This is a genomic window from Paenibacillus sp. S25 (genome assembly GCF_019454085.1).
Taxonomy (GTDB): Bacteria; Bacillota; Bacilli; order Paenibacillales; family Paenibacillaceae; genus Paenibacillus; species Paenibacillus polymyxa_B.
This window is the reverse complement of the sequence record NZ_CP073683.1, coordinates 5,120,686-5,170,000: the sequence shown is the minus strand read 5'-3', so window position 1 is coordinate 5,170,000 and position 49,315 is coordinate 5,120,686. Positions and strand designations below refer to the sequence as shown.

At 53.5% G+C, this 49,315-nt stretch carries 12 protein-coding genes, 11 tRNA genes, 2 rRNA genes and 2 pseudogenes (2 of these 27 running past the window's edge); all 27 read left to right on the top strand.

Going from position 1 to position 49,315, the window contains the following annotated elements; genetic code table 11:
- Positions 1 to 1,461: ribosomal RNA gene (locus tag KAI37_RS22630) — 23S ribosomal RNA — on the top strand; it begins 1,470 nt to the left of the window's first position.
- 151 nt (positions 1,462 to 1,612) lie between these two features.
- Positions 1,613 to 1,729, top strand: a 5S ribosomal RNA gene (gene rrf / locus KAI37_RS22625).
- Positions 1,730 to 1,748: 19 nt separating this feature from the next.
- A tRNA-Asn gene (locus KAI37_RS22620) sits at positions 1,749 to 1,824 on the top strand.
- Between the two features lie 3 nt (positions 1,825 to 1,827).
- A tRNA-Thr gene (locus KAI37_RS22615) sits at positions 1,828 to 1,900 on the top strand.
- A gap of 11 nt (positions 1,901 to 1,911) precedes the next feature.
- A tRNA-Glu gene (locus tag KAI37_RS22610) sits at positions 1,912 to 1,983 on the top strand.
- Between the two features lie 11 nt (positions 1,984 to 1,994).
- Positions 1,995 to 2,070: transfer RNA gene (locus tag KAI37_RS22605), tRNA-Val, on the top strand.
- A gap of 55 nt (positions 2,071 to 2,125) precedes the next feature.
- Positions 2,126 to 2,200: transfer RNA gene (locus tag KAI37_RS22600), tRNA-Gln, on the top strand.
- Between the two features lie 4 nt (positions 2,201 to 2,204).
- A tRNA-Lys gene (locus KAI37_RS22595) sits at positions 2,205 to 2,280 on the top strand.
- An 11-nt stretch (positions 2,281 to 2,291) separates the two neighbouring features.
- A tRNA-Leu gene (locus KAI37_RS22590) sits at positions 2,292 to 2,372 on the top strand.
- A gap of 10 nt (positions 2,373 to 2,382) precedes the next feature.
- A tRNA-Gly gene (locus tag KAI37_RS22585) sits at positions 2,383 to 2,457 on the top strand.
- A 5-nt stretch (positions 2,458 to 2,462) separates the two neighbouring features.
- Positions 2,463 to 2,539: transfer RNA gene (locus KAI37_RS22580), tRNA-Arg, on the top strand.
- 18 nt (positions 2,540 to 2,557) lie between these two features.
- Positions 2,558 to 2,631: transfer RNA gene (locus KAI37_RS22575), tRNA-Pro, on the top strand.
- 9 nt (positions 2,632 to 2,640) lie between these two features.
- Positions 2,641 to 2,711, top strand: a tRNA-Gly gene (locus tag KAI37_RS22570).
- A 738-nt stretch (positions 2,712 to 3,449) separates the two neighbouring features.
- Complete coding sequence (gene ppc / locus KAI37_RS22565; RefSeq protein WP_025720022.1) at positions 3,450 to 6,242, top strand: phosphoenolpyruvate carboxylase; 2,793 nt, start codon at positions 3,450 to 3,452, stop codon at positions 6,240 to 6,242.
- Between the two features lie 191 nt (positions 6,243 to 6,433).
- A complete protein-coding gene (gene sigW / locus KAI37_RS22560; RefSeq protein ID WP_016818747.1) occupies positions 6,434 to 7,000 on the top strand; it encodes an RNA polymerase sigma factor SigW in 567 nt (188 codons plus the stop codon).
- Between the two features lie 150 nt (positions 7,001 to 7,150).
- A complete protein-coding gene (locus tag KAI37_RS22555; RefSeq protein WP_013312128.1) occupies positions 7,151 to 7,774 on the top strand; it encodes an anti-sigma factor in 624 nt (207 codons plus the stop codon).
- 221 nt (positions 7,775 to 7,995) lie between these two features.
- The gene (gene cdaA, locus KAI37_RS22550) at positions 7,996 to 8,829 is read left to right on the top strand and encodes a diadenylate cyclase CdaA (protein WP_013312127.1); all 834 of its coding nucleotides are present in this window, start codon (positions 7,996 to 7,998) and stop codon (positions 8,827 to 8,829) included.
- Positions 8,826 to 10,295, top strand: a complete 1,470-nt coding sequence (locus KAI37_RS22545) for a CdaR family protein (RefSeq protein WP_071643167.1) — start codon at positions 8,826 to 8,828, stop codon at positions 10,293 to 10,295. Before cdaA ends, KAI37_RS22545 begins: the two co-directional genes overlap by 4 nt.
- A gap of 60 nt (positions 10,296 to 10,355) precedes the next feature.
- Positions 10,356 to 11,696 carry a phosphoglucosamine mutase gene (gene glmM, locus KAI37_RS22540; protein WP_071643166.1) on the top strand — a complete coding sequence of 447 codons (1,341 nt, stop codon included), beginning with the start codon at positions 10,356 to 10,358 and terminating at the stop codon, positions 11,694 to 11,696.
- A 632-nt stretch (positions 11,697 to 12,328) separates the two neighbouring features.
- Positions 12,329 to 14,161 carry a glutamine--fructose-6-phosphate transaminase (isomerizing) gene (glmS, locus tag KAI37_RS22535; protein WP_071643165.1) on the top strand — a complete coding sequence of 611 codons (1,833 nt, stop codon included), beginning with the start codon at positions 12,329 to 12,331 and terminating at the stop codon, positions 14,159 to 14,161.
- Between the two features lie 171 nt (positions 14,162 to 14,332).
- Positions 14,333 to 14,572, top strand: a pseudogene (locus KAI37_RS26830) (helix-turn-helix domain-containing protein); the annotation flags it as partial.
- A gap of 665 nt (positions 14,573 to 15,237) precedes the next feature.
- Positions 15,238 to 15,567, top strand: a pseudogene (locus KAI37_RS22525) (diaminobutyrate--2-oxoglutarate transaminase); the annotation flags it as partial.
- A 514-nt stretch (positions 15,568 to 16,081) separates the two neighbouring features.
- The gene (locus KAI37_RS22520) at positions 16,082 to 31,069 is read left to right on the top strand and encodes an amino acid adenylation domain-containing protein (protein WP_481856622.1); all 14,988 of its coding nucleotides are present in this window, start codon (positions 16,082 to 16,084) and stop codon (positions 31,067 to 31,069) included.
- Between the two features lie 154 nt (positions 31,070 to 31,223).
- Positions 31,224 to 34,532, top strand: coding sequence for a non-ribosomal peptide synthetase (locus KAI37_RS22515; protein ID WP_220030261.1), 3,309 nt, complete (start codon positions 31,224 to 31,226; stop codon positions 34,530 to 34,532).
- Complete coding sequence (locus KAI37_RS22510) at positions 34,522 to 36,348, top strand: ABC transporter ATP-binding protein (RefSeq protein WP_220030260.1); 1,827 nt, start codon at positions 34,522 to 34,524, stop codon at positions 36,346 to 36,348. Before KAI37_RS22515 ends, KAI37_RS22510 begins: the two co-directional genes overlap by 11 nt.
- A complete protein-coding gene (locus KAI37_RS22505) occupies positions 36,345 to 38,078 on the top strand; it encodes an ABC transporter ATP-binding protein (protein ID WP_028542659.1) in 1,734 nt (577 codons plus the stop codon). The genes KAI37_RS22510 and KAI37_RS22505 overlap by 4 nt, the downstream gene beginning before the upstream one ends.
- Positions 38,079 to 38,308: 230 nt before the next feature.
- Positions 38,309 to 49,315, top strand: partial view of a non-ribosomal peptide synthetase gene (locus KAI37_RS26825; RefSeq protein WP_481856563.1) — the 5' portion only. It continues 204 nt past the right edge of the window; only the first 11,007 of its 11,211 coding nucleotides appear in the window; it begins with the start codon at positions 38,309 to 38,311; its stop codon lies beyond the right edge, outside the window.

Below are 49,315 nucleotides of genomic sequence, written 5' to 3'. Positions count from 1 at the left end.
GATGGGGTGACGCAGTAGGGTAGTGACGCGGACTGATGGATGTCCGTCTAAGCAGTGAGGCTGGTGTGTAGGCAAATCCGCACATCGTTAAGGCTGGGCTGTGATGGGGAGCGAAAATTGTAGTAGCGAAGGTCATGATCTCAGACTGCCAAGAAAAGCCTCTAGCCAGGAGAAGGTGCCCGTACCGCAAACCGACACAGGTAGGCGAGAAGAGAATTCTAAGGCGCGCGGAAGAACTCTCGTTAAGGAACTCGGCAAAATGACCCCGTAACTTCGGGAGAAGGGGTGCCTCGGTAGGGTGAATAGCCCGAGGGGGCCGCAGTGAAAAGGCCCAAGCGACTGTTTAGCAAAAACACAGGTCTGTGCGAAGCCGCAAGGCGAAGTATACGGGCTGACGCCTGCCCGGTGCTGGAAGGTTAAGGGGAGTGGTAAGCCCTTCGGGGCGAAGCTATGAACCGAAGCCCCAGTAAACGGCGGCCGTAACTATAACGGTCCTAAGGTAGCGAAATTCCTTGTCAGGTAAATTCTGACCCGCACGAATGGCGTAACGACTTGGGCGCTGTCTCAACGAGAGATCCGGTGAAATTTTAATACCTGTGAAGATGCAGGTTACCCGCGACAAGACGGAAAGACCCCATGGAGCTTTACTGCAGCTTGATATTGAATTTGGGTACGATCTGTACAGGATAGGTGGGAGCCGTTGAACTTTGAGCGCCAGCTTGAAGGGAGGCATCCTTGGGATACCACCCTGATCGTATCTAGGTTCTAACTTGGTACCGTAATCCGGTGCGAGGACAGTGTCAGGTGGGCAGTTTGACTGGGGCGGTCGCCTCCTAAAGAGTAACGGAGGCGCCCCAAGGTTCCCTCAGAATGGTTGGAAATCATTCGAAGAGTGCAAAGGCAGAAGGGAGCTTGACTGCGAGACCTACAAGTCGAGCAGGGACGAAAGTCGGGCTTAGTGATCCGGTGGTACCGCATGGAAGGGCCATCGCTCAACGGATAAAAGCTACCCTGGGGATAACAGGCTTATCTCCCCCAAGAGTCCACATCGACGGGGAGGTTTGGCACCTCGATGTCGGCTCATCGCATCCTGGGGCTGAAGTAGGTCCCAAGGGTTGGGCTGTTCGCCCATTAAAGCGGTACGCGAGCTGGGTTCAGAACGTCGTGAGACAGTTCGGTCCCTATCTGTCGTGGGCGTAGGAAATTTGAGAGGAGCTGTCCTTAGTACGAGAGGACCGGGATGGACGTACCGCTGGTGTACCAGTTGTTCCGCCAGGAGCACCGCTGGGTAGCTATGTACGGAAGGGATAAGCGCTGAAAGCATCTAAGCGTGAAGCCCCCCTCAAGATGAGATTTCCCAATTAGTAAGACCCCTTGAAGACGACGAGGTAGATAGGTTGGGGGTGGAAGTGCAGTAATGCATGGAGCTGACCAATACTAATCGGTCGAGGGCTTATCCTAAAATAAAACGCAAATGAGTTTCGGATCCAGTTTTCAGGGTGTAACCTTGAAGGTATGTACAAGTGACATACGACAAGCGCATGGCTATTCATTCACACGATAAGTGATGAACCGAATAACCGTACGGTAGAATTTGCACAGCAAATTCATGTTTGGTGGCGATAGCGGAGGGGTTCCACACGTACCCATCCCGAACACGACCGTTAAGCCCTCCAGCGCCGATGGTACTTGGACCGCAGGGTCCTGGGAGAGTAGGACGTCGCCAAGCAGAGCTTTATGATTAATATTCCCTGATAGCTCAGTTGGTAGAGCACTCGACTGTTAATCGAGTTGTCACAGGTTCGAGTCCTGTTCGGGGAGCCATTTGCTCTCATAGCTCAGCAGGTAGAGTGCATCCATGGTAAGGATGAGGTCACCGGTTCGAACCCGGTTGAGAGCTTGTTATAGGATGGCCCGTTGGTCAAGGGGTTAAGACACCTCCCTTTCACGGAGGTAACAGGGGTTCGAATCCCCTACGGGTCATAGGATATTATGGAGGCTTAGCTCAGCTGGGAGAGCATCTGCCTTACAAGCAGAGGGTCGGGGGTTCGAGCCCCTCAGCCTCCACCATTTTTCATCCTCTTACCTGGATGAAATCTTGGGGAATTGTGAATCATATGCATATTGGGGATTAGCCAAGCGGTAAGGCAACGGACTTTGACTCCGTCATGCATAGGTTCAAATCCTATATCCCCAGCCATTAAGAGCCATTAGCTCAGTTGGTAGAGCACCTGACTTTTAATCAGGGTGTCGAAGGTTCGAGTCCTTCATGGCTCACCATTGTATTACATGCGCGTGTGGCGGAATTGGCAGACGCACTAGACTTAGGATCTAGCGTCTTTGACGTGGGGGTTCAAGTCCCTCCACGCGCATCTTGTTTTTGCGGACGTGGCTCAGCGGTAGAGCATCGCCTTGCCAAGGCGAGGGTCGCGGGTTCGATTCCCGTCGTCCGCTCCATATTTGCGCCCTTAGCTCAGCTGGATAGAGCGTTTGACTACGAATCAAAAGGCCGGGAGTTCGAATCTCTCAGGGCGCGCCATATTTTAAAAAATTATATCGGGATGTAGCTCAGCTTGGTAGAGCACCTGGTTTGGGACCAGGGGGTCGCATGTTCAAATCGTGTCATCCCGATACTATTTTGCGGGTGTAGTTCAATGGTAGAACTTCAGCCTTCCAAGCTGATAGCGTGGGTTCGATTCCCATCACCCGCTTACCGATTACTTAGAAGCCGAAAGGCTTCTTTTTATTTTGTCCACATTACATGTACTTCTATGTATATAAGCTAGTGCAATTATCTCTCCTGTCATGCACAGTTGGGGATGACTTGTGCATATTGTACATAGGCTCTTGTTACTTTTGACACCTAGATCCCGAATTTCCCCTCTAACGTACCCCTTTCTTCTGCAGTAAGGCTAATTTCGTGATCAAATCCTTTGAATATAGGAATCCTATAGCTATTATGGTATGAATTCATGGTGATAACTCGACAGTTGCTCTTGGGTTGTACACATTTCCCTTTATTTATGTGGGTAAAAATCGAAGTGTTAAAGAGGAAACACCTTAGAAACACTGAGAAAATGGCTAATTTGTGTATATCTTTGTGGATAGAAGGCTAATAGAGTTGACTTTGTCAACAAATAATAAACATATGCACACCATGTTGCATGAATTTGTACCTTTAAAAACACACTCTTTATAAGAGGCTGTGCATAATGTTTCACGCATCACTAGTGTATACATTCATTTCTATTTATTAAGTTCATATTTATTCATAACAATCCAATATTTTCTCGAAAGAAGTAATTCAAAAAGATGATTTTTTACTGTAAATTTTACAGCTTTTCATGCGTTTTTATTGTATGATGTTAAGAAAGTGTCAAATTTCGTGTGTATACGTACCTTTGCTACAACTGTATATGGTGTGGAACAGATCAGATGGGGGGAAAAGCATGACTGAGCTTACGTTAACCGCTAACAAAAACCAATCCAACAATCTGCTACGGCGGGACGTTCGTTTTCTAGGGAATATTCTTGGTGAGGTTTTGGTTCATCAGGGTGGCAACGAACTTTTGGATATCGTGGAGAAAATACGTGAGACAAGTAAATCGTTACGTGCCGGGTATCAGCCGGAGTTGTATGAGAATTTCAAACAAATGGTCAGCGGACTGGATACGGATATTCGTCACCAGGTTATTCGCGCGTTTGCGATTTATTTTCAGTTGGTGAATATCGCTGAGCAAAACCATCGTATTCGTCGTAAGCGGGATTATGAGCATTCCGCTGGTGAAGATGTTCAGCCCGGTTCCATTGAAAGTTCCGTTCAGGAGCTTAAACAAGGTGGCTTCTCCGCTGAGGACGTTAGCAACTTGCTGAAAGAGCTCTCTTTGGAGCTGGTCATGACCGCACATCCTACAGAAGCGACACGACGAGTAATTCTGGATATCCACAAGCGCATTTCCGAGGACGTCATGCTGCTGGATAATCCGATGCTTACCTTGCGTGAGCGTGAACAGGTACGGGAGAATCTGCTTAACGAAGTAATTACGCTGTGGCAGACAGATGAGCTGCGTGATCGCAAGCCAACTGTATTAGATGAAGTAAGAAACGGAATGTATTATTTTCACGAGACCTTGTTTCATGTACTGCCAGATGTATACCAAGAATTGGAACGATGCTTGGACAAATATTATCCCGAACAAAAATGGCATATACCCACTTATCTGAGATTTGGTTCCTGGATCGGTGGAGACCGAGACGGCAATCCGTCTGTGACAGCTCATGTGACTTGGGAAACGTTACGTATGCAGCGCAAGCTGGCTTTGAGAGAATATCAGCACACGTTAAAGGAACTCATGGGTTACTTGAGTTTCAGCACCAGCATTGTGCGAGTTTCCGATGATCTGCTTGCTTCTATTGAAGAAGACCGTACTCACATTACACTTAAAAAGATGGAAGTATGGCATAACGAAAAAGAGCCTTATCGCATTAAACTAGCATTTATGATTGCTAAAGTGAACAACATCCTGGATGAAAGCAAACAGGGCACCAATGAGCGTTATAATTCTGCGGAAGAGCTCATTGCAGACCTAAATGTTATTGACAACAGCCTGCGTCATCATTTTGCCGATTATGTAGCAAACACATATATTCAAAAGATGATTCGCCAGGTAGAGTTGTTTGGATTCCACACAGCTACGCTGGATGTGCGTCAGCATAGTCAAGAACATGAAAATGCGATGACTGAAATTCTTTCTAAAATGAATATTGTGTCGGATTACAGTAAGCTGTCAGAAGAAGAAAAAATAAATCTGCTGGAAAAGCTGCTGAATGAACCTCGTCCGATTACTTCACCGTATTTAAAATATAGCGATAGCACACAGGAATGTCTTGACGTATATCGTACGATTTATTTGGCTCAGGAGGAATTCGGCAAGCAGTCCATTACAAGCTACTTGATCAGTATGACTCAGGGAGCCAGTGACTTACTGGAGGTTATGGTCTTATCCAAAGAGGTGGGCCTGTTCCGCATCGAGAAGGATGGCACTGTTATCTGTACGCTGCAATCTGTTCCTTTGTTCGAAACGATAGATGATCTGCACGCTGCACCTGATATTATGAGAAGATTGATGAACCTGTCTGTATATCGACAATCTGTGGCTGCGATGGACCAGCTTCAGGAGATTATGCTGGGATACTCGGACAGTAATAAAGATGGCGGTGTGGTTACAGCGAACTGGGAACTTCGGGTTGCTATGAACAGCATTACGGAAGTAGTTAATGAGTTTGGCGTAAAAGTGAAGTTTTTCCACGGTCGTGGAGGTGCGCTGGGTCGTGGTGGGATGCCACTTAATCGCAGTATTTTGGCTCAGCCTCCTCATACGATTGGAGGCGGAATCAAGATTACGGAGCAAGGCGAAGTACTATCATCGCGATACTCGCTCAGAGGCATCGCATACCGGAGCTTGGAGCAGGCAACATCGGCGCTGATTACGGCTGTGGCATATCATCGTTCCGGGAAGAAGGAAGTGTTTGAGGAGAGCTGGGAGGAGATTATCGCCCGCATTTCCCAAGTATCACTGGATAAGTATCAGGATTTGATTTTCCGAGATCCAGATTTCTTCAACTTCTTCAAAGAATCTACACCGTTGCCTGAGGTGGGCGAGCTGAATATTGGATCTCGTCCGTCCAAGCGTAAGAACAGCGAACGTTTTGAGGACTTGCGTGCCATTCCATGGGTTTTTGCATGGACACAAAGCCGTTACTTATTACCTGCATGGTATGCGGCTGGAACAGGTTTGCAAAGCTTCTATCAAAACAATGAGGATAACCTTAAAGTGCTGCAAACGATGTTTAGGGACTCTGCTTTCTTCCGGTCACTTATTGATACACTGCAAATGGCAATCGCTAAAGCGGATTTACTGATTGCAGAAGAGTACGCTGGGATGTCGGATAACGAAGAGGCCCGGCAGCGCATTTTCGGGCAGATTTCAGCGGAGTTCAAGCTGACATCTGAGTTGATTTTGAAAATAACCGGACAATCCGAGATTTTGGACGACGTGCCGGTTATTCAGGAATCTATCCGGTTACGTAATCCTTATGTCGATCCGTTAAGTTACTTGCAGGTTCAATTGCTAAGTGAGCTACGGGAGCTGCGGGATCAGAACGGTGATGACACTGAAATGCTGCGTGAGGTATTGTTGACGATTAACGGAATTGCCGCAGGCTTAAGAAATACGGGCTGATATAGTGTGGTTGTACGAATACAGGCAATCGGGTACTCATGGGGTGCCCGATTGTGCTGTTTGTATATTAATGGCAGGTGTGCTTGCAGTTAGTAACAATACTACAGTTGATTTCCGGATAAAATTAAACTACGATGAATAATCATAAACATGTAGTAAGTAACCCATCAGCAAGTCTGGGGGAGTATAGAGTGGATAATATGGAAAGCCGCTTGGTGAGGCTGGTACAGAAAGGCGATCAGCGAGCTTTTGCGGAGTTAGTCGAGTTATATAAAGATCGGATTTTTCATCTTTCCTACCGGATGCTAGGTAATCGCCATGAGGCGGAGGATCTGGTGCAGGAAACTTTTTTGCGTGTGTATCGTAATTTGGAAAAATACGATCATGGACAGAAGTTCTCAACCTGGATTTATCGAATTGCTACAAATCTGTGCATTGATCGTCTGCGAAGGAGAAAACCTACATACTCACTTGATGCTGAAATGAATGATCAGGAAGGTGTCGATGGGTACGCCATGCTCGCCAGTGAAGAGCTTACCCCCGAGGGGAGTACGCTTCTGTCCGAAACGCAGGCTTTAATTCATGACGCCATTGACAGCCTTCCGGATAAATATAGGACGATTATGGTTTTACGGTACTTGCAGGAGCTTTCCTTACAGGAAATCAGCGATGTGCTCAATCTCCCAGTCACCACGATTAAGACAAGAGTACACAGGGGCCGGGATTTTCTGCGCAAAAAACTGGAGCACAAGCTATAGATCATGCGCATAGATTCTAGGAAAAGAGTCTGCGTAGATGTTTTTATGAAACATAATGCTCGTTGTAACGTATGTAAGATGAGCAAAGTTTCTAAGCCGGAGCATGTTATGTTAAGAAACACGGAAGAATATTAGAAAGGATTGGCTCATATGGATTGCAAACAAGCCGTCTCTTTTATGCATGACTATCTAGATGGCGACCTGTCTGAGCAGGACAAACATGAGTTGGAACAGCACTTGTTAGACTGCCCGGAATGCCGCATGCGTTTTAAAGAGCTGGAGCGGACGGATGCGATGCTTTACGGTACACGCTATCATCAAGTGCCGTGTGTATCAGATGAGCTGACATTTCGCATTATGAATGCTTTGCCACCGCATAAAAGACAGACTGCGGTGCCTATGCTGACGTGGGTGAAAAGGCATCCCGCTGTAACAGCCGCTGCCTTCTTCCTTATTGTTATATGCTCAAGCATGGCCAGCTTTTCTAGCACGGACCATCAATTGGTAGTCAAAGGAAGCCAACTGGATCAAGTCGTTATTCAGGGTGATACTGTGATTGTGCCTGAAGGGAAATCCATTGCCGGAGATCTAACAGTGCAAAATGGTGAAGCCCGTGTATACGGCGATGTGGAAGGAAATGTAACTGTAATTGATGGTTCTTATTATCAAGCGTCCACCGCTCATATTGCAGGACAGGTTAAAAGTATTGATCAAACCTTGGATTGGATATGGTACAAGGTTACTGATTTATTCGGGGGACCTTCTTCTCCATAAAAGAAGCTTGAAATGGCAAGGACGATATCGAGCGCCTCTTTCCGCTGGAAAAGGCGTTTTTTTGTATATGAAGCTGGCGAATTGTACTGTATTTTACTGATTTTAGCGGTTCTTTTGTCACACAGCTTGCAACGTGAGCCTGATCGTTATAACCTAGATAGAGAGAGCATACTGTGTACATATTACACCCACTCACTACAGAAAATTGCGGGGGCATGCGCATGTTGGATTATTTTGCGGACCTGACTTGGAAAGAGTCCATTAAAGATATTATCGACATTTTGATCGTAACCTATATTATGTATCAGCTTATTTTACTTGTTCGCGGAACGCGTGCAGTTCAATTGTTGAAAGGGATTCTGTTTCTGGTTGTCATTTGGGCGGTTAGTACCTGGTTTGATTTGTATACGCTCAAGTGGTTGATGAACCAAATGTTCACCTTTGGTGTGGTGGCTATCTTTATTATTTTTCAGCCTGAGTTGCGTCGTGCACTAGAACAGTTGGGGCGTGGCAAACTATTTGGGCGTTCGTCTGCGGATGATGAAGAGATTAACAAGTTAATCGGAGAAATGATTAAGGCGCTGAATTATTTATCACGTAGGAAAATAGGAGCTTTGGTCGTATTTGAGCGTGAGACAGGGCTAAACGAATATACAGAGTCTGGTATCAAGACACAGGCTGTAGTCAGTTCTGAACTGCTAATTAACATCTTCATTCCTAATACACCTCTGCATGATGGTGCAGTGATTATTCAAAATAAACAGATTGCTTCTGCGGCCTGTTATTTACCATTATCGGAAAATCCGTTCATCAGCAAGGAGCTGGGAACCCGTCACCGTGCTGCGATTGGGGTGAGTGAGGTAACGGATGCCGTAACTGTCGTAGTATCAGAGGAAACAGGGCAAATTTCTTTGGCCATTAATGGACAGGTCGTGCGCGACATTAAGGAAGAATCCCTAATCTCCAAGCTGTATGAGGAGTTGCGGCCAACACCGTCTTTGAAGGAAAAACGCGGCTCATTCTGGAATCGGAGGGGAGGCCGTGGAAATTCATGATGGACAAATGGATTAACAATAATACGATTTCCAAGATATTGGCGCTTGCGGTTGCTATCCTGCTGTGGGGAATGGTCCATCTAGATACAGGGACACCCTCATCTACGCTGACCGTTTCTTATAATAATAAAGTGATAGATAATGTGGGCATTCAGGCCAGTGGTCTGGATGATTCAAAATATGTATTGTCAACCATGGATACTGACCATGTTAAGATGGAGGTCAGAGGACAGCGCTCTGTGCTGACTTCCTTTTTCGCGGATAATTATCAGGCAAAGCTAAACTTAAACGGCTTAGGGGCAGGTACTAAAACATTGTCACTCGAACCGGACTTGCCGGATGGAGTGGAGTTGGTATCTATGACTCCTAACCGTGTTACAGTGACGATTGAGGAAAAACAAACGAAATCATTTAATGTATCTATAGTTCCTAAAGGAAATCCAGATGCGGGACTACAGCTTGGTAAGCCTGTGATTGCTCCTCAAACCGTGAAGGTTACCTTGCCCAAAAGCCAGTTGAGTACCGTCACTGCCGTTCAGGGGGCTGTTAATACAGATGGCATCTCAGAAAAGTTTGAACAGAAGCGTGTAAAACTGAAGGCTTATAACAAAAAGGGACAGGAACTTACAGGAGCGGTCATTGAGCCATCCACTGTGTCCGTTGAAATACCGGTAACTCAGCAGGCGAAATCTGTGCCTGTTAAGATTGTCTATTCCGGAGAGTTGCCAGACGGATTGGCGCTTTCTAAAGTCAATGCAAACATGAAAGAAGCGGCGGTATATGCATCGCAGGATGTATTGAGCAGTCTTAGCTCTTACGTCACGGCTACATTGGATTTAAGTCAATTTACGGAAGCGGGGACCCGTGCAGTTCAAGCTAATTTGGCAGCCCCCTCAGGTTCTGATAAAATCGAGCCAGGGTCAATACAAATTCAGGTGACCGTCGTTCCTTCCAATGAAGTCACAGATACGGAACGGACGCTGTCAGGCATCCCAATCGTTTTACAAGGTGCAGGAGATGGAGCGACGGCGACTGTTACAGCGCCCGCAGGCAAGACGATGGATGTTACTGTGAAGGGCCCGCAGGATATGGTAAACAATTTAACCAATGATGATATTAGTTTGGTGGCAAATGTAAGTGGCCTCGCCGCTGGTCAACACGAGGTTACTCTGAAAGTAGGCTTGCCTAAATATATTACGCAAGCCGGGAATGCTGGCCAACTAAAGGCAACGGTCAACATTGAGAGCCCTTCTACGCCTGCTGTAACGAATCCGAATAGTGAGAATGAATCAAACCCCTCTGGTAGTGGCGATAAGGGGCAGGAGAGGCCACAGGAGGGGCAAGGCAATCAAGGTGGAAACTCTGACGCTAATACCGGGGACAACGCAACTGCGGAGGATAAAACAAATCCTCATAACGGCGCAGATTCTTCTGCGAATGGAACCTCGGAGAACAGTCAGCCATAACATGTTTTATCTGTAGTAAATAATCATGATTTATTAGACAAAAAAAGGGAGTCATTTTACATGGGGAAATATTTTGGTACAGATGGTGTACGAGGCGTTGCTAATCAGGAACTTACAGCCGAACTGGCATATAGCATTGGCCGCTGCGGCGGATATGTTTTAGCAGGTAATGTAGAGAAACCGACAGTTGTTATTGGTATGGATACACGGATATCTGGACTGATGCTTGAATCGGCTCTTGTAGCCGGTTTGCTGTCCATTGGGGCTAATGTGGTTCGTCTAGGTATTGTTTCGACACCTGGGGTGGCATATCTCACACGTCAATTGAAAGCTGACGCTGGTGTGATGATCTCAGCATCCCACAATCCAGTTGAAGACAACGGCATTAAGTTTTTTGGCGGCGACGGTTTTAAATTGACAGACGAAACGGAATTGAAAATTGAAGAGCTGATGGATGCAAAAGAAGACCAACTTCCTCGTCCGATTGGCGGCGGATTGGGAACGGTTGTTGTAGACGAGCATTCCCGCTACGATTATCTGGAGTTCTTGAAAACAACAATTAACCATTCTTTTGAAGGGTTAAAAATTGTACTGGATTGTGCAAACGGAGCAGCTTATGAGCTGGCGCCGAAGCTTTTTGCAGAACTGGGAGCTGAGGTACACACCATCGGTGCCGAGCCAAACGGTTTGAATATCAATGATCATTGCGGATCGACTCATCCTGAAAAGCTGAAAGAGGAAGTGCGCCGCTTGAAAGCGGATATTGGTCTGGCCTTTGACGGCGATGCCGACCGTCTGATCGCGATTGATGAGAACGGGGAAGAGGTAGACGGCGACTATATTCTCTGCATTTGCGGAGATGCAATGAACCGCGCGGGAAAACTTAAGGATAGCACCATTGTTTCGACAGTGATGAGTAATATCGGTTTTTATAAAGCTACTGAAAAGCTGGCACTCAAGACTGCAAAAACTGCGGTCGGGGACCGTTATGTGATGGAAGAAATGCGTCGGGGTGGATTTAATCTGGGCGGTGAGCAGTCTGGTCATGTTATTTTCCTGGATCACAATACGACAGGCGATGGCATGCTGACCGGGATTCAGCTGGTAGATACCTTGAAAGCTTCTGGCAAGAAAATGAGTGAGCTAAAATCGCTCATGAAACAGTATCCGCAAGTGCTCGTAAATGTGCGTGTGCAGGACAAACGCAATTACGAGGGGAATCCTGCTATTGCAGAAGCAATTGAGCAGGTGGAACAACAATTGGGCGATAATGGGCGTGTATTGGTCCGTGCTTCAGGCACAGAATCACTTATTCGTGTGATGGCCGAAGGCCCGGATAAGGACGAACTTGAGCAATTTGTCGGTCAGATCGTAGATGTCGTGAAGAAAGAATTAGTTTAAAATTTTGTAAACGTCGGTTGCCTGTGAAAAAGAAGCAGGCAACGGCGTTTGCGGTTATTTACTAACGATTTATGGCCTTCATAGTGTAATTATGAATAAAGTGTCATTGCCAAATGATACTTAGCTGAATATAATATAGGGATGCTGTGACTCAGATAGAGAAAGCGAGGGTTGTAAGGTAACGTAATACAAGCGCCAGAGCTTGATTTTGTGCGGGGGAACTTGGTGGAGAAGCAACGGATTCAGTTGAGATAAAGTTGCTCGCAAATCGGTTCACGACAAAACAAGCTGACGAGGTGAAGGTGTTCGAAACATTCGGCGGGGACCTTCCGGTGAAGCATCAAGCCGTAAACCGGCAGCGGAAAATGAACAGGCAACTGTTTACACAACGCACCGGTAGATGCCTTTATTATTTTATAACCTAAATTATAAGATTCATTTCATGAATGTGCGGCCATCATCATTGGCGTGCGCGGTTTGGGAATTTCGTTACATTCGTGAAGAGATGCCTGTAAATTCTATAGTTATCATTGACAACTTCATAGATGAATGAACTTTATTCCACAATCTACCGCACACGTTAGTCCTGTGATGAGTCGTCTTGTGAAATGATGATCGGGAGGATAACGAATATGTGTGGCATTGTAGGATATATTGGTAATCAGAATACACAAGAGGTATTGATTGACGGATTGAAGAAGCTGGAGTATCGCGGTTATGACTCTGCGGGTATTGCCGTATTTACAGATTCAGGATTGCAAGTAGCCAAGGCTAAAGGTCGTCTGGCAAATCTGGAAGCTAAACTGGATGGTACGCCATTGGTAGGCCATGCAGGTATCGGACATACACGTTGGGCAACGCACGGTAAGCCTTCTGATGAAAACTCCCATCCACATTTGGATGAGAGCCAAAAGTTCTCTGTAGTTCACAACGGAATTATTGAGAACTATCTGGAGTTGAAGGAGCAGCTGATCAGCGAAGGTCATACCTTTATTTCCGAAACGGACACGGAAGTTATTTCCCATCTGGTTGCGCGTGAATATAAAGGGGATATCGTTAAAGCAGTACAAAAAGCTATTACCTTTATGCGCGGTGCTTTTGCACTGGGTGTGCTGACAGAGCATGAGCCTAATAAGCTGGTTGCTGTTCGTCAAGCTAGCCCGCTGGTTATTGGTGTGGGAGAAGGCGAGAACTTTATCGGTTCCGACATTCCGGCTATTCTGAAATATACACGCAATGTATTTATTTTGAACGATGGCGAAATGGCTGTTTTGACCAGTGATGCTGTCGAATTAATGACAATCGAAGGCCAATTTATTTCTCGGGAAATGATTCATGTCGAATGGGATGCTGTAACAGCGGAAAAAGGCGGCTATGAGCATTTCATGCTGAAAGAAATTCACGAGCAGCCTAAGGCTTATCGTGACACAATGTTGGGCCGTATCGATAAAGATACTAAAAAAGTTGTTCTTCCTGAGCTGAAGCTGACAGAAGAACAAATTAAAAATATCCGCAACATTCAAATTGTCGCGTGTGGTACAGCTTACAATGCTGGTTTGATTGGTCGTACAGTTATTGAAAGTCTGGCTCGTATACCGGTAGAAAATGATGTGGCTTCCGAATATCGTTATCGTTCACCTATCGTAACACCAGAGACATTGGTGATCGTGGTGAGCCAATCCGGTGAAACTGCTGACACGTTGGCAGCACTGCGTGAAGCACAAGCAAACGGCGCTCATGTACTGGCGATTACCAACGTAGTCGGTAGCTCCATCGCCCGTGATGCAGATGATGTGTTGGTTACACTGGCAGGACCAGAAATTGCCGTAGCCTCCACTAAAGCATATTCTTCGCAGTTGATTGCTTTCTATCTGTTTGGTTTGTACCTCGCTCAGGTGCGTGGCACACAAACGGATGAGCAAGTAGCTCATGTGCTGGCTGCTATGGAATCCCTGCCAGAGCAAGTGGAAGAGATGCTGGGTAAAGCGGATGCGATCAAAGCCTATGCTGAGCAAATTGCAAGCCACAAGCACCTGTTCTTTATTGGTCGCGGTCAGGACTATGCTGTAGTACAGGAAGGCTCCCTGAAGCTCAAGGAAATCTCCTACATTCATTCCGAGGCTTATGCTGCGGGTGAATTGAAGCATGGTACACTGGCATTGATTGAGGACGGCATTCCGGTTATCGCTTTGGTAACACAGGAATCAGTGTTGGAGAAAACCGTGAGCAACATTAAGGAAGTTAAGGCTCGTGGTGCAGATGTTCTTGCGATTACGTACGAAGAGCACGCAGTTGAGTTGCTGAAGTCCGTGGATCAGGTATTTGCCATTCCAAAGACACTTCCAATCCTGTCTGCTGCAATTTCGGTTGTATCTCTCCAACTGTTGGCATACTATGCTTCTCTTGCACTGGGTCATGACGTTGATAAACCACGTAACCTGGCGAAAAGTGTTACTGTAGAATAAGCTTTAGTAAAGCGCTGATTAAATTAAATTTCTGGTGATAAAAAGTGTGGAACCAGTCATTTTGCAAACATCAAAAAAGATCCCGATGATATATCGGGATCTTTTTTTGCTTAGGAGGGCAATTATGTCTACCATAGGCCAACGCATTCGAACTATTAGAAAAACAATTTAAATCAAATAAAGTTTGCAAATATAATTGGAATTTCTCAAGCAACGTTGAGTGAGCTGGAGCAAGATAAATACAAATCCTCTCTTGATGTACTTATAGCAATTAAAGAAAACTTCAATTCCTATATAGAGTGGTTAATCTTTGGAGATACGCCTGTATCAAAGAACACTATTTTTATTATGAGGGAAAACCTCACGTACGGTTTGATGAGGAGGGGCAGAATTTATCTGCTCTTTACTTAGCAGAGGGGCAGTGAAAACGGCTGGAAAAAACTATGCCGGCTGTCATCCGGGCGGACGCTGCGGCCAGCTTCCAGCCGGACAGTCATCAGGTGTTCCAACCGAGTATCCAACGGATTTTCCAGCGGAATATCCAGCTGATATCCAGTCACGTTTCCAGCCAGGCTTCCAGAAATTCGTTAGGTATTTATGTTAAGTTATCGCAAAGCGAAAGGATTCGGAGCACCGGTAGAGAATATTTACAGGGAAGATCTCCCAAATCGCTAGCACCCCGCCTGAATGTCGACACGCTTCGAATTCCTCGATTGATGGCAAACTATTCCCAGCGTTTCTTTTCCATTCGCTCTTTCTAGGCAAGATGTTAACAGCTTATGTTAGACAGACCAAATTTAACTAAAATTTTACTATACATTCTTCGGAATTTTGATATAATTTTACCTAGATCGACTTTCCAATTATGATATAAAATAGAATTGGATGGTTTTTATACCTATCCAAGCTGTGCGCGAGAGACCAGTCCACTGGTTACCCGGCTTGCAGGAACCGACAATTGTGGAAAATGACGGCGCAGAATATGTTGCTCCATGACGTCAGAAGGTTCAGAAAGGATGAAGCCAACCTTATCCCAATTCCGATGGAGGATGAAGTGCGTGAGCATTTTTGAATAGCTGGAATCCAACGTAAGACCTTACTTCAGAAGCTTTCCGGTGGTATTCGACCGGGCCAAGAGGGACCTGATATATTCTGAGGACGGAAAAGCCTATATTGATTCTTTGGGCAGGTGTCGAGGCGCTGAATTCGGTCATAACAACGATTATATTAAGGACCGGGTTCTCGATTACTTGACCTCCGACCGGATTATGCACGGTTTGGATATGTATACAATGGCCAATCGCGAATTCATCCAGAGCCTCTCGGAGCGGATCCTGGAGCCGAAGAAGCTGAATGACAAGCTTCAAATCTGCGGTCCGACGGAGACGAACGCGATGGAAGCGGCACCATTCGTCACATCTAATCGTCAGGAAAAGCTCACTACCGCGCAGCCGAATTTTTACTTATCCACACCAGGGCTGCGGGAAATACACAAATCGTACATAGAGTGTATCAATACCCCTTAAATATAAGCTTCGACCAAGGCAGCTCCGGTGCCGAATCCGGAGGTACGGCCGACTTCCTGCTGGCCGACCGGTAACCCTACAGCAAGCCTACATCGATGGGATGAACATCCCTTGTCTACCCCCAAATTCAATTCCGAACCCAATGTTAAACCAAAGCCCGTCTTCGGGCGGCTCGTCCGCAGCAAGCATATTGAAGCAGAGGAGCCGGAAGCAGACGCATCTCTTGCGTAAAACGATGCTCTTTGTTGTCTTTCACGCATGGTAGCCGAGCGGGACAACTGCTAGGCAGAGAATTGCCGCATGCGATCAACCGGGCAAGTGAAGCGGTGACCTGGCGAAAGCCATTGATATTGTTGTCACATGTTTGAAAAGGCGGGGAGCGTTGCTGCCGCATATGCTCCGCCGGATTGCTTTTACCGATGAAGAGAAGGGAACGATCCAGATGGCTTTTGAAAAAGAAACGTTGTTTTGGAACGAAAAATTCGGTAGCGACGATTATACCTTGACGCGGCTGCCTTACAGCAAAGCTCCAAGCTCCCTGCCGCCCATGCTGGCAACCGTCGGCGGTTCGCTTTCGGAGAAAGCGGCGCAGCGTGTCCTTCAAATGAGCAAGGGAGCTCCGCTGGCCGCTTTTATGATTTTGCTCGCCGGTGTTCAGTCACTCTTGCATAAATATACAGGCGCCTCTGACATTCTGGTCGGCATGCCGGTTGTACGGAAACCGACGGAGACGCGCCGATCCGTTAATCATTCGGTCATTTTGAAAAACTCGCTTTCGGCGGGTGCGACTTTTAAAACGCTTCTGAGCGAGCTGAGAACTTCCTTGCCGGAAGCGATTCAGCATCAACATATTCCGTTCTTGAAAATGACGGAAAAGCTGGACCTGCAACATGCGGACGGGATACCCGTCATCCATACGCTAGTATCCCTTAAGGAGCTGCATCTGGACGAAATCGGGCAAAACGTGGTCACGGATTGTTCCTTTGAATTCAGCTTAACCGGTGGGACGATTCAGCTAGCGCTGTCATATAACGAGCACTTATATGACTCTCAGTTCATGACTCGGGTCGTCGGCCATCTGAATCGCCTGCTGGTCGTGGGGCTTCACGAGTTGGAGCTGGATATCGCGCGGGCGGACATGCTGTCGGAGGACGAGAAATTTCAATTGCTGCAAAGCTTTAACGATACTGAGAAGGATTATTCCCGTGATCGGACGATTCATCAGCTTGTGGAGGAGCAGGTGAAGCGGGTGCCCGAAGCGACGGCGGTTGTCTTTGAGGGGCGTTGGCTTTCGTACGGGGAGCTGAACGAACGGGCGAACCGGCTGGCACGGACGCTGCGATCGGTCGGCGTGCTGCCCAATCAGCTGGTAGGCTTGATGGCCAGGAGATCGCTGGAGACGGTCGTTGGCATTCTGGCGGTTCTGAAAGCTGGCGGTGCCTACGTGCCGATCGACCCGGAATACCCGGAAGAACGCATCCGCTACATTCTGGAGAACTCGAACGCGCAGCTGCTGCTGACTCAAAGAGAACTGCTGCAGCAGGTGCCGTTCGAAGGGATCGTGTTGGCGCTGGATGACGAGCAGGCCTACAGCGACGATGGCTCGAACCTGGAGCCGGTCAGCGGTCCGAATGATCTGGCTTATGTCATCTATACGTCAGGTACGACGGGCAACCCCAAAGGGGTCATGCTGGAGCATCGCGGTTTGGTCAGCTTGAAGCTGATGTTCGCGGACAGACTGGGCATCACGGAGCATGACCGGATTGTTCAATTCGCCAGCCTGTCGTTCGACGCGTCCTGCTGGGAAGTGTTCGAAGCGCTCTATTTTGGCGCGGCTTTGTACATCCCGACGGCCGAGACGATTCTCGACAACCGCCTGTTCGAGAGTTATATGAACGAGCATGCGATTACGGCGGCGATTTTGCCTCCGACGTACAGCGCTTACTTGAACCCGGACCGCCTTCCCAGCTTAACGAAGCTCGTAACGGGAGGCTCGGCGGTATCGGCCGAATTCGTACAGCAGTGGAAATCGAAGGTCCACTACTTCAATGCTTACGGTCCTACCGAAGCTTCGATTGTTACGACGCTTTGGGATGCGGATGAGGAGCAGCCGGAGCGCAGAGTCATTCCGATCGGACGTCCGCTGGCCAATCACCGGATTTTTATTTTGGATGCCCACCTGCAGCTTGTGCCTCCGGGAGTAGACGGCGAGCTGTGCGTGGCAGGCGTGGGACTTGCGAGAGGTTACCTGAACCTTCCGGAGCTGACGGCAGAGAAGTTCGTGGAACATCCGTTTGCGCCGGGAGAACGCCTTTACCGGACGGGAGATCTCGGCCGCTGGCTGCCGGACGGAAATATTGAGTACTTGGGCCGGATCGACCATCAGGTGAAAATCCGTGGCTTCCGGATCGAGATCGGCGAGATTGAAGAGCAGCTTCTGAAGATCGACTCCGTGCAGGAGACGATCGTAATCGCGCGGGAAGGCAAAAGCGGGCAAGAGCTGTGCGCTTACCTGGTCGCGGGCCGCCCGCTTACGGTCGGCGAGCTGAGAAGTGGGCTGGCGCAAAAATTGCCGAATTACATGATTCCGGCGCATTTTGTTCAGCTTCCGCAGATGCCGCTTACGCCGAATGACAAAATCGACCGCAAGGCTTTGCCCGCCCCGGAAGGAAATGCGCTGATCGGCGGCGCGTACGTAGCTCCCCGCAATGAAGCCGAGCGGACGCTTGCCGATGTGTGGCAGGCGGTATTGAACGCCGATCGCGTTGGGGTAACAGATCATTTCTTTGAGCTGGGCGGAGACTCGATCAAGTCCATTCAAGTATCTTCGCGGCTTCATCAAGCCGGGTACAAGCTGGAAATTCGGGATTTGTTCAAATATCCGACTATCTCACAGCTCAGCCTGCATGTGAAACCGATCGGACGTACCATCGATCAAGGCGAAATAACGGGTGAAACGGCGCTGACGCCGATTCAGCATTGGTTTTTCGAGAGCTCCTTTGCAGACCCGCATCATTTCAACCAGTCGGTGATGCTGTACCGGAAGGAGCGCTTCGACGAAGAGACGGTACGTCAGGTGCTGCAAAAGCTGGCCGAGCATCATGACGTCTTGCGGATGGTGTTCCGCAAGACGGAACAAGGATTCAGCGCGCGGAACCGCGCAATTCAGGAAGGCGGGCTGTTCACGCTGGACGTGTTCGACTTCAAGGATGCGGAAAATACCGAGCAGGCTGTGGAAGCGAAGGCAACGGACATTCAAGCGGGCATTGATCTGGAGAACGGGCCCCTCGTGAGGGCGGGACTGTTCCAGTGCGCGGACGGCGATCATTTGCTGCTCGCGGTTCATCATGCCGTGGTGGACGGCGTGTCTTGGCGCATTTTGATGGAGGATTTCGCTCTGGGTTACGAGCAGGCCGGCAAAAGCGAGGAAATTCGTTTCCCGGCGAAAACGGATGCGTACCACACTTGGTCCGAGCAACTGGCCGCTTACGTGCAAAGCCCGGAGATGGCGAAGGAACGGGCCTATTGGCAGGCCGTGGAACAAATTGCGGTTCCGGCCGTGCCGAAGGATCTGGAGGAGGACGTTACGACGCAGCAGGACAGCGAATCGCTGTTCATTCGTTTGACTCCCGAAGAAACGGAGCTGCTGCTGAAGCGGGTTCACCGGGCTTACAACACCGAAATGAACGATATTTTGGTAACGGCGCTTGGCATAGCCGTTCGCAAGTGGACGGGACACGAACGGGTGCGGATCAATCTCGAAGGACACGGACGCGAATCGATCGGAACGGATATCGACATCACGCGCACAGTCGGCTGGTTTACGACCAAGTTTCCGGTCGTCCTGGAGCCGAAAACCGACCGGGATTTGGCCTATCAGATTAAACAGGTCAAGGAAAGCTTGCGCCGCATTCCTAACAAAGGGCTTGGGTACGGCGTATGCCGCTATCTCTCCAAATCGGAGGATGGCTTTGTTTGGGGCGCAGAGCCGGAAATTAATTTTAACTACCTCGGCCAGTTCGACGATGATGCCAATCAGGACGAGATCGGCATATCTTCTTATTCCAGCGGCAGCCCAACCAGCAACCAGCAGGCCCGCAGCTTTGTGCTGGATATCAACGGCATGGTACTGGACGGCGCTTTATCGCTTGATCTCAGCTACAGCCGGAAGCAGTATCGCAAGGTAACGATGGAAGCCTTCGCTCAGCGGCTTGAGCAAAGTCTCCGAGAGCTCATTACCCACTGCGCAGGCAAAGAAAACACCGAATTGACGCCTAGCGACGTGCAATTTAAAGGCTTGACCATCGCGGAATTGGAGCAAATTGCTCAGCGCTCGGGCCATCTCGGGGAAATCGAAAACATTTACTCGCTTACGCCGATGCAGAAGGGCATGTGGTTCCACAGCGCGCTTGACCGGCAGACGGCAGCTTACTTCGAGCAGACGCGGTTTACGATGCGGGGAGCGCTCGACGTCCAGATTTTCGAGAGGAGCTGGATGGAGCTTGCGAAACGTCATCTGGTGCTGCGGGCGAATTTTGTGAAAGGACCGGCGGGCGAGCCGCTGCAAATCATATACCGCGACAAGCCGGTCGGCTTTGAATATGAAGAACTGCTTCATTTGCAGGCGGTCGAGAAACAAACGTATTTGGATCAAAAGGCTGAGGCTGACAAGCTTCGCGGCTTCGATCTGGAACATGACGCGCTCGTTCGGGTTACGATCCTGCGCACCGAAGAGCAAAGCTATCATGTGCTGTGGAGTTTCCAGCATATTTTGATGGACGGCTGGTGCCTGTCGCAGCTGACGCAGGAGCTGTTTGAGACGTACTCGGCCTTGGCATCCGGCAAGCAGCCAGCGGGAGATAAGGGATCGGATTATGGCGCCTATATCGAATGGTTGGAGAAACAGGACGATCAGGCGGCATCCGGCTATTGGACGGCATTCCTGGCAGATTATGAAGGGCAAACCGTACTCCCGGGACAAAAGGAAATGGCGCCGAACGGCAGATTTACGGCTGATCACGTCACCGCCGAGCTGGGCAAGGACTTGAGCGAGCGGATGGACCGGGTGGCGAAACAGCGCCTGGTTACGGTCAATACGCTGCTGCAAGCCGCTTGGGGCGTGATGCTGCAAAAATATAACGGAACAAACGATGCCGTATTCGGCAGTATCGTGGCCGGAAGACCGACAGAAATCCCGGGTATCGAGTCCATGATCGGGCTGTTCATCAATACGGTACCGGTCCGCGTCACGAGCGAAGCGGACACTGTGTTCGCCGACCTGATGGCGAAGCTTCAAGAGTGTGCGCTGGAGTCCGGGCGTTATGATTACTATCCGCTGTATGAAATTCAAGCCCGCAGCTTGCAAAAGCAGAACCTGATCAACCATATCATCGCTTTCGAGAACTATCCGGTGGACGAGCAGATGGAGCAGGCGGGCGACCAGCAGCACGGCGACCTGACGATCGCTGACGTTCAGATGGAGGAGCAGACGAACTATAACTTCACCGTGACCGTGGTGCCGGGAGTCGAGATCGAAATTCGGTTCGACTTTAACGCCGAAGTGTTCGATAAAGACAGCATTGAGCGGCTCAAGAGGCATCTCGTCCATCTGCTGGAGCAGGTGACGGATAACCCGGAAATTACAGTGGGCGAGCTGGAACTTGTGACGGAGGCCGAAAAGGCCGACCTTCTCGGACGTTTTAACGACACCACCACGGAATTTCCGCGCGGGAAGACGCTCACTCAATTGTTCGAAGAGCAGGCGGAGCTTTACCCGGACAACGTGGCCGCCGTCATGAACGAGCGGCAGCTGACCTACCGCGAGCTGAACGAGCGATCCAACCGCCTTGCGCGGAAGCTACGGGAGACGGGAGTAGAAGCGGAACAGCTGGTAGCGATTCTGGCCGAACGCTCGCTCGATATGGTCGTCGGCATTCTGGCGATTCTTAAAGCGGGCGGAGCATACGTGCCTGTCGATCCTGACTACCCGGAGGAGCGCATCCGCTTCATGATCGAGGATTCGGGCGCGCCGTTATTGTTGATTCAAAAGCATCTGCACGAGAAGACCGACTTCGCAGGAACGCGCCTCGAATTGGACGATTTCGTTTGGGGAGACAGAGGGGCGGACGCTGCCGATGCGTTGGACGCTGCGAACCTGGAGCCGATTTCCGGGCCGGGCAACCTGGCTTATGTCATCTACACGTCGGGAACGACTGGCAAACCGAAAGGAACGCTGATCGAGCATAAGAACGTCGTGCGCCTCCTGTTCAACGACAAGAACCTGTTCGACTTCGGGCCGTCCGACACGTGGACGCTGTTCCACTCGTTCTGCTTCGATTTCTCCGTCTGGGAAATGTACGGAGCGCTGCTGAACGGAGGCAAGCTGGTCATCGTACCGCCGCTGACGGCGAAAAATCCGGCCGAGTTCCTGGCGCTGCTGGGCCGCGAACAGGTCACGATTTTGAACCAGACGCCAACGTACTTCTACCAGCTGCTGCGTGAGGCCTTGGCGGACCATCCGTACGATCTGCGGATTCGCAGCATCATCTTCGGGGGCGAAGCGCTGAGTCCGCTGCTGCTCAAGGGGTTCAAGACGAAGTACCCGGAGACGAAGCTGATCAATATGTATGGTATTACCGAGACGACGGTTCACGTTACGTATAAGGAAATCACGTGGGTGGAAATGGAGGCGGCGAAGAGCAATATCGGCAAGCCGATCCCGACGCTGAGGGTGTACGTCTTAGATGAAAACCGTCGCCCTGTGCCGATCGGCGTAGCGGGCGAAATGTACGTGGCCGGGGAAGGCCTTGCGAGAGGATACCTGAACCGCCCGGATCTGACGGCGGAGAAGTTCGTCGATTCCCCGTTTGCGGAGGGGGAAAAGCTGTACCGCTCGGGCGACTTGGCGGCTTGGCTGCCGGACGGGAACATCGAATACCTGGGCCGGATCGACCACCAGGTCAAAATCCGCGGGTACCGGATCGAGCTGGACGAAATCGAGACGCAGCTTCTGAACGTCGAGGGCGTGGAAGAAGCAGTGGTGCTCGCCCGTCAGGACGGCGGGGGGGAGAAGGCGCTTGTCGCCTACTTTGTGGCGGACCGGACACTGACGGTCAGCGAAATGAGAACCTCGCTGGCCCAGGGAATGCCGGGGTACATGATCCCGTCGTACTTCGTGCAACTGGAGCGCATGCCGCTGACGACCAACGGCAAAGTGGACCGCAAAGCGCTGCCGGAGCCGCAAGGCGGCATACAAACGGGCGTTGAATACGTAGCGCCGCGTAACCAGACGGAGTCCCAGCTTGTGAAGATCTGGGAGAAAGTGCTGGACTACTCCGGCATTGGAGTCCTGGACAACTTCTTCGACTTGGGCGGCCATTCCCTGCGGGCGACGACACTGGTGAGCAAGGTGCATCAGGAGCTGAACGTTGAGTTGCCTCTGCGCGACGTATTCCGCTACTCGACGATCGAAGAGATGGCTCTCGCCATCTTCCGGATCGGACAGCAGTCGTTCTCGTCGATTCCGCTGGCAGGCGCAAGAGCATATTATCCGCTTTCCTCAGCTCAGAAGCGGCTGTTTATCCTGAATCAGCTGGAAGGGGCCGATGAGAGCTACAACATGCCGGACGTGCTGCTGCTGGAAGGATCGATTGACCGGACTCTGCTGGAAAAGGCTCTCCGCGGACTGATCGCACGGCACGAAACGCTGCGAACCGGCTTTGAGATCGTACAAGGCGAAGCAGTACAGCGCATTTACGAGAGCGTCGATTTTGCCGTCGAGTACCGTCATGCGAGCGAAGAAGAAGCGCCCGAAGTGGTGCAGGCCTTCATCCGGCCTTTCGACTTGGCGAAGCCTCCGCTGCTGCGGGCGGAGCTCGTAGAGCTGGCAGCCGAACGTTATTTGCTGATGTTCGACATGCACCATATCGTCTCCGACGGGGTTTCGATGGACGTGTTAGTCGAGGAACTCGTTCGTCTGTACGGCGGCGAGTCATTAGAGCCTTTGCGTATTCAATACAAGGACTATGCGGTATGGCAGCAGTCGGACGAGCACAAAGTGCAGTTGAAACGCGAGGAAGCTTACTGGCTGGACCGTTACCGGGGCGAGCTGCCGGTTCTGGAAATGCCGACGGACTATCTGCGTCCGGCCGTGCAGAGCTTTGAGGGACAAACGCTGACGTCCTTCGTGGACGAGGCAACGAACGAAGGCTTGAAGCAGCTGGCTACTCAAAGAGGAACGACGCTGTATATGGTGCTGCTTGCGGCATATACCGTGCTTTTGCATAAATACACAGGTCAGGACGATTTGATCGTCGGAACGTCGATTGCGGGCAGAACGCACGGAGACACGCAGCCTTTGATCGGAATGTTCGTCAATACGCTGGCGCTTCGCAATTATCCGGCTTCGGAGAAGACCTTCCTGTCGTATCTGGAAGAAGTGAAAGAAACGACCTTAGGCGCTTACGAGCATCAGAATTATCCATTCGAAGAGCTCGTCGATAAAGTGCAGGTCAGCCGGGATTTGAGCCGCAATCCGCTGTTTGACACGATGTTCTCCCTGCAAAACTTGGAGGATAAAGAGTTTGAGCTGGAAGGACTGAAATTGTCCCCGTACCCTAGCGAATACGGCACGGCCAAGTTCGACCTGAGTGTGGATGTTACGGAAGAAAACGGCGGCCTGGAGTGCAGCTTTGAATTCGCAACGGCTCTTTATAAAGAAAGCACGATCCGGCGGCTGTCGACTCATTTCGGACATTTGCTTGCGGCGATCGTAAGCCGTCCGGATGCGAAGATTGCCGAGCTGAACTTGTTGACGGCAGAGGAAAAAGAGCAAATTCTCGGCGCGTTTAACCCGGTGCAGCCGGAAGCGGCTCCTGTGGCGGCGTTCCACCGGCTGTTCGAGGAACAGGCGGTGCGCACGCCGAAAGCGGCGGCCGTCGTGTACGAGAACGAGCGGCTGACGTATGCGGAGCTGAACGAGCAGGCGAACCGCTTGGCAGCCACGCTGCGCGCAAACGGCATCGGCCGGGAGTCGATCGTCGGCATTCTCGCTGAGCGTTCGGTGGATTTGCTGGTGGCCGTGCTGGCCGTCTGGAAAGCGGGCGGGGCGTATGTGCCGCTCGACCCGGATTATCCGGCGGACCGCGTGCGGTTCATGCTTGAAGACAGCGGAGCGAAGGTGCTGCTGACGCAAACGGCGCTGCGAGAGCGGGCCGAAGCCTGGCTCGGCGAAGAGGAACTGGCGCTGACCGCGGTGCTGTACCTGGACGACGAAGCGTCGTACAGCGAGGAGCGGGGGAATGCGCCAATTGGCTCCGGCATGGTGTCCGGCAAGCTGACGGATGCTGTGGACGATGGCGATAAGAGCCAACAGAATGTTGGCACTGACAGCTTCCATGAAGCGCGTCCAGAGGACCTGGCGTACGTGATCTACACGTCGGGAACGACGGGCAAGCCGAAGGGCGTGATGATCGAGCACCGTAGTCTGGTGAACACGGCGGCGGGCTACCGGCGGGAATACCGGTTGGATCAGTTCCCGGTGCGGCTGCTGCAGCTCGCAAGCTTCTCGTTCGACGTGTTCGTGGGAGATATCGCGCGGACGCTGTATAACGGAGGCACGATGGTGATTGTGCCGAAGGACGACCGGATCGATCCGTCTCGTCTGCACCACTGGATGGAGCGGGAGCGGGTCACCCTCTTCGAATCGACGCCGGCGCTGATCGTGCCGTTCCTGGAGTACGTGCACGAGCAGCAACTGGATATGAGCGGGATGGAGTTGTTGATCACGAGCTCGGACAGCTGCAGCGTGGCGGATTACCGGACCTTGCAGGAACGCTTCGGCACGTTGTTCCGGATCATCAACGCATACGGCGTGACGGAAGCGGCGATCGATTCCAGCTTCTACGACGAGCCGCTGACGAAGCTGCCGCAGACAGGCCATGTGCCAATCGGCAAAGCGTGGCTGAATGCGAAATTCTACATCGTGGACGCGCATCTGAACCCGGTACCGGTCGGGGTGCTGGGCGAACTGGTTATCGGCGGAGTCGGGGTAGCGCGCGGGTACTTGAACCGTCCAGAGCTGACGGAAGAGAAGTTCGTAGACAGCCCATTCGCCGCGGGCGAGCGGCTGTACCGCACGGGAGACTTGGCGCGGTGGATGGAGGACGGGAACGTGGACTTCATCGGCCGGATCGACAACCAGGCGAAAATCCGGGGGTACCGGATTGAGACGGGCGAGATCGAGTCGCAGCTGCTGCGGGTGGAAGGCGTGCGCGAAGCGGTGGTGCTGGTTCGAAGTGACACGAACGGGCAGAAGGCGCTATGCGCGTATTACACGCCGGATACCGGAGCGGAGCTGGCAGTGAACGATCTGCGCGGCGCGCTGGCGCAGGAGCTGCCGGGCTACATGATCCCGTCGTACTTCGTGGAGCTGGAGAGCCTGCCTCTGACGCCGAACGGAAAGATTGACCGGAAGGCGCTGCCGGCGCCGGAAGGGGAAGCGGGAAGCGGAACGAAGTACGTCGCACCGCGCAATGAGCTGGAAACGAAGCTGGCGGCGATTTGGCAGGAGGTGCTGGGGCTTGCGAAGGAGATTGGCGTTCACGACAACTTCTTCGACATCGGCGGACACTCCCTGCGGGCGACGACGCTGGTCAGCAAGATTCATAAAGAGTTGAACGTGGATCTGCCGCTGCGCGACGTGTTCCGCCATTCCACGATCGAGAGCATGGCGGCCGCCATTTCCCGGCTGGATGAGCAGACATTCGTTGCCATTCCGGTGGCGGATGACCGAGAGGTGTACCCGCAATCTTTTGCTCAAAAACGTCTCTTTATCCTGAATCAACTGGAAGGCGCGGAGCTTAGCTACAACATGCCGGAAGCGATGCTGCTGGAAGGTGCTTTGGATCGAACAAGGTTCGAAGAAGCGTTCCGTAAGCTCGTGGCGCGGCATGAAATGCTGCGCACCGGGTTCGAAATGGTGGATGGCGAAGCATCGCAGCGGTTATACCATGACGTGAATTTTGCTGTGGAGTTCTATCGAGTGGATGAGCAAGAGGCCGAAGAGACGGTTCGCCGTTTCGTCCGTCCGTTTGACTTGGCGAAGCCTCCACTGCTGAGGGTAGGCCTTGTCGAGCTGGCTCCGGAACGCCATATTCTAATGTACGACATGCATCATATTATTTCCGACGGCGTCTCGATGGAAATCTTTGTTGAAGAATTCGTCCGCTTGTACGGCGGCGAGCAATTGGAGCCTCTGCGCATTCAGTACAAAGACTACACCGTTTGGCAGCATTCGCAGGAGCAGAAGGAACGGCTTCAGCATCAGGAGGCGTACTGGCTGGACATGTTCCAAGGCGAGCTTCCGGTGCTGGAGATGCCGACCGACTATCCGCGTCCGGCCGTGCAGAGCTACGAAGGCCAAACGCTGGAGTTTTTCTTCGACGCTTCGAAAACCGACGGCCTGAAGCAGCTGGCATCGGAAACGGGCACGACGCTGTTTATGGTGCTGCTTGCGGCGTATAACGTCCTTCTGCATAAATATTCAGGTCAGGAAGACGTGATCGTCGGTACGCCGATTGCCGGAAGGAATCATGGAGATGTGCAGCCGTTGATCGGGATTTTCTTAAACACGCTGGCTATCCGCAGTTATCCGGCTTCGGAGAAGACATTCCTGTCATACCTGAACGAAGTCAAAGAAACGACCCTCCACGCCTTCGAACATCAAAACTATCCGTTCGAAGAATTGGTGGACAAGGTGCAAGTCACCCGTGATTTAAGCCGCAATCCGCTCTTCGACACGCTGTTTACGATGCAGAATACGGAGAACGAGGAATTTGAGCTGGAAGGGCTTCGCCTGATTCCTTATGCGAGCGCACTGGATACCGCGAAGTTTGATATCAGCTTGGATGTGGGCGAGGAGAACGGCGGCTTGGATTACAGCTTCGAATATGCGACGGCTCTCTACAAAAGGGAGACGGTCGAACGGCTGGCGAAACATTACGAGCAGCTGCTCGTAACGATCGTAAGCCGTCCGGATGCGAAGATCGCCGAGCTGAACTTGCTGACGGCAGAGGAAAAAGAGCAAATTCTCGGCGCGTTTAACCCGGCGCAGCTAGAAGAGGCTCCTGCGGCCGCGTTCCACCGGCTGTTTGAGGAACAGGCGGAGCGCACGCCAGAAGCGGCGGCCGTCGTGTACGAGAACGACCGGCTGACGTATGCGGAGCTGAACGAGCGGGCGAACCGCTTGGCAGCTACGCTGCGCGCAAACGGCATCGGCCGGGAGGCGATCGTCGGCATTCTTGCCGAGCGTTCGGTGGACCTGCTGGTGGCCGTGCTGGCCGTCTGGAAAGCGGGCGGGGCGTATGTGCCGCTCGACCCGGATTATCCGGTGGACCGCGTGCGGTTCATGCTTGAAGACAGCGGAGCGAAGGTACTGCTGACGCAAACGGCGCTGCGAGAGCGTGCCGAAGCCTGGCTCGGCGAAGAGGAGCTGGCGCTGGCGGCGGTGCTGTACCTGGACGACGAAGCGTCGTACAGCGAGGAGCGGACGAATGCGCCGATTGTCTCCGGCATGGTCTCCGGCAAGCTGACGGATGCTGTGGACGATGGCGATAAGAGCCAACAGAATGTTGGCACCGACAGCTTCCATGAAGCCCGTCCAGAGGACCTGGCGTACGTGATCTACACGTCGGGAACGACGGGCAAGCCGAAGGGCGTGATGATCGAGCACCGCAGTCTGGTGAACACGGCGGCGGGCTACCGGCGGGAATACCGATTGGATCAGTTCCCGGTGCGCCTGCTGCAACTGGCAAGTTTCTCGTTTGACGTGTTTGTGGGAGATATTGCGCGGACGCTGTATAACGGAGGTACGATGGTGATTGTGCCGAAGGACGACCGGATCGATCCGTCTCGTCTGCACCACTGGATAGAGCGGGAGCGGGTCACCCTCTTCGAATCGACGCCGGCGCTGATCGTGCCGTTCCTGGAGTACGTGTACGAGCAGGGGCTGAATATGAGCTGGATGGAGCTGTTGATTACGAGTTCGGACAGTTGCAGCGTGGAGGATTACCGCACCTTGCAGGAACGCTTTGGCTCGTTGTTCCGAATCATCAACGCATACGGTGTGACGGAAGCGGCGATCGACTCCAGCTTCTACGACGAGCCGCTGACGAAGCTGCCGCAGACAGGCCATGTGCCGATCGGCAAAGCGTGGCTGAATGCGAAATTCTATATCGTGGATGCGCATCTGAATCCGGTGCCGGTCGGGGTGCTGGGCGAGCTGGTCATCGGTGGAGTCGGCGTGGCGCGCGGGTACTTGAACCGTCCGGAGCTGACAGAAGAGAAGTTCGTAGACAGTCCGTTCTCCGCGGGCGAGCGGCTGTACCGCACGGGAGACTTGGCGCGGTGGATGGAGGACGGCAACGTGGACTTCATCGGCCGGATCGACAACCAGGCGAAAATCCGGGGGTACCGGATTGAGACGGGCGAGATCGAGTCGCAGCTGCTGCGGTTGGAAGGCGTGCGCGAAGCGGTGGTGCTGGTTCGAAGTGACGCGAACGGGCAGAAGGCGCTATGCGCGTATTACACGCCGGATACCGGAGCGGAGCTGGCGGTGAACGATTTGCGCAGCGCGCTGGCGCAGGAGCTGCCGGGCTACATGATCCCGTCGTACTTCGTGGAGATGGAGAGCCTGCCTCTGACGCCGAACGGAAAGATTAACCGGAAGGCGCTGCCGGCGCCGGAAGGGGAAGCGGGAAGCGGAACGGAGTACGTCGCACCGCGCAATGAGCTGGAAACGAAGCTGGCGGCGATTTGGCAGGAGGTGCTGGGGCTTGCGAAGGAGATTGGCGTTCACGACAACTTCTTCGACATCGGCGGCCACTCCCTGCGAGCGACAACGCTGGCGGGCAAGGTATTTAAGGAATTAAACGTCAACCTGCCACTGCGCGACGTATTCCGTCACTCGACGATTGCGGCGATGGCCGAGGCGATCGCACGGATGGAACGGCGGGAGCATGAGGCCATTCCTCAAGCTGAGGAGAGAGAGTACTACCCTCTATCCTCCGCCCAGAAACGGCTGTTCATTCAGCACACGCTGGATGGAGCGGATCAGCTTTACAACATGCCGGAGCTGGTGCAGGTGGAAGGCGAGTTTGATTTAGACCGCTTGGAAGCCGCCTTGCGGAAATTGATAACACGGCATGAATCGCTGCGCACCGGTTTTGAAATCGTGAAGGGCGAAGCGGTTCAGCGGATTTACCCGCAGGTCGATTTTACTATCGAGCATCATCAAGCGGATAAAGAGGATGCGGCTCAAATCGAGCAGATCGTCCGTAGCTTCGTTCGTCCGTTTGATCTCGGCAAGCCGCCGCTGCTGCGCGCCGGGGCCATCGAGCTAGAGCCGAACCTGCATATTCTCCTTTTCGACATGCACCATATGGTGTCCGACGGCGTATCGATGGCGATTGTGATCGATGAGTTCTCGAGTTTCTACGCCGGGGAAGAATTGCCGCCACTGCGCATTCAATACAAGGATTATGTCGTTTGGCAGCAGTCAAAGGCCCACCGAGAGCGGATCGGGCGGCAGGAAGCGTACTGGCTGCAAACCTTCGAAGGCGAGCTGCCGACGGCGGACCTGCCGATGGACTACGAACGGTCTGCGGCTCGCAGCTACGAAGGCGCGCATCTGGAGTTCGACGTCGAAGCTTCTCTCTCTGCGCGGCTGCGCGAATTGGCAGCCGAGCGTGAAAGCACGCTGTTCATGGTGCTGCTTGCGGCTTATACCGTGCTGCTGTCCAAGTACAGCGGGCAGGAGGACTTAATCGTGGGCACCCCGGTGGCGGGAAGAACGAACGCCGATTTGGAAGCGGTCATCGGGATGTTTGTCAATACGCTGGCGATCCGCAATCGTCCGTCGGGCGACAAAACGTTCTTGTCCTACCTGGAAGAAGTGAAGGAAACGGCTTTGGGTGCTTTTGAGAACCAGGATTATCCATTCGACGAGCTTGTGGAGCGTTTGAATGTGAAGCGGGAGCCGGGCCGCTTCCCGCTGTTCGATGCCGTTTTCGACTTGCAAAATATCGAAGAACGAGACGCCGAGCTGGAAGGGGTCAGCCTGAAGACTTACGAGCTTGACCATTTGGAAGAAGCGAAGTTCGATCTGACGCTGTTTATGTATGAAAACAACGGGGCGCTGAGCGGGGGCTTCTTCTACGCCACCAAGCTGTTCAAAGAAGCGATGATCCGCACCTTGACCGAGGATTACCTGCGGGTACTGTCTCAAATTGCGGAAAATCCACAACTTGAGCTAAGCCGGATTGAATGTCATAAACCGGCGGCAGGCGCAAAGAGTGCCGTCGATACGATCGAATTCGCGTTCTAATCCTACAAGCGCGCCTCCGCCGTCAAGCGAAAGCGGCGCGCATCCCAAGGAAGACGACGAACAACGTCCAAGCCCGTAAACGCGCAGGCCGAAAGCAAGCTTTTTCGGACCTGCGCCAGGGCATGCGGTCACTTCATTTTTAGGGGAGGTACAAATGAAATCTTTGTTTGAAAAGGAAGAACGGTACTGGAGCGGCAAGTTTGATGCCGATGACAGCCTGAGCTTCCTTCCCTACAGTCAATCCTCCAAATTATCCGCCGACGGGGAAGCTGCGGCCGAGCCGGGCTTGCTTCACCGTACTCTGCCGAGCGAACTCTCGGAGAGAATCATTTGCCTCGCCAACGGTTCGGATTTGGCTTTGTACATGATTGTTTTGGCAGGAGTAAAAAGCCTGCTGTTCAAATATACCGGGCGGGACCAGGTGTTGGTCGGCATGCCTTCTTATAGCGCAGACCCTGACGGGACTCCGCCGCCGCAGGACATTTTGGTAATCAAGACGTCCGTAAGCCACCAGACTACGCTGAAAACGCTGCTCGGGGGCATCAAAGCCTCCATCGGCGAGGCGCTGGAGCATCAGCACCTGCCTTTTCGGAAAATGGTGGAGCCGCTCCATCTGGACTATACGGGGGACGGCCTCCCGGTCGTCAACACCGTCGCATCCTTCGCCCCGATTCATCCGGAACCGCTGGGTAACCGGGTGGCGGCCGATACGGTTTTTCGCTTCGACCGCCAAAACCATTCCATCGAGCTGGAAATAAGCTTTGACGGGCAGCGGTACGAGCGGGCATTTATGGAACAGGCGACCGACCATCTTGTTCGGCTGCTGTCCGTGCTTTTATTTCAGCCGGATCTGGAGCTCGGACAAGCCGATGTGCTGTCCCCAGACGAGAGGGAGACGCTGCTGAAGCGATTTAATGACACCGAAACCGAGTTCGAGCGGGGGAAAACGATTTACGGCTTGTTCGAAGAACAGGCGGAGCTTTACCCGGACAACGTGGCCGCCGTCATGAACGAGCGGCAGCTGACCTACCGCGAGCTGAACGAGCGATCCAACCGCCTTGCGCGGAAGCTGCGGGAGACGGGAGTAGAAGCGGACCAGCTGGTAGCGATTCTGGCCGAACGCTCGCTCGATATGGTTGTCGGCATTCTGGCGATTCTCAAAGCGGGCGGAGCATACGTGCCTGTCGATCCCGACTACCCGGAGGAGCGCATCCGCTTCATGATCGAGGATTCGGGCGCGCCGTTATTGCTGATTCAAAAGCATCTGCACGAGAAGACCGACTTCGCAGGAACGCGCCTCGAATTGGACGATTTCGTTTGGGGCGACAGAGGGGCGGACTCCGCCGATGCGCTGGACGCTTCGAACCTGGAGCCGATTTCAGGGCCGGGCAACCTGGCATATGTCATCTACACGTCGGGAACGACCGGCAGACCGAAAGGAACGCTGATCGAGCATAAGAACGTCGTGCGCCTCCTGTTCAACGACAAGAACCTGTTCGACTTCGGGCCGTCCGACACGTGGACGCTGTTCCACTCGTTCTGCTTCGATTTCTCCGTCTGGGAAATGTACGGAGCGCTGCTGAACGGAGGCAAGCTGGTCATCGTACCGCCGCTCACGGCGAAAAATCCGGTCGATTTCCTGGCGCTGCTGGGCCGCGAACAGGTCACGATTTTGAACCAGACGCCAACGTACTTCTACCAGCTGCTGCGTAAGGTCTTGGCGGACCATCCGTACGATCTGCGGATTCGCAACGTCATCTTCGGGGGCGAAGCGCTCAGTCCGCTGCTGCTCAAGGGCTTCAAAACGAAGTACCCGGAGACGAAGCTGATCAATATGTACGGCATTACCGAGACGACGGTTCACGTGACGTATAAGGAAATCACGTGGGTCGAAATGGAGGCGGCGAAGAGCAATATCGGCAAGCCGATCCCGACGCTGAGGGTGTACGTCCTGGATGAAAACCACCGCCCTGTGCCGATCGGCGTAGCGGGCGAAATGTACGTGGCCGGGGAAGGGCTTGCGAGAGGATACCTGAACCGTCCAGATCTGACGGCGGAGAAGTTCGTCGATTCCCCGTTTGCGGAGGGGGAGAAACTGTACCGCTCGGGCGACTTGGCGACTTGGCTGCCGGACGGCAACATCGAATACCTGGGACGGATCGACCACCAGGTCAAAATCCGCGGGTACCGGATCGAGCTGGACGAAATTGAGACGCAACTGCTGAAGATCGCCGCCGTGCAAGAAGCCAAGGTGCTCGACTGCGACGACGCGAACGGCCAAAAGCAGCTTGTCGCTTACTATGTCGCGGAAACGAGGCTGGCGGCGCATGAACTCAAGGAGGAGCTCGCCAAGCAGCTTCCGGGGTATATGATTCCTTCGTACCTCGTGCAGCTTTCGGGGATGCCGCTGACCCCGAACGGGAAAATCGACCGCAAAGCGCTGCCCGCGCCGGAGGAAGCCGCGGTCGGAGGAGCGGAATATGTCGCGCCGAGAACGCTGCTTGAAATGAAGATCGCCCGCGTCTGGCAGGATACGCTTGGCGTTCCGCAGGTCGGCGTAAAGGATAACTTTTTTGAGTTGGGTGGCAATTCGTTAAGTCTGATGAGGCTCGTTCAAGCCGTTTATGATGAAACGGGATTTGAGATACCGCTGAACCGCCAATTCCATAATGTAACAGTTGAAGCCATGGCTTTCGGAGAGGGGGATCTCGGCCTGGATAAAGGAGGAGACTCCTTCATTAAGCTGAATAAAGCAGGAGATCTGAACGTGTTCTGCTTCCCTCCGGGCAGCGGCTTCGGCATCGGTTATCGAGAGCTCGCAAGCAGGCTCGACGGCCGGTTCGTGCTCTACGGCATTGATTTTATCGACGATGCCGTCGATTACAAGGCCATGCTGAACCGTTATGTGGACGAGATCGTCCGCATCCAGCCGGAAGGACCTTACGTGCTGCTCGGCTACTGCTTCGGAGGCAACCTGACGTTCGAGGTAGCCAAAACGATGGAGAAAAGAGGGTATTCCGTAACGGACGTGCTCATGGTGGACTCGTGGATTAAGGACGCGCTGACGCCTTCCGAAACGTCGGAGAAAGAGCTTGAAGAAATGCTTGCTGATTTCGACGAAGAAGAGAAGGAATTAATGAGCAACCCGCTCGTGCGGGAGCGGGTTCATCGGAAGGTCAAAGCGACCTTGGCGTACGAAGCGCAGCTTATTAATTCCGGCACGATCCCGGCCCGGATTTACGAACTGATTGCGAAGGACAGCGAAGAGTTCCGCTTGAAGTACCAATTGCCTTCCTGGCGGGGGGCAACGACGCAAGCTTACGCCGATTACCGGCTGGAGGGCGCGCACGAGGAATTGCTGGAACTCGCGCGCGTGGAAGAAACGGCCGTCGTCATCCGGGACATCTTAGAGCAAGTCAAGCGGCAAATCGAAGCGGAGGCCGGGGTACTGCATGGAAGCTGACCGGCAGCCGTCTGTTCTAGAACAAGGCACAGCGGCGCTTTCCAGGCGCCAAACCGCTTACGCCGCCTGGAAAGCGTTCCGCTGGCTGATGTCCTATGTAAGCCGTCACAAAGGCTGGATGATCGTCGGTATCTTGTCCGCGATTGCCACCGCCGTTATTGAGGTATGGACGGGAAGTTTGATCGAGCAGCTGACCACCCAGGCCGAGAAGGGGGCGGGGCCAGTCGTTCTGCAAATCGTGTACACGGTCTTTGTGGTCATCTTGATCGGTGTGCCGGCGAAGTTTTTCATGAGCTTCGGCGTGGAGCGAAGCAGCGCCTCTGCGGTGCAGGATATCCGCAATCATGTCATGCGTCATATCGGCAAACTCCCGGTCTCCTATTTGGAAAAGCAGCATTCCGGCGACGTGTTGTCGCGGGTCAACAACGACCTGCAGCTCATCCAGCAGTTTATGGTTCGGGATTTCGCCCAGTGGTTTTATCATCCGCTTTTGTTCATCGGCTGTTTCGCTTATTTGATCTACCTCCAATGGGAGCTGATGTTGTACAGCCTGCTGTTATTTCCCTTAGCGCTGCTGGTTTCCCAATGGATCGGCAAGCAGTTGGAGCGGTTAACGGAGGAAGCCCAGGTGAACATGGGCCGAATGAACGTCAACCTCCAGGATACGCTTGGGGGTATGCCTATTGTAAAAAGCTACCTGCTATCCGGCATGTTATCTCGCTCCTACCAAGTGCTGCTGCAATTGACGGCCCAAAAAAAGCTGGCCGTGAAAAAGCGGGAAGCCTGGGTCAACCCGCTGCTTTCCACGCTGATGATCAGCCCGATCATTTTCGCCGTCAGTTACGGAAGCTATTTGATCTACAACGGGCAGCTAGGTGCGGGAGAGCTGATTGCCTTCCTGTACTTGCTGAATCTGTGTCTGGAGCCGCTGGAGCATATTCCCGAGCTCATCACGCGGACGTTCGAAATGTCCGGTGCCCTGAGAAGGGTCTCCGAAATCGTCGAGCAGCCGACCGAAACGGAAAATGGCCGTTCGCTTCCGAAAGCAAGCGCCGCCCCCATCGAGTTTCAGAACGTAACCTTCGGGTATGAGGAGAACTCCCCGATTCTGCGGAATGTCAGCTTCTCAGTGCCGGAAGGAAAGACGATCGGGCTTGTCGGAGCGAGCGGCGGAGGGAAGAGCACGGTGTTTAAGCTTGTATGCGGCTTTTATCCACTTCCGGAGGACCAGGGCGAAATCCGCGTGTTCGGCAGCCTGATCCACGGCGCCGATCCGGAGCAGCTTCGGTCGTATTTTTCCGTGGTAACCCAGGATTCATATTTGTTTAGCGGCACGATCGCCGAAAATATCGGCTACGGGCGGGAAGAAGCGTCGATGGACGAGATTATCGAAGCCGCCAAAGCCGCTCAGGCGCATTCCTTCATTATGCAGCTTCCTGGCGGCTATCAGACGTATGTCGGAGAGCGCGGAGGCTTTTTGTCCGGCGGGCAGCGCCAGCGCATTGCAATGGCCCGGGCTTTTCTGAAGGATGCTCCCGTTCTGCTGCTGGACGAGCCAACGTCGGCTCTTGATCCGGAGTCGGAAAGCGCGGTTCAGGAAGCGCTTAACATATTGATGAAGCAGAGAACGACGATGGTTATTGCCCACCGGCTTTCCACAGTACAAAACGCCGACGAAATTTGGGTCATGGAACAAGGAAATATTGTGGAAAAGGGCACTCATGAACAATTGCTGGAGATGAAGGGACTGTACGCCCAGTCGTACTACCAGGAATTTACCAAGTCTGCCGAACGCAGGGAGGTGGCGTACACTTGAAAAAGGGCGGATGGCTCTCGCAAGTGAAAGAACTCTGCTACTTGCTGACGTTTATGAACGGCAAGCGCAAAACCCAGTACGCTATTGGCCTGGTCGTGACGGCGCTCTCCCAGACATTGTTCCTGATCGCCTTCAGCTTGGTCGTACAAAACTTGGTTGATTTCTCCGTGTCCCGAGATACGTCCCTGATGGTGGAAGCCTTTATTATTTTGGGCGTGTCCCTGTTCCTGGAAAATATAGTTTCTCCCTGGTTCATTTACTTATACCAGCGCAGTGTAGAGCTGACTGTGCTGAATATCCGCGAACGTCTTTATGACAAGCTGTGCCGGGTGCGGCCGAAATTTCTGGAGCAGACGCACCATGGGGACTTGCTGTCGCGAGTGAACAACGACGTAACGACCGTTGAGTTTACATTCTCGCAGGTTTACTTCGTTTTGCTGCTTCAAGTTGTCTTTTGCATCGGCTCCATTGTCTCCATGGTGTTGATCGATTGGCGTTTTGCCGGCGTATCCTTTGTCATTCTGCTGCTGTCCTCCGTGGTCAGCCTGAAATTTGCGCGGGATGTTCGCGTCTTGTCCGAACAAGGCTTGCAAACGCTCGGTAAAATGACCGAAAAATTCAAAGATTTTATGGGCGGCATTCAATTGGTGAAGCTGTTCCGCATCCGCACGATTTACGGCCAGTACGAGGCGTTGAACGAACAAATGACGCAGACGCTTCGGCAAACGGCACAGAAGAACGGCATGCAGGCTGCGGTGAACCATTTTATCAGCTACGTCACGTTCTGCGGCATCATCGTCATCGGCAGTCTTCTTTATGCCTACGGATTGATGGGAATGGGAAGCGTCGCCGCCCTGGCTGTTCTGCAAGTGAATCTGACGCACGCCTTGTTGAACTTGGGGATGGTTCTGTCGATGATCCAAAATTCGCTCGCGGGCGCTCACCGGATTCAAGAGGTACTAAGAGAGGAAGAGGAACCGGAGCGTTTGGGATCTCCTCACAGCGAGCTCGTGTCGGAGGCTGCGGTGGAGTTTCGCGATGTGGAATTTTCCTATCAGGCGGATAAAAAGGTGCTTGTCGACATGTCCATGCAGGTGTTTCCCGGCCAGGTCGCCGCTATCGTGGGGGCCAGCGGCAGCGGCAAAAGTACGCTGATCAAGCTGCTGCTCGGCTTTTATCCTGTGGACAGCGGAGAAATCCTGCTCCAAGGCAAACCGTTCGGCCATTACACGCTGGACGAAATCCGCAGGCAGATTGCATACGTTCCGCAGGAGCCGTTCTTGTTTACCGGCACGATTGAGGAAAACATCCGCTACGGCAACCCAGATGCAACGGATGAAGAAGTGATCGAAGCGGCCAAAGCGGCGTACGCTCACCATTTCATTCAGGAACTTCCTGAACAGTATAAAACGCCGGTGGGAGAGAGAGGAGCGTCGTTGTCGGGTGGACAAAGGCAGCGAATTGCGATCGCCCGGGCGATTCTCAAAAACGCCCCGATTCTGCTGCTGGACGAAGCGACTTCCGCGCTGGATAATGAATCCCAGCATTGGGTACAGCAGGCCCTGAACGTATTGATGAAGGGGCGCACCACCATTCTGATCGCCCACCGTCTCAGCACCGTGGAACATGCGGATTTGATTACCGTCATGAACCAAGGGACGGTCGTCGAGCGGGGCCGCCATCAGGACCTGCTGGCGCTCGGGGGTTATTACGCCCGGCTGTACGGCTAGACCCGCTTTACGGCGGGCGGCTTCCTGCTTGCGAATGCGACAGAGTCTTTTAGTAATCCAAGGTATGACTTTATAACCGGTAGTTACCAGAAAACGTAGACACGAAAAAGGAGGAAGAGTCCGAAGGAGCCGTTCCGGGAATGGCCTGCGCGGTTCTTCTAAGAGTGACTAAGTGACATCTAGGTACAAAGCCTATCTATAAAAAATCTCTAAACCGGGAGTGTGTCGATGTGAGAGAGAATACCAACGAGCAATATGGATTAACGCAAGCCCAGCGCCGAATATGGTTCATGGAAATTATGAATCCGGGAACGTCCATCACGATGCTTTCCGCGACCTACCAAATTACGGGTGAGATCGACACACAGCTTCTGGAGCAAGCGGCGGCAGAGATCGTCAAAACCTATGACGCTTTCCGAATCCACATTAGCGGGGATTTGCAAAATCCAACGCAGTGGTTCGAAGAGCCAGAGAATGTCCAAGCTAGGATAAGCCGCCTCGAAATAGGCACAACCGAACAATTCTATGCTTGGGTGAAAGAAGTAAGCGAAAAACCAGCCAGTGTGTTCGACGAACACCTCTACCAATTTACGATTATCCATTTTGCGAACGGCCAAGTATGGCTCAATTTGACGGTAAATCATATTATCGCCGACGGCTTGTCCGTCAATGCTTTGCTGCATGCGGTGATGGAAAAATACCTGGAACTGCGCAAAGGCATCTCCAGCAGTTACCAGGCCCCTTCCTATCTGGATTATATTTCCGCGGAGCGTGAATATGAGCAATCCCAGCGTTATCAAAAGGGCAAGGAATACTGGCTGACGAAGTACAACACTTTGCCTGAAACGACCGGCATTAAATCGTATCCGCAATTCTCGATCGGCAGCGAATCCAATAAACTGGCCATCACTTTGGACGGTTCCCGGTATGAAAGCATTCTGGCCTTCAGCGAACAATATCAGGTCAGCTTATATACGTTATTTCTGTCCGCCATGTACGCCTTATTGTACAAGCTGACCGACAGCACCGATGTTCCGGTCGGCACGGTTTTCGCCAATCGCACCAGCAAGAAAGAAAAAGAAACGATCGGCATGTTCGTCAGCACCGTGGCTACGCGGACTCGTCTGAATCCAGACAGACACGTGCTTTCCTTGATCCAAACGGTTTCCAAGGAAAATACGGCGGATTTGCGGTATCAGAAATACCCTTATAACCAATTGATCCAGGATTTACGCGAACAACACGGCCGCAACGATCTTTCGGGGCTGTTCCGCACGTCTCTGGAATATCTGCCTTTGAAAATCGTGGAGTACGAAGAAATCAAGGTACGTCTGGAGGCTCACTTTGCTAGGCACGAGATGGACGATTTGCTGCTGCGCTTCGACCATATGCTGAATGAAGGCCATGTAATTCTCCATGCTTCCTATCGTACCGGCCTGTTCGAGACAGCCGAGATTGATCGGATTATGGAACAGTATGTAACCGTTCTGGACCAGTTTCTTCAGAATCCTGAACTGCCGGTACGCGATATTTCTTTGCTGAGCGATGAGGAGAGACACCGCATTCTCAACGTTTTTAACCCGCCGGTGGCAGGGCTGAGCGAGGGAGAAGCGTTTCATCGGTATGTTGAAAAGTTTGCCCGGGAAATTCCGGATCATCCGGCAGTCGTCTATATGGACAAACAGCTGACCTACGGCGAATTGAACGAACGCGCCGAGCGGCTGGCTTCTCTCCTTCGCGAACAGGGCGTGGGAAGGGAGACGATTACGGGGATCTGGGCGGAGCGTTCGGTGGAACTGCTGATCGGGGTGCTCGCCGTTTGGAAAGCCGGCGGAGCCTATGTACCGCTGGACCCCGATTATCCGGCGGAGCGGATTGAGTACATGCTCAGCGATAGCGATGCATCGGTGCTGCTTACGCAGCGTCATCTGTTGGAGCGGGCCGGAGGTTGGTTGGCCGATGACCGGCTGAAGCTTCAAGCTGTCTACGCCATGGACGATGAACAGATTTATAACGGGGATGCCTCAGCCGTGGAATTTGAATCTGTCGGTAGCGCCCCGCAAGACTTGGCTTATGTGATTTACACCTCGGGTACGACGGGACGCCCGAAAGGCGTCATGATCGAGCACGGTAGTCTCGTGAATACGGCGGATGCGTACCGTCGCGAGTACCGGTTGGATCAGTTTCCGGTGCGGCTGCTGCAACTGGCCAGCTTCTCGTTTGACGTGTTCGTCGGAGACATCGCGCGGACGCTGTATAACGGAGGCACGATGGTGATTGTGCCGAAGGATGACCGGCTTGATCCGAACCTCTTATACGGCTGGATTCGGGACCAAAACATTACGGTATTCGAATCGACGCCTGCACTCATCCTGCCGTTCATGCAGCATATTTATGAGGAAGGGCTGGACGTTAGCTCCATGCAGTTGCTGATTACCAGTTCGGATGCATGCAGTGTCACCGATTACCGATTGTTGCAGGAAAGATTCGGCGGACAATTCCGCATCATCAACAGCTATGGCGTTACCGAAGCGGCCATTGACAGCAGCTTTTACGATGAGCCGCTGGATAAGCTGCCGTCGTCGGGTCATGTACCGATCGGCAAAGCTTGGCTGAACGCCCGGTTTTACATTGTCGATGCCGCGTTAAAGCCGGTTCCTGTAGGGGTTCCGGGCGAGCTTGTCATCGGCGGCGCCGGGGTGGCGCGCGGGTACTGGAACCGTCCGGACCTAACCGCTGAGAAGTTCGTGGACAGCCCGTTTGTGCCGGGCGAACGTCTGTATCGGACAGGCGATTTGGCCCGCTGGCTGGAAGACGGCAACGTCGACTTCATCGGCCGGATCGACTATCAGGTGAAAATTCGCGGGTTCCGTATCGAACTGGGCGAAATTGAAACGGCCCTGCTGCGTTTCCCAGGCGTCAAGCAGGCTGTGGTGACCGACCGTACGGATGAGCAGGGGCAAAAGTATTTGTGCGGCTACGTGGCGGCGGATGCTTCCTTGCAGTTGAGCGATCTGCTGTCCCAATTGAAGCAAGAGTTGCCGGCCCACATGGTCCCGGCCCGGCTGGTGTCTCTTGATAAGCTTCCGCTCACGCCGAACGGCAAAATTGACCGTAAAGCGCTGCCTGAACCGACCGGAGAGGTAGAAGCAGGCCGTGAGTATGTGGCTCCTCGCACAACGCTGGAAACAAGACTTGCTCTCATTTGGCAGCAGGTGCTGGGTATTGCGCAAGTTGGAGTCCAAGACGATTTCTTTGACTTGGGTGGTCATTCCTTGCGGGCCTCCACGCTGGTTTCCAAGATTCGGAAAGAGCTGCAAGTCGAGGTTCCGCTGCGGGAAGTTTTCCGCTACACCACGATCGAACAGCTGGCCCAAAGAATCGGCGGTTTAAGGCAGCAGGAGACGCATGAGATTACAAAGGCGGCTGAGGCCGAGTACTATCCGGTTTCATCCGAGCAAAAGCGTCTGTACGTCCTGCGCCAGCTTGACGGGGCCGAGCGCAGCTACAATATGTCGGCGGCGCTTCTTCTCGAAGGCAAGCTGGACCGCACGCGCGTCGAGCACGCGTTCCGGGCGCTGATTCAGCGCCATGAGACGCTGCGTACCGGGATCGAGCAGGTTCAAGGGGAGCTTGTCCAGCGCATCTATGACGAGGTGGAGTTTGCTGTAGATTATTTCCAAGCGAGCGAGCGGGAAGTAGAGCAAGTGGTGGAAGCTTACTATCACCCGTTTGATCTGACCAAGCCGCCACTTCTCCGCATCGGTCTGATCGAAGTCGCCGAGGATCGCCACATTCTGCTGTTCGATATGCACCATATCGTCTCGGACGGCATTTCGACAGCGCTGCTCTTCGACGAGTTCAGCCGCCTGTATCGGGGCGAGGAGCTGGCCCCGCTGCGCATTCAATACAAAGATTATGCCGTTTGGCAGCATTCCGAAGCTTACGGGCAGATGCTCCAGCCGCAGAAGGAGTATTGGCTGGAACAGCTGTCGGGCGAGCTGCCGGTCTTGGAGCTACCGACGGACTTCCCGCGGCCTGCGGTGCAAAGCTTTGACGGCCGAACCGTGAAGTTTTATATCGAGAAAGATCGGACGGAGAAGCTGAAAGAGCTGGCGGTACGGACAGGGACGACCCTGTACATGGTGCTGCTGTCGGCTTACACCATCCTTATGCATAAATATTCGGGTCAGGAAGATCTGATCGTAGGAACGCCGATTGCCGGAAGAACGCAGGAAGAAGTGCAGCCGATCGTAGGGATGTTTATCAACACGCTGGCCATTCGCAGCCGTCCGGAGCGTTCCAAGACGTACCTTTCGTACCTGGAAGAAATCAAGGACATCACGCTCGGGGCCTTCGAACACCAAAATTATTTGTTCGAAGACTTGGTGGAAAGTCTTCACATTCCGCGCGCGACCGGCCGGAATCCGCTCTTTGATACGTTCTTCGCCCTGCAAAATACGGAGAACGAGCAAATTGTTATCGAGGGGCTGGAGCAATCGTTTTATCCGCTGGAAAACCGAACAACCAAGTTCGAGCTGCTCCTGGACATTTCGGAGCTGGACGGTCAGCTCGAATGCCGGTTGGATTACGCTACGGCTTTGTATAAACAGGAGACCGCGGAGCGGTTCGCCAGACATTATGACAAGCTGCTCGAAACCATCGCAGCAGCGCCGGACGGGGATATTGCCTCGCTGGAAATGCTCACGGAGGAGGAAATTCGCGAGCTGGTGCGCGGTTTCAACGATTCGGAGGCGGACTACCCGCGGCAGCAGACGATTCACGGCTTGTTCGAAGAGCAGGCGGAGCTTTACCCGGACAACGTGGCCGCCGTCATGAACGAGCGGCAGTTGACCTACCGCGAGCTGAACGAGCGATCCAACCGCCTTGCGCGGAAGCTGCGGGAGACGGGAGTAGAAGCGGACCAGCTGGTAGCGATTCTGGCTGAACGCTCGCTCGATATGGTCGTCGGCATCCTGGCGATTCTCAAAGCGGGCGGAGCATACGTGCCTGTCGATCCCGACTACCCGGAGGAGCGCATTCGCTTCATGATCGAGGATTCGGGCGCGCCGTTATTGCTGATTCAAAAGCAACTGCACGAGAAGACCGACTTCGCAGGAACACGCCTCGAATTGGACGATTTCGTTTGGGGCGACAGAGGGGGGGACGCCGCTGATACGCTGGACGCTGCGAACCTGGAGCCGATTTCCGGGCCGGGCAACCTGGCATATGTCATCTACACGTCGGGAACGACCGGCAGACCGAAAGGAACGCTGATCGAGCATAAGAACGTCGTGCGTCTCCTGTTCAACGACAAGAACCTATTCGACTTCGGGCCGTCCGACACGTGGACGCTGTTCCACTCGTTCTGCTTCGATTTCTCCGTCTGGGAAATGTACGGAGCGCTGCTGAACGGAGGCAAGCTGGTCATCGTACCGCCGCTCACGGCGAAAAATCCAGCTGATTTCCTGGCGCTGCTGGGCCGCGAACAGGTCACGATTTTGAACCAGACGCCAACATACTTCTACCAGCTGCTGCGTGAGGTCTTGGCGGACCATCCGTACGATCTGCGGATTCGCAACGTCATCTTCGGGGGCGAAGCGCTGAGTCCGCTGCTGCTCAAGGGCTTCAAGACGAAGTACCCGGAGACGAAGCTGATCAATATGTACGGCATTACGGAGACGACGGTTCACGTTACGTATAAGGAAATCACGTGGGTGGAAATGGAGGCGGCGAAGAGCAATATCGGCAAGCCGATCCCGACGCTGAGCGTATATGTCCTGGATGAAAACCGTCGCCCTGTGCCGATCGGCGTAGCGGGCGAAATGTACGTGGCCGGGGAAGGCCTTGCGAGAGGATACCTGAACCGCCCGGATCTGACGGCGGAGAAGTTCGTCGATTCCCCGTTTGCGGAGGGGGAAAAGCTGTACCGCTCGGGCGACTTGGCGGCTTGGCTGCCGGACGGGAACATCGAATACCTGGGCCGGATCGACCACCAGGTCAAAATCCGCGGGTACCGAATCGAGCTGGACGAAATCGAGACGCAGCTTCTGAACGTCGAGGGCGTGGAAGAAGCGGTGGTGCTCGCCCGTCAGGACGGCGGGGGGGAGAAGGCGCTTGTCGCCTACTTTGTGGCGGACCGGACACTGACGGTCAGCGAAATAAGAACCTCGCTGGCCCAGGAAATTCCGGGGTACATGATCCCGTCGTACTTCGTGCAGCTGGAGCGCATGCCGCTGACGACCAACGGCAAAGTGGACCGCAAAGCGCTGCCGGAGCCGCAAGGCGGCATACAAACGGGCGTCGAATACGTAGCGCCGCGTAACCGGACGGAGTCCCAGCTTGTGAAGATCTGGGAGGAAGTGCTGGGCTACTCCGGCAGCATTGGAGTCCTGGACAATTTCTTCGAGCTCGGTGGTCACTCCTTGCGGGCGACGAACCTTGTCAGCAAGATTCAGAAGGAAATGAACGTCGAACTTCCGCTGCGTGATGTGTTCCGCTATATGACGGTAGAGTCGATGGCCGGGGCTATTGGCAGCTTGGAAGAAACGCGGCACAGCTCGATTCCGAAAGCGGAAGAGAAAGCGTACTATCCGGTTTCCTCTGCACAAAAAAGGCTGTACGTCCTGCACCAAATGGATAGCTCGGAGCTGAATTACAACCTCCCAAGCGCCTTGCAATTGGGAGGGGCTTTGAACGAGACCAAAGTGGAAAAGGCGCTGACTACTTTGGTGGCCCGGCACGATATGCTGCGCACCGGTTTTGAAATCGTGAATGGGGAGCCGGTTCAGCGTATTCATCCGCTCGCAGCTTTCAAGGTCGAGAAGCTTCAAGCAAGCGAAGATCAGGTTGCAGCCATTCTTGAAGGCTTTATTCAGCCTTTTGACTTGACCCAGCCGCCTTTGCTGCGAGCCCTGCTGATCGAACTGGAGAAAGAGAAATTCCTGCTCGCGCTGGATATTCATCATATTGGTTCCGACGGCCTTTCCATGGACGTGCTGCTGCGCGAATTCGTGCGGCTATACAATGGGGAAGAATTGCCGGAGCTGCGGATTCAATACAAGGATTACGCCGTTTGGCAGCAATCCGAGGAGCAGCGCCAGCGCATCAAACGGCAGGAGGAATATTGGCGCGGGGTATTCAGCTCCGAGCTTCCGGTGCTTGAGCTGCCTCTCGACTTCTCCCGCCCGGCTGTCCAGCAGTTTGATGGTCAAACGCTCACGTTTACGCTGGATGCGGAGAAAAGCGAAGCTCTCAAACGGCTTGCCGGCGATTCGGGGACGACGCTGTACATGCTTCTGCTGGCTGCGTACTCCGTATTGCTTCATAAATACGCGGGACAGGAAGATATAGTGGTCGGCACTCCGATTGCCGCCCGTTCTCACGCCGACTTGCAGCCGATTATCGGCATGTTCGTCAATACGCTGGCCCTTCGCTTGGGTCCGGCGGCGGAGCGGACGTTCCTGGATTACTTGCAGGAAGTGAAGGAAACGACGCTTGGAGCCTACGAGCACCAGGACTATCCGTTCGAGGAGCTGGTGGAAGCTATTCAGGTGAGCCGGGATTTAAGCCGGAATCCTCTGTTTGACACCATGTTTTCTTTGCAAAAGCACGAAAGCTTGGATTTAACTCTGGAAGGCTTGCAATGGTCGCCATTCGACATCGAGGAAAAGACGGCAAAGTTTGATCTTAGCTTTGATATCGTGGAAGCCGATAACGAGCTGGTTTGCAAGATCGAGTACGCTACCTCGTTGTTTAGACAGGAAACGATGGTACGGCTGGCGGGTCATTACGAGCAGCTTTTGGCGTCGATCCTGGCTCAGCCGGGTGCGCGGATTTCGGATTTGGATATCTTGACGGACAGCGAAAAGCATGATTTGCTGGTCGGGTTTGACGTGTCGTCTTCGGCTCTGGCGAAGCAACCCGCCGCAGAGGGTACAGGTTTGGAAGCGGATGAGTCGTGGAGAGAGAGAACGATCCACGAGCTGTTCGAGGAGCAGGCAGAGCGAACGCCGGAGCAGGTGGCCGTCGTCTATGAGGACAGCCGCCTGACTTACCGGGAGCTGAACGAGCGGGCCAACCGGCTGGCGCGATCCTTGCGTGTCTCTGGCGTGCAGGCCGATCAGCCGATCGCGATCATGGCCGAGCGCTCGCTGGAGATGATCGTCGGCATCTATGCGATCTTGAAGGCCGGGGGCGCCTACGTGCCGATCGACCCGCAATTCCCGCAGGAGCGCATCCGCTACATGCTCGAAGATTCGGGCGCTAGGCTGCTGCTGATTCAGAGCCATTTGAGGGAAAACGCGTCATTTGCCGGGACTGAGCCGCTTGGCGGTCTATCGCTCGTCGATCTGAACGATCCATTCGCGTATGACGAAGACGGCTCGAACCTGGAGCCGGCGAGCGGACCGGAGCACTTGGCCTACGTCATTTACACATCGGGCTCGACTGGCAAGCCCAAGGGCGTCATGGTGGAGCACCGTCCGGTGATCAACCGGCTGCTGTGGATGCAGAATGCTTACCCGATCGACTCCAGGGATACGATTCTGCAAAAGACGGCGATCACCTTCGACGTTTCCGTGTGGGAACTGTTTTGGTGGGCTTGGACGGGGGCCAAAGTTTGCTTGCTGCCGCCGGGCGGAGAGAAGAATCCCGAGACGATTCTGGACACGATCGAACGGCAAGCCGTCACCACGATGCACTTCGTGCCGTCGATGCTGCACGCCTTCCTCGAATATGTCGAGCGTCAGCCGAGCGAAGATCTGGGGAACAAGCTGTCTTCGCTGAAACGGGTGTTTGCAAGCGGGGAAGCGCTGGCGACGTCGCATGTGAGCCGATTCTGGCAGTGGATTGCGTCATCCGTGAATCAAGCGCAGCTGATCAACCTTTATGGGCCTACGGAAGCGACGGTCGATGTCTCGTACTACGATTGCGGACCGGAAGAGACGCATGTATCGGTGCCGATCGGCAAGCCGATCTCGAACATCCGGCTGCATATTGTCAAGGAAGGGACGACAGCGCTGCAGCCGATCGGCGTGCCGGGCGAGCTGTGCATCGCGGGCGAAGGCCTGGCTAGAGGCTACTTGAACCGTCCCGAGCTGACCGTGGAGAAATTCGTAGAGTGTCCGTTTACGCCGGGCGGGCGGATGTACCGGACGGGCGATCTGGCCAGATGGCTGCCGGACGGCAACATCGAGTATATGGGCCGGATCGACCATCAGGTGAAAATCCGCGGGTACCGGATCGAGCTCGGCGAGGTGGAGGCGCAGGTCCTGAAAGTGGCGTCCGTCCAAGAGGCGGTTGTCATCGCCAGAGAGGACGAAGCCGGTCAGAAGCACCTCTGCGCGTACTTCGTGGCGGACAAGCCGCTTGCGGCGAGCGAGCTGCGAAGCGCGCTGGCGGAGGATCTGCCCACGTACATGATTCCGTCCTACTTCGTGCAGCTGGAGCGGATGCCCCTCACACACAGCGGGAAGCTCGACCGTAAGGCGCTGCCCGCACCGGAAAGCAGTGTGCTCGTGGGAACGGAATATGTGGCGCCCCGGACGCCGGCGGAGCAGACGTTGGTTGCGGTGTGGCAAAAGGTGCTGGGAACGGGTCGTCCGATCGGCGTGATGGACAATTTCTTCGAGCTCGGCGGGGATTCGATTAAATCGATCCAGGTGTCGTCCAGGCTATATCAGGCCGGGTACAAGCTGGAAATCAAGCATTTGTTCAAATATCCGACCGTAGCGGAATTAAGCCCGTATCTCCAGCCGGTCTTAAGACGCGCCGATCAGGGGGCAGCTACGGGAGAGACGCGGCTGACGCCGATTCAGCGCTGGTTCTTCGAGCAGTCGCTCGCCGAGCCGCACCACTTTAACCAGGCGGTGATGCTGTACCGGGAGGAAGGCTACGACGAAGCGGCGCTTCGTCAGGCCGTGCGGAAGCTGGCCGAGCATCACGATGCGCTGCGCCTCGTCTTCCGCCGGACCGAGAGCGGGTATGCGGCATGGAACCGGGGCATCGTGGAAAGCGACGGCGAGCTCTACAGCCTGGAAGTGACCTATTTCCGCGGAATGATGGACTGCGCGCAGGCGATCGAAGCCAAGGCGAACGAGCTTCAGCGCAGCATTGACCTGCAGGCAGGGCCTTTGCTGAAGCTCGGCTTGTTCCGCTGTGCGGATGGAGATCATCTGCTGATCGCGATCCACCACTTGGTCGTAGACGGCGTATCCTGGCGGATTCTGCTTGAGGATTTTGCTGCTGGCTATGAGCAGGCGCTGCGAGGGCAGCCGATCCGTCTGCCGCTCAAAACGGATTCATTCCAAATGTGGGCGAAACAGCTCGCAGATTATGCGAACGGTCCAGCGTTGGAAAGCGAGAGAGAGTATTGGCAGCATATCGAGCAATTGACCTATGAGCCGCTTCCGAAAGATTTTGAACAAGGCAGATCCAAGCTGAAGGACAGCGGGCTCGTGACCGTTCGCTGGACGGCGGAGGAAACCGAACAGCTGCTGAAGCAGGCACACCGTGCTTACCATACGGAAATGAACGATTTGCTGCTTGCCGCGCTTGGCCTCGCGGTACAAGCTTGGAGCGGCCGGGAACGCGTGCTGGTGAATCTCGAAGGCCACGGCCGGGAAGAACTTTTGCCGGATGTGGACATTACGCGCACGGTAGGCTGGTTTACAAGCCAATTCCCTGTCGTTCTGGAGCCGGGTCACGCCCAGGCGCTCGGTCACCAGGTGAAACAGGTTAAAGAAAGCTTGCGCCGCATTCCGAACAAAGGAATCGGCTACGGCATCCTGCGTTATTTGTCGGCGCCGCGTGACGGCGAGCGCTTCGCTTTGGAGCCGGAGATCAGCTTTAACTATTTGGGTCAGTTCGACCAGGATTACGAAAGCAGCGGCTCGAGGCCGTCTCCGTTCAGCCCGGGCTCCGATTCAAGCCCGAATGCAGTGATGGATTATGTCCTCGATATCAACGGTATGGTGTCGAAAGGAGTGCAGGAACTCACGATCCGTTATGGGGGAACCCAGTATAAACGGGAAACGGTAGAACGCCTGGGCACCCTGCTTCATTCGAGCTTGCGTGATATCATCAGCCATTGCATATCGAAAGAGCGGCCGGAGCTTACGCCTAGCGACGTACTGCTTCAAGATGTGACGTTGGAGGAACTGGAGCGGTTGGCCGAACATACGGCGGCGCTCGGCGAACTGGAGAATGTATACACCCTGACTCCGCTGCAAAAAGGG

Excerpts from the sequence above, each read along its gene's own strand:
- ppc (WP_025720022.1), top strand. The coding sequence starts at position 3,450 with ATGACTGAGCTTACGTTAACCGCTAACAAAAACCAATCCAACAATCTG.
- KAI37_RS22555 (WP_013312128.1), top strand. The coding sequence starts at position 7,151 with ATGGATTGCAAACAAGCCGTCTCTTTTATGCATGACTATCTAGATGGC.
- cdaA (WP_013312127.1), top strand. The coding sequence starts at position 7,996 with ATGTTGGATTATTTTGCGGACCTGACTTGGAAAGAGTCCATTAAAGAT.
- KAI37_RS22545 (WP_071643167.1), top strand. The coding sequence starts at position 8,826 with ATGATGGACAAATGGATTAACAATAATACGATTTCCAAGATATTGGCG.
- glmM (WP_071643166.1), top strand. The coding sequence starts at position 10,356 with ATGGGGAAATATTTTGGTACAGATGGTGTACGAGGCGTTGCTAATCAG.
- glmS (WP_071643165.1), top strand. The coding sequence starts at position 12,329 with ATGTGTGGCATTGTAGGATATATTGGTAATCAGAATACACAAGAGGTA.
- KAI37_RS22520 (WP_481856622.1), top strand. The coding sequence starts at position 16,082 with ATGCTCCGCCGGATTGCTTTTACCGATGAAGAGAAGGGAACGATCCAG.
- KAI37_RS22515 (WP_220030261.1), top strand. The coding sequence starts at position 31,224 with ATGAAATCTTTGTTTGAAAAGGAAGAACGGTACTGGAGCGGCAAGTTT.
- KAI37_RS22510 (WP_220030260.1), top strand. The coding sequence starts at position 34,522 with ATGGAAGCTGACCGGCAGCCGTCTGTTCTAGAACAAGGCACAGCGGCG.